At 42.6% G+C, this 57305-nt stretch carries 66 protein-coding genes (1 of these 66 running past the window's edge); 56 read left to right on the forward strand and 10 right to left on the reverse strand.

The window, feature by feature from the left end:
* The first annotated feature begins 174 nt into the window (after window positions 1-174).
* Together PO830_RS10885 and PO830_RS10890 are read left to right on the forward strand one after the other, a co-directional pair.
* Window positions 175-1590: a KAP family P-loop NTPase fold protein gene (locus PO830_RS10885; RefSeq protein ID WP_272853600.1), complete on the forward strand. Its 1416-nt coding sequence runs from the start codon at window positions 175-177 to the stop codon at window positions 1588-1590.
* Between the two features lie 300 nt (window positions 1591-1890).
* The gene (locus tag PO830_RS10890; protein ID WP_272853601.1) at window positions 1891-2304 is read left to right on the forward strand and encodes a hypothetical protein; all 414 of its coding nucleotides are present in this window, start codon (window positions 1891-1893) and stop codon (window positions 2302-2304) included.
* 280 nt (window positions 2305-2584) lie between these two features.
* On the opposite strand, the gene PO830_RS10895 is transcribed toward PO830_RS10890, so the two are convergent.
* Together PO830_RS10895 and PO830_RS10900 are read right to left on the reverse strand one after the other, a co-directional pair.
* On the reverse strand, window positions 2585-3262 hold the full coding sequence (locus PO830_RS10895) for a LytR/AlgR family response regulator transcription factor (RefSeq protein WP_272853602.1): 678 nt from the start codon (window positions 3260-3262) through the stop codon (window positions 2585-2587).
* A complete protein-coding gene (locus tag PO830_RS10900) occupies window positions 3259-4059 on the reverse strand; it encodes a sensor histidine kinase (RefSeq protein WP_272853603.1) in 801 nt (266 codons plus the stop codon). The genes PO830_RS10895 and PO830_RS10900 overlap by 4 nt, the downstream gene beginning before the upstream one ends.
* Before the next feature lie 205 nt (window positions 4060-4264).
* Here PO830_RS10900 and PO830_RS10905 point away from each other — a divergent pair, with 205 nt between their 5' ends.
* The 11 genes from PO830_RS10905 (at window position 4265) to PO830_RS10955 (ending at window position 14386) form a co-directional block, all read left to right on the forward strand.
* Window positions 4265-5383, forward strand: coding sequence for a serine hydrolase domain-containing protein (locus PO830_RS10905; RefSeq protein ID WP_272853604.1), 1119 nt, complete (start codon window positions 4265-4267; stop codon window positions 5381-5383).
* Window positions 5384-5399: 16 nt separating this feature from the next.
* On the forward strand, window positions 5400-6347 hold the full coding sequence (locus PO830_RS10910) for a M28 family metallopeptidase (RefSeq protein ID WP_272853605.1): 948 nt from the start codon (window positions 5400-5402) through the stop codon (window positions 6345-6347).
* 553 nt (window positions 6348-6900) lie between these two features.
* Entirely contained in the window at window positions 6901-7992 is a 1092-nt protein-coding gene (locus PO830_RS10915; RefSeq protein ID WP_272853606.1) for a hypothetical protein, read from the forward strand.
* Window positions 7993-8280: 288 nt separating this feature from the next.
* Window positions 8281-8850 (forward strand): SRPBCC family protein, encoded by a 570-nt coding sequence (locus PO830_RS10920; RefSeq protein WP_272853607.1) that lies wholly within the window; start codon window positions 8281-8283, stop codon window positions 8848-8850.
* Window positions 8851-8852: 2 nt separating this feature from the next.
* Window positions 8853-9395 carry a DUF4287 domain-containing protein gene (locus PO830_RS10925; RefSeq protein WP_272853608.1) on the forward strand — a complete coding sequence of 181 codons (543 nt, stop codon included), beginning with the start codon at window positions 8853-8855 and terminating at the stop codon, window positions 9393-9395.
* A 215-nt stretch (window positions 9396-9610) separates the two neighbouring features.
* A complete protein-coding gene (locus PO830_RS10930) occupies window positions 9611-10042 on the forward strand; it encodes a DUF1801 domain-containing protein (RefSeq protein WP_272853609.1) in 432 nt (143 codons plus the stop codon).
* A gap of 69 nt (window positions 10043-10111) precedes the next feature.
* Complete coding sequence (locus PO830_RS10935) at window positions 10112-10396, forward strand: hypothetical protein (RefSeq protein WP_272853610.1); 285 nt, start codon at window positions 10112-10114, stop codon at window positions 10394-10396.
* 229 nt (window positions 10397-10625) lie between these two features.
* Window positions 10626-11360 carry a LytR/AlgR family response regulator transcription factor gene (locus tag PO830_RS10940; protein WP_272853611.1) on the forward strand — a complete coding sequence of 245 codons (735 nt, stop codon included), beginning with the start codon at window positions 10626-10628 and terminating at the stop codon, window positions 11358-11360.
* A gap of 123 nt (window positions 11361-11483) precedes the next feature.
* The gene (locus tag PO830_RS10945) at window positions 11484-12146 is read left to right on the forward strand and encodes a CPBP family intramembrane glutamic endopeptidase (protein WP_272853612.1); all 663 of its coding nucleotides are present in this window, start codon (window positions 11484-11486) and stop codon (window positions 12144-12146) included.
* 356 nt (window positions 12147-12502) lie between these two features.
* Window positions 12503-13381: a hypothetical protein gene (locus tag PO830_RS10950; RefSeq protein ID WP_272853613.1), complete on the forward strand. Its 879-nt coding sequence runs from the start codon at window positions 12503-12505 to the stop codon at window positions 13379-13381.
* A 516-nt stretch (window positions 13382-13897) separates the two neighbouring features.
* Entirely contained in the window at window positions 13898-14386 is a 489-nt protein-coding gene (locus PO830_RS10955; protein WP_272853614.1) for a hypothetical protein, read from the forward strand.
* A gap of 65 nt (window positions 14387-14451) precedes the next feature.
* Here PO830_RS10955 and PO830_RS10960 read toward each other — a convergent pair whose 3' ends face one another.
* The gene (locus PO830_RS10960; RefSeq protein ID WP_272853615.1) at window positions 14452-15804 is read right to left on the reverse strand and encodes a TlpA family protein disulfide reductase; all 1353 of its coding nucleotides are present in this window, start codon (window positions 15802-15804) and stop codon (window positions 14452-14454) included.
* Between the two features lie 227 nt (window positions 15805-16031).
* Here PO830_RS10960 and PO830_RS10965 point away from each other — a divergent pair, with 227 nt between their 5' ends.
* From PO830_RS10965 to PO830_RS10990, 6 genes are all read left to right on the forward strand, one after another.
* Window positions 16032-16523 (forward strand): YybH family protein, encoded by a 492-nt coding sequence (locus tag PO830_RS10965; RefSeq protein WP_272853616.1) that lies wholly within the window; start codon window positions 16032-16034, stop codon window positions 16521-16523.
* Window positions 16524-16578: 55 nt separating this feature from the next.
* Window positions 16579-17199 (forward strand): DUF4386 domain-containing protein, encoded by a 621-nt coding sequence (locus PO830_RS10970; protein ID WP_272853617.1) that lies wholly within the window; start codon window positions 16579-16581, stop codon window positions 17197-17199.
* 4 nt (window positions 17200-17203) lie between these two features.
* Window positions 17204-17935 (forward strand): CPBP family intramembrane glutamic endopeptidase, encoded by a 732-nt coding sequence (locus tag PO830_RS10975; RefSeq protein ID WP_272853618.1) that lies wholly within the window; start codon window positions 17204-17206, stop codon window positions 17933-17935.
* Window positions 17928-18401: a hypothetical protein gene (locus PO830_RS10980; protein WP_272853619.1), complete on the forward strand. Its 474-nt coding sequence runs from the start codon at window positions 17928-17930 to the stop codon at window positions 18399-18401. The genes PO830_RS10975 and PO830_RS10980 overlap by 8 nt, the downstream gene beginning before the upstream one ends.
* 44 nt (window positions 18402-18445) lie before the next feature.
* Window positions 18446-18811 carry a DUF2200 domain-containing protein gene (locus PO830_RS10985; protein WP_272853620.1) on the forward strand — a complete coding sequence of 122 codons (366 nt, stop codon included), beginning with the start codon at window positions 18446-18448 and terminating at the stop codon, window positions 18809-18811.
* A gap of 180 nt (window positions 18812-18991) precedes the next feature.
* Entirely contained in the window at window positions 18992-19777 is a 786-nt protein-coding gene (locus PO830_RS10990) for a CPBP family intramembrane glutamic endopeptidase (RefSeq protein WP_272853621.1), read from the forward strand.
* A gap of 59 nt (window positions 19778-19836) precedes the next feature.
* On the opposite strand, the gene PO830_RS10995 is transcribed toward PO830_RS10990, so the two are convergent.
* The gene (locus PO830_RS10995; RefSeq protein ID WP_272853622.1) at window positions 19837-20466 is read right to left on the reverse strand and encodes a 2OG-Fe(II) oxygenase; all 630 of its coding nucleotides are present in this window, start codon (window positions 20464-20466) and stop codon (window positions 19837-19839) included.
* 109 nt (window positions 20467-20575) lie between these two features.
* On the opposite strand from PO830_RS10995, the gene PO830_RS11000 reads away from it, so the two are divergent.
* From PO830_RS11000 to PO830_RS11135, 28 genes are all read left to right on the forward strand, one after another.
* Window positions 20576-21094 carry a GNAT family N-acetyltransferase gene (locus tag PO830_RS11000; RefSeq protein ID WP_272853623.1) on the forward strand — a complete coding sequence of 173 codons (519 nt, stop codon included), beginning with the start codon at window positions 20576-20578 and terminating at the stop codon, window positions 21092-21094.
* Window positions 21095-21166: 72 nt separating this feature from the next.
* Window positions 21167-21727 (forward strand): DinB family protein, encoded by a 561-nt coding sequence (locus PO830_RS11005; protein ID WP_272853624.1) that lies wholly within the window; start codon window positions 21167-21169, stop codon window positions 21725-21727.
* A 74-nt stretch (window positions 21728-21801) separates the two neighbouring features.
* Entirely contained in the window at window positions 21802-22242 is a 441-nt protein-coding gene (locus PO830_RS11010; RefSeq protein WP_272853625.1) for a hypothetical protein, read from the forward strand.
* 84 nt (window positions 22243-22326) lie between these two features.
* The gene (locus PO830_RS11015) at window positions 22327-22920 is read left to right on the forward strand and encodes a hypothetical protein (protein WP_272853626.1); all 594 of its coding nucleotides are present in this window, start codon (window positions 22327-22329) and stop codon (window positions 22918-22920) included.
* Window positions 22921-23036: 116 nt separating this feature from the next.
* Window positions 23037-23804: an SOS response-associated peptidase gene (locus tag PO830_RS11020; protein WP_272853627.1), complete on the forward strand. Its 768-nt coding sequence runs from the start codon at window positions 23037-23039 to the stop codon at window positions 23802-23804.
* A 64-nt stretch (window positions 23805-23868) separates the two neighbouring features.
* Window positions 23869-24588: a membrane or secreted protein gene (locus tag PO830_RS11025; protein WP_272853628.1), complete on the forward strand. Its 720-nt coding sequence runs from the start codon at window positions 23869-23871 to the stop codon at window positions 24586-24588.
* 3 nt (window positions 24589-24591) lie between these two features.
* Window positions 24592-25650 carry a ligand-binding sensor domain-containing protein gene (locus tag PO830_RS11030; RefSeq protein ID WP_272853629.1) on the forward strand — a complete coding sequence of 353 codons (1059 nt, stop codon included), beginning with the start codon at window positions 24592-24594 and terminating at the stop codon, window positions 25648-25650.
* 45 nt (window positions 25651-25695) lie between these two features.
* Window positions 25696-26319: a chloramphenicol acetyltransferase gene (locus tag PO830_RS11035; protein WP_272853630.1), complete on the forward strand. Its 624-nt coding sequence runs from the start codon at window positions 25696-25698 to the stop codon at window positions 26317-26319.
* Window positions 26320-26430: 111 nt separating this feature from the next.
* Window positions 26431-26871, forward strand: coding sequence for a DUF7079 family protein (locus PO830_RS11040; RefSeq protein WP_272853631.1), 441 nt, complete (start codon window positions 26431-26433; stop codon window positions 26869-26871).
* Between the two features lie 76 nt (window positions 26872-26947).
* On the forward strand, window positions 26948-27529 hold the full coding sequence (locus tag PO830_RS11045) for a YdeI/OmpD-associated family protein (protein WP_272853632.1): 582 nt from the start codon (window positions 26948-26950) through the stop codon (window positions 27527-27529).
* A gap of 12 nt (window positions 27530-27541) precedes the next feature.
* The gene (locus tag PO830_RS11050) at window positions 27542-27931 is read left to right on the forward strand and encodes an iron chaperone (RefSeq protein WP_272853633.1); all 390 of its coding nucleotides are present in this window, start codon (window positions 27542-27544) and stop codon (window positions 27929-27931) included.
* 4 nt (window positions 27932-27935) lie between these two features.
* The gene (locus tag PO830_RS11055; RefSeq protein WP_272853634.1) at window positions 27936-28310 is read left to right on the forward strand and encodes a nuclear transport factor 2 family protein; all 375 of its coding nucleotides are present in this window, start codon (window positions 27936-27938) and stop codon (window positions 28308-28310) included.
* Window positions 28311-28421: 111 nt separating this feature from the next.
* A complete protein-coding gene (locus PO830_RS11060; protein WP_272853635.1) occupies window positions 28422-30083 on the forward strand; it encodes a SulP family inorganic anion transporter in 1662 nt (553 codons plus the stop codon).
* Window positions 30084-30097: 14 nt separating this feature from the next.
* Entirely contained in the window at window positions 30098-30235 is a 138-nt protein-coding gene (locus tag PO830_RS11065) for a hypothetical protein (RefSeq protein ID WP_272853636.1), read from the forward strand.
* 18 nt (window positions 30236-30253) lie between these two features.
* A complete protein-coding gene (locus PO830_RS11070) occupies window positions 30254-30751 on the forward strand; it encodes a VOC family protein (protein ID WP_272853637.1) in 498 nt (165 codons plus the stop codon).
* A 78-nt stretch (window positions 30752-30829) separates the two neighbouring features.
* On the forward strand, window positions 30830-31918 hold the full coding sequence (locus PO830_RS11075; protein ID WP_272853638.1) for a ligand-binding sensor domain-containing protein: 1089 nt from the start codon (window positions 30830-30832) through the stop codon (window positions 31916-31918).
* Between the two features lie 136 nt (window positions 31919-32054).
* A complete protein-coding gene (locus tag PO830_RS11080) occupies window positions 32055-32465 on the forward strand; it encodes a carboxypeptidase-like regulatory domain-containing protein (RefSeq protein ID WP_272853639.1) in 411 nt (136 codons plus the stop codon).
* Between the two features lie 9 nt (window positions 32466-32474).
* Entirely contained in the window at window positions 32475-33155 is a 681-nt protein-coding gene (locus tag PO830_RS11085; protein WP_272853640.1) for a transglutaminase domain-containing protein, read from the forward strand.
* Window positions 33156-33208: 53 nt separating this feature from the next.
* Complete coding sequence (locus tag PO830_RS11090) at window positions 33209-33820, forward strand: Crp/Fnr family transcriptional regulator (protein ID WP_272853641.1); 612 nt, start codon at window positions 33209-33211, stop codon at window positions 33818-33820.
* Between the two features lie 53 nt (window positions 33821-33873).
* Window positions 33874-35187 carry a M20 metallopeptidase family protein gene (locus PO830_RS11095; RefSeq protein ID WP_272853642.1) on the forward strand — a complete coding sequence of 438 codons (1314 nt, stop codon included), beginning with the start codon at window positions 33874-33876 and terminating at the stop codon, window positions 35185-35187.
* A 50-nt stretch (window positions 35188-35237) separates the two neighbouring features.
* A complete protein-coding gene (locus PO830_RS11100; protein WP_272853643.1) occupies window positions 35238-36059 on the forward strand; it encodes a LytR/AlgR family response regulator transcription factor in 822 nt (273 codons plus the stop codon).
* Between the two features lie 81 nt (window positions 36060-36140).
* The gene (locus PO830_RS11105; protein WP_272853644.1) at window positions 36141-37355 is read left to right on the forward strand and encodes a dioxygenase family protein; all 1215 of its coding nucleotides are present in this window, start codon (window positions 36141-36143) and stop codon (window positions 37353-37355) included.
* Between the two features lie 76 nt (window positions 37356-37431).
* Window positions 37432-38178, forward strand: a complete 747-nt coding sequence (locus PO830_RS11110; RefSeq protein ID WP_272853645.1) for a DUF1835 domain-containing protein — start codon at window positions 37432-37434, stop codon at window positions 38176-38178.
* 34 nt (window positions 38179-38212) lie between these two features.
* Window positions 38213-39424 (forward strand): DUF418 domain-containing protein, encoded by a 1212-nt coding sequence (locus PO830_RS11115; protein ID WP_272853646.1) that lies wholly within the window; start codon window positions 38213-38215, stop codon window positions 39422-39424.
* A 92-nt stretch (window positions 39425-39516) separates the two neighbouring features.
* The gene (locus PO830_RS11120) at window positions 39517-39792 is read left to right on the forward strand and encodes a hypothetical protein (protein WP_272853647.1); all 276 of its coding nucleotides are present in this window, start codon (window positions 39517-39519) and stop codon (window positions 39790-39792) included.
* A 24-nt stretch (window positions 39793-39816) separates the two neighbouring features.
* Complete coding sequence (locus PO830_RS11125; protein WP_272853648.1) at window positions 39817-40269, forward strand: VOC family protein; 453 nt, start codon at window positions 39817-39819, stop codon at window positions 40267-40269.
* A gap of 69 nt (window positions 40270-40338) precedes the next feature.
* Window positions 40339-41058 (forward strand): DoxX family protein, encoded by a 720-nt coding sequence (locus PO830_RS11130; protein ID WP_272853649.1) that lies wholly within the window; start codon window positions 40339-40341, stop codon window positions 41056-41058.
* Window positions 41059-41074: 16 nt separating this feature from the next.
* The gene (locus PO830_RS11135) at window positions 41075-41506 is read left to right on the forward strand and encodes a cytochrome c oxidase assembly factor Coa1 family protein (RefSeq protein ID WP_272853650.1); all 432 of its coding nucleotides are present in this window, start codon (window positions 41075-41077) and stop codon (window positions 41504-41506) included.
* A gap of 50 nt (window positions 41507-41556) precedes the next feature.
* On the opposite strand, the gene katG is transcribed toward PO830_RS11135, so the two are convergent.
* A complete protein-coding gene (gene katG / locus PO830_RS11140) occupies window positions 41557-43815 on the reverse strand; it encodes a catalase/peroxidase HPI (RefSeq protein WP_272853651.1) in 2259 nt (752 codons plus the stop codon).
* A gap of 290 nt (window positions 43816-44105) precedes the next feature.
* Between katG and PO830_RS11145 the strand changes: the two genes are divergently transcribed.
* The 3 genes from PO830_RS11145 to PO830_RS11155 are packed head-to-tail and all read left to right on the forward strand — an operon-like array spanning window position 44106 to window position 45290.
* Window positions 44106-44402, forward strand: a complete 297-nt coding sequence (locus tag PO830_RS11145) for a GNAT family N-acetyltransferase (RefSeq protein ID WP_272853652.1) — start codon at window positions 44106-44108, stop codon at window positions 44400-44402.
* The gene (locus tag PO830_RS11150; protein ID WP_272853653.1) at window positions 44399-44830 is read left to right on the forward strand and encodes a (4Fe-4S)-binding protein; all 432 of its coding nucleotides are present in this window, start codon (window positions 44399-44401) and stop codon (window positions 44828-44830) included. Before PO830_RS11145 ends, PO830_RS11150 begins: the two co-directional genes overlap by 4 nt.
* Window positions 44796-45290 (forward strand): GNAT family N-acetyltransferase, encoded by a 495-nt coding sequence (locus PO830_RS11155; RefSeq protein WP_272853654.1) that lies wholly within the window; start codon window positions 44796-44798, stop codon window positions 45288-45290. Before PO830_RS11150 ends, PO830_RS11155 begins: the two co-directional genes overlap by 35 nt.
* Here PO830_RS11155 and recQ read toward each other — a convergent pair.
* Complete coding sequence (gene recQ / locus PO830_RS11160; RefSeq protein WP_272853655.1) at window positions 45287-47485, reverse strand: DNA helicase RecQ; 2199 nt, start codon at window positions 47483-47485, stop codon at window positions 45287-45289. The two genes, PO830_RS11155 and recQ, sit on opposite strands and share 4 nt — an antisense overlap.
* 201 nt (window positions 47486-47686) lie before the next feature.
* Between recQ and PO830_RS11165 the strand changes: the two genes are divergently transcribed.
* Genes PO830_RS11165 through lptB form a run of 4 tightly spaced genes read left to right on the forward strand, consistent with a single transcriptional unit; the run spans window position 47687 to window position 50630 of the window.
* Complete coding sequence (locus PO830_RS11165; RefSeq protein WP_272853656.1) at window positions 47687-48652, forward strand: KpsF/GutQ family sugar-phosphate isomerase; 966 nt, start codon at window positions 47687-47689, stop codon at window positions 48650-48652.
* Entirely contained in the window at window positions 48652-49503 is an 852-nt protein-coding gene (tatC, locus tag PO830_RS11170) for a twin-arginine translocase subunit TatC (protein ID WP_272853657.1), read from the forward strand. Before PO830_RS11165 ends, tatC begins: the two co-directional genes overlap by 1 nt.
* Entirely contained in the window at window positions 49484-49831 is a 348-nt protein-coding gene (locus tag PO830_RS11175) for a carboxymuconolactone decarboxylase family protein (protein WP_272853658.1), read from the forward strand. The genes tatC and PO830_RS11175 overlap by 20 nt, the downstream gene beginning before the upstream one ends.
* Before the next feature lie 58 nt (window positions 49832-49889).
* Window positions 49890-50630, forward strand: coding sequence for an LPS export ABC transporter ATP-binding protein (gene lptB, locus PO830_RS11180; protein ID WP_272853863.1), 741 nt, complete (start codon window positions 49890-49892; stop codon window positions 50628-50630).
* Here the strand turns inward: lptB and PO830_RS11185 are convergent, their stop codons facing one another.
* Complete coding sequence (locus PO830_RS11185) at window positions 50631-51371, reverse strand: CDP-alcohol phosphatidyltransferase family protein (protein WP_272853659.1); 741 nt, start codon at window positions 51369-51371, stop codon at window positions 50631-50633.
* A gap of 156 nt (window positions 51372-51527) precedes the next feature.
* Here PO830_RS11185 and PO830_RS11190 point away from each other — a divergent pair, with 156 nt between their 5' ends.
* Window positions 51528-52568, forward strand: a complete 1041-nt coding sequence (locus PO830_RS11190) for a PorV/PorQ family protein (RefSeq protein WP_272853864.1) — start codon at window positions 51528-51530, stop codon at window positions 52566-52568.
* A 118-nt stretch (window positions 52569-52686) separates the two neighbouring features.
* Window positions 52687-53817 (forward strand): lipoprotein N-acyltransferase Lnb domain-containing protein, encoded by a 1131-nt coding sequence (locus PO830_RS11195; RefSeq protein WP_272853660.1) that lies wholly within the window; start codon window positions 52687-52689, stop codon window positions 53815-53817.
* A gap of 5 nt (window positions 53818-53822) precedes the next feature.
* On the opposite strand, the gene PO830_RS11200 is transcribed toward PO830_RS11195, so the two are convergent.
* The 3 genes in view from PO830_RS11200 to PO830_RS11210 are tightly spaced (at most 28 nt apart) and all read right to left on the reverse strand, a layout consistent with a single transcriptional unit that may run on beyond the window.
* Window positions 53823-55220, reverse strand: a complete 1398-nt coding sequence (locus PO830_RS11200; protein WP_272853661.1) for a sugar transferase — start codon at window positions 55218-55220, stop codon at window positions 53823-53825.
* A 28-nt stretch (window positions 55221-55248) separates the two neighbouring features.
* Complete coding sequence (locus tag PO830_RS11205; RefSeq protein ID WP_272853662.1) at window positions 55249-56268, reverse strand: glycosyltransferase family 4 protein; 1020 nt, start codon at window positions 56266-56268, stop codon at window positions 55249-55251.
* Window positions 56198-57305: the 3' portion of an O-antigen ligase family protein gene (locus tag PO830_RS11210; protein WP_272853663.1), read on the reverse strand. Its footprint extends 221 nt past the window's final position; the window shows 1108 of its 1329 coding nt (coding positions 222-1329); its start codon lies beyond the right edge, outside the window; its stop codon occupies window positions 56198-56200. Before PO830_RS11210 ends, PO830_RS11205 begins: the two co-directional genes overlap by 71 nt.

Below are 57305 nucleotides of genomic sequence, written 5' to 3' on the forward strand. Positions count from 1 at the left end.
ATCCCGCTTTTGCCCTGCAAAACGGAGCTTGCCGAATCAGCCGCCCAGCGCCGCCAGAGGGATAGCCAGGACCGTTGTACACAAGCCATTCAAACCCTTAATCGAGCTAATCTAAGCGAAAAACTAAAATTGATTTGCTATTGTATACATCATTTAAATTTCTAATATCAATCAATGAAAATCAAACATAAATCCGTAGAAATTCCTACCGACGGGACAGATGCTTTCGTCAATTGTAAATTAGATAGAAGAAAATATGCAGAGGTTCTGACTTCAATAGTAAGTACATACTCCAATGGGTTTGTTCTAGCAATTAACAATAAATGGGGCACAGGTAAAACTACATTTGTGAAAATGTGGCAACAACATTTAATTAATCAGGGATTTCAAACGCTTTACTTTAATGCCTGGGAGAATGACTTTCAACCTGAAGTCATGGTAGCATTACTTTCAGAATTAAGTGAATTAAGAAATAAAAGTGAGAACACTTTTCAAAATGTATTAGAAAAGGCTTCTAAATTTCTAACCAAAGCAACCCCTGCATTAACGAAGGGAGTAGCATCAAAATTTGTGGGAGAGGAAGCGGTGTCCGATGTTATTGCTGCCGCTGCAGAATTTACAACTGAAGAATTAGATAAAAAGATTAAATCATTTAATGAGGCTCAAAAAGGAATTATAGATTTTCGAGATAGTCTTAGAAAGTTTGTAGCTAGAGTAGATAATGATAAACCGATAATTTTCATTATCGATGAATTGGACCGGTGCCGCCCAAATTATGCAGTATCCGTTTTAGAAGAAGTAAAACATCTATTTTCGGTGTCAGGAATTGTATTTGTAATATCGATTGATAAAAAGCAACTTGGTCACGCTGTTCGTGGAGTTTACGGTAGTGATTTAATTGATGCTGATGAATATCTAAAGAGGTTTATAGATTTAGAGTACAAAATTCCAAAAGCAAACAAGCAGGATTTTATAGAGTACCTATTACAATATTTTGATTACAATAAATTCCTTTTAAGTCCTGAGAGAAAAGATACCATTGCATTTAAATATGACCTAAACAACTTTAAAACGATTTCTTTCGTACTATTTGAAAGCGATAATTTTTCATTGAGAAGCTTAGAACGTATTCTCGGTAGAATTAGGCTGACAATAAATAGCTTTACCAATCAACAGTTTGTTTTTCCTGAAATTATATTATTGCTAGCCTATCTCTATGAAAAGCATCCTAAAGTTTATGTAAAAATTGAGAACTCGGAATATGGAGTACAAGAAGTTGTAAATGTTATGGATGATATACTTTTTCCATTTCAAGAAAATGATTATCAGGTTAGTATCACTTATTTATATGCATCATTTTTATGGAGATATAATAATCAATACATGAATCTAAATTATAGAGATGCAACGCAAATTATTAAATCAGATGATGCTGGAAATTTCAAATTAGTATTTGATTCCAAATTGGAGGATAGAAATAATAATCTATTAAAATCAATTTTAAAATGTGAGAACAAATTTGAAACTAGCGATATCGAGTTGTCACATATTCAAAAGAAATATAGCTTAATGGAGAGTGTAAGGATATAATATATCTTTTATTCAGAATTTGATACTTTTCATAATTGATTTTATTTATTCATAACATGACTATGGCCAGTGTACAACAACGGCTATCATGCATCGGGTCATTTTCTTAACCGAAAACACTATCTTTAAAACAAACAAAAAGGTCATCGGAATATCTTAAACATATTCGGCGGCTACCAAGCGCTGCTGAATCGCACGCGGTTAACACCGCTTCCCACAAACGCTCCGCGTTTTGGTTCTGCCATTCAGCCGCCTAAGCTCCCGCCGACATGATAGCCCGGACCGTTGGCAAACATTTGAATGAAACGCAGAAAAAACATATTATTCTTCATTTTAGAACTGATTTCTGGATTTGGAATTGGAATTTTAGGAACTCTTTTAGTAACACCCGAAAAACCAAAATTTGATTTGAATTTATCAATCTTAATCGGATTTTTGACAATTTGTGTGTTTGCTCTTATTGGAATTGGAATTCCAGGATTTTTCCACAGCCGAATGAATAACAATAATAAAAAGTTCGGAAACGGAATGGAGAAAGCAGCAATCGGAATCTTAATCGGAATTGTCATTGGCGGAATTTTGAGCGCAATAACTTATAGTTTTTTACCTTACCGAATTTCCTCTTTTTATATTCCCATTTTGACATCAATATTGGGTGGAGTAATTGGATTTAATATTGGAATACAACCTCGAATTGAACTGAATAAAAAATAAAAACGTTTGCCAACAACGTATAACGTGCATAGCACGGGAGGGTTACAAGTATTGAAAATCTTACAATTTCACTTTAAGAAAGCATAATCTGAAAAAGACGTAAATTACAAAACCGTACAACGACACGTTATACAAGACCGTTACCTGCTATGTAAAAAAGGGCATCGTCCTGAAATAGGTTGACTAAAAATTAAACCTTTTAGTACTATACCTAATGAAAGACAGAAAACGACCCTGAATTCAACAACATATTACAATAAATCAGAATTTTATATGTAATTCACAATTTGCCAAGTGTTCTCTTGTAAGTTCTTCCTACGGGAATGGTTTCCTCATTAATAAAAATTCTATTTCCTTCAATAGCAGTTACCATATCCTTATTTACGATGTATGAATTGTGTACACGCATAAAGTGTTCGGGTAATGCTGTTTGAAAATCTGAAATGCCACGAAGCGTTAGTAGCTTATTTGTTTTAGTGACTACTTTACAATAATTCCCTTGCGCTTCGATAAATTGGATGTCAGGCAATTTTACACGATAATTTTTCTTATCTACTTTAATGATTATAAAATCTTCTGAAGTGAAGTTTCGTGGTGAGTTAGGCTCTTTGAATTCCAAAACCGTATTGACTGCCTTGAGAAAACGAGAAAACGTAAAGGGTTTTAATAAGTAGTCTGATACTTGGAATTCATAACCTTTTAAGGCAAATTCTTTATATGCTGTAGTTACGATAACTTTTGGTGGATTTTTTAAGGTTTTCAGCATTTCAAAGCCAGTAATTTTTGGCATATTAATGTCCAAAAACAACAAATCAACTTCTTCTTTTTGTAGTAAGTCTATTGCTTGAAATGCATCATAACAATTGCCTAGCTTTTTCAAGCTGTTCATCTCTTTGGCAAACTCTTCAATAATACTGTGAGCAATGGGTTCATCATCTATTATGGCATATCTAATCATTTTATCTTTAAGATAATTTTTGCACAATATACATTTTCATTTTTTTCTAGAACTAAACTATGCCCATCCGTATATAAATGTTGTAATCGCTTTTTTAGATTCTTAAGACCTAATCCATTTGTGGTTTTGGGTTTTATTTCAAAATTATTGGTCACTTCAAAAGTTATTGAATTATGTTGTTGAATCAAGTGGATGTGGACAAAAGCACCTTCTGTAAGACTTTCAATTCCGTGTTTAAATGCATTTTCAACCAACATAATAAAAAGCAGGGGCGCAACCAATGTTGAATCATCAGCTACATCTTTTTTAAATTGTATATCCACATTTTTCTGGTATCTGATTTTTTGAATATTGATGTACTGTTCAAGATAATTGATTTCGCTTTTAAGTGGTGTATGGTTCTTCTCGCCCTCATAAATAGTATAACGCATTATTTCGGACAGTTTTTGAATGACTTCTGGGGTTTTGTCCGATTTAACTATGGCCAGTCCGTACAAATTGTTCAATGTGTTGAAAAAGAAATGTGGGTCAATCTTGCTTTTCAGCAAGCTCAATTCTGCCTCCATCTTTTCATTTTTAAGTAATCTATAATTACTAACCAATTTGAAAATCCAAGAAACCAAAAAATATCCGATGACGCCAAAAAACAAGACTTGAGAAATCAAGAAATACGTCTCATAAACTGGATTTTTCGAACTTTCCAAGACTTGTTTATAGTGTACCATACCTATGGCTGCACACGCAAGTAGGACTATCGCCACTAAATAAGAAAGACGTTTCTTTTCTATTGGATACATATCACAAAGGTATTTGAATAAAAATTCGACAACAATTTATTTGACAGATTACCCATTTTTAAGCACGCATGACATCAAAACCAAAATGGATAGCATCGCTCATTAATAAGGTGTTGATTGCATCTTTAAATGAACCATAAGTAAATCTTATTATTTGGTATTAGATTGTGACATTAAGTTTACGTGAACTTAAAAAAGTTATTCAATGAAAACCTTTGCATCAATACTATTAATTGGTTTACTGTGCAGTACTACAAAGACAATGTCTCAGTCAGCTGAAACTAAAGAAATGAAATCCATTGACCAGTTAATGGACACTAAAATTCCATCCTTACTCGAAAAGACCAATGTACCAGGTATGGCAGTTGGCATTATCGAAAATGGTGAAGTAATTTATGCAAAAGGGCACGGCTATGCCGATATAGCCAACAATTTTGAAATATCAAAGAATACCGGCTTCAACATAGGTTCTATCTCTAAACTTTTTACTGCTTGGGGCATTATTAAATTGGTTGAAGATGGAAAACTAGACCTAGACGTACCTGTAGAACATTACTTGAAACGTTGGAAGCTACCCAAATCTGAATTTGACCATAGCAAGGTAACTATAAGGGCTATTTTAAGCCATAGCGCTGGATTATCCGTTCACGGCTATCCTGGCTTTCATCCCAACGACTCGCTACCAACATTAGAAGCTTCTTTAAACGGCGAAAATGGACCATTTAGAGACAATGAAATAGTTAAGGTCATTCTTGAGCCACAAACTCAGTTTAAATATTCTGGTGGCGGTTATACCATACTACAGCTTGTTATTGAAGAAGTTACAGCGCAAAAATTTGAAAACTATATGCAAGAGCACATTTTTGAACCCCTCAAAATGAACATTACAAGTTTTAGTCTTAATGATATAATTTTAGAAAAAACCGCAAAGGCTTATAACGAAGAAAGCAAAGAAATCTATTTGGAAAGATTTACCGCTAAGGCTGCTGCTGGTTTGCATACAACCCTTGAGGATTTATCCACTTTTGCGAAAGCTCAATTTATTGATAATGCGGTACTCACAAAAAAGAGCATACAAGAAATGGTAAAGATTATCCCGATAACTCAAACCCAAAGGGTGGCCTACGGCTTGGGCTATGCTACTTATAATTTCGGACCAATTACTGTTACAGGGCACTCAGGCACCAACACAGGCTGGGAAGCAGGTTTTATGATGGATTTTGAGAAAGAGGATGGAATTATCCTTCTTACCAACAGTTCTAATGGGAAGAAAGCCGCAATTAGTGTATTACAAACTTGGGCCAAGTGGCGAATGAACAAATAAAAACACAATTAGAAAAATGAAAAACATCTTCAAAGTATTACTTTTTTGTTTGACAACGATTGCCTGTCAAGACGTGGTCAATGATGGAGTTCTAATTACTGAAAGTTTACCTTATGATAAAGCGGAATACCAAAAAACTATTGTTGGTCAACTATCAGGAAAATATACTTTAGGAAATAATACAACCATTAAGAGTCGCTGGGCTAAAAATGAGCGAGAAGTAGCAAAGAAATATCTTAAAGAACTAATCAACACTTTGGGCATTGAAGCCAAAGAACATAATTACACATCACCAAATCCAAATCCCGCAATTGATTTAATCCTTGACCCTTTTAAGGGAACAAATATTTATGGTAAACTTCCTTCCACAAACAATAGTTCAGAATACATAATTCTTGGTGGGCATTACGATAGCGGAAAGCGAAATGCACCAGGAGCAATAGACAATGCAACAGGGATTGCACTTATTTATAGCGTAGTAAAGGAACTTTCCAAATCTAATACAAGAAATAAGAATATTATTCTTGTTTTTTTTGACCAAGAAGAGGAAGAATTAATAGGCAGTAAAGCCTTTGCCAAATTACTAGGGAAAAAACAATGGGATGTACATTCCATTCATTGCTTTGATATGGTAGGATGGGATGCAGATAATGATAAGGCAATGGAAATATCTTCTGTAACAGAGTCCTTGATTGCAACATATAAATCAGTCGCTACACAGAAAGGTATTCCTATAAAAGACATAAAAATTAATCCTGTGGGTTATGATAACAGTTCGACTGATTTTGATGCATTCGTGCCTTTTGGTTTTAACGTAATAGGTGCTGGTGAATGTTATTATCATAGAGATTCAACGCCTTACAAGGATAGTCCTGATGACACCTTCGATACCGTAAACTTCGAGTACCTTTTTTCTTGTTCAAATTTGATAGAGAGGATTATTAAAAAAATTATTACGGAATGAATGAGAGGCAACGAGCTATTTTGAGAATTTTAAAGAAGAACTTCGTTTATGCGTCTGTCTTTGGCTTGTCATTATTATTCTTCCTTTATAAAGGATTTATTTATTTAATAATAGGCAGTTATATACCTATCGTTTTAATATCAACGATTGTAATTCTTATTATTCTAAGTTCACGAAAATCAGAAAAGTCATTCAAGCGAATTATAAGTATCTGGGTAACATTGTTAGTAGTATGGTCTTCCGTAAGACTTTTATTTAGCCTAATAAATCAATTTTTAAAACCTATTCCAGAAAGTCACGTCTCTGAACAACTTGGCATTTCTGGTTTAATACTTAGTTTACTTTTTCTTTCAGGAGCTATATATTTATGGATATATAAAAAGAGAATATTTGAAAATTAAAGCCAGCAGGTAACAACGTATATAAAAAATAGCGGCGGATGGATAAACGAATTGTTTTTCTTACAAACTATATCCTAAACTGAAAAATTCGTACATTAAAAACCCATAATTGACCGTTATACGGGGCCGATAGTCACCATAAAATTAAAGATATGAGAATAACATTCATTATAGTTATTCTGACAATTCAAGTGAGTTGTAAAAAAGGTCATGAGACGAATATAAAGTCTGAAAATTCTACCATCACTGAATTAACGAAATGTAACTGCAACAATGAAGCAATTACTAAATATCACATTTTAACTAATAAAGCTGAAATTGCAATTTGTGAGGGTGATTTTAATAGTGCATCCAAAAATTACTCATTGGCATTTCGAGAAATCAAAAAACCTTTTGGTCATGACATTTATAATGCCGCACTTTCAAATCAACTCTCTAATAATTTAGATGAAAGAAATTTAAATCTTCAACTACTGATAAATAATTCTGATGATTTAAGTATGCTAAAGTCAATTTTTGTCAATACATATATAGATGAAAACCTTTGGAATTCTTTTATAGAAAAAAGAACCACGGAATATGACTCAAGATTGAGAAATGAATTCAAATCAATTTGGGAAAGAGATCAATTGTTCAGACCAATGTACGACACCCATGCTGACACTATTCAAGCTAATCGAATAATAAATATGAAGAGGATACTTTCAATAACTGATTCTCTTGGCTTCCCTTCTCAGATAGAGCTCGGTTTTAGAAAATCCTTAAGGGGGCAAAATCATGATGTGGTTTTGGTCCATACATCTCAAAGAAGAAGCAGCGATAAAGATATTATTGATCTTGAACCAATTCTTTGCAAGGCAGTAAATGAGGGACGATTTGATCCCGAACAAGCAATCACTTATCTCCAATTCCAAAATGACAAGGATAAAAGAAATTTTGAGGTTTACTCAACTTGGCAATATCGACATCCCTTGTTACCAGATTCTCTAAATAACAAAATATGGCTTGTAAACTTGACTAAGGAAAAATATGAGCGTGCTAATAAAATAAGAAAAAAATGGAATGCTGATCAATTAGAAGACATTGCAAAAAAATCTGATTTTATTTCAAGAAGCAACATACCGTTCATATTTACATCAGTTATGACATTCATAGAAAATATGCCCGCAGATCTTACTCTGGAAGAGGCTTTGGATAAATATAAAATGACTACTTCTGACAAAGTGCCATATAAAGCAAAGTAAATAATACGGTGCCTAACAACGTATATAAAAAATAGCGGCGGATGATTAAACAAATTAAACTTCCTACATTTTTCATTACCTTGTCACTCAGATAAAAAACGAAAAGCGGCGCCACTACCCTGCTGATTCTCACGTCATGCCAAGGCGTGACTAGCAGCTTTTGCGACGTTGCCACAATGCGCTCACGCCACGGACGAGGGTTGGTCGCGAAGACCGCCACAAACCATAGCCCGGACGGTTGGGCATAGTTTGAAAAACTGCACCGCGAAAACGAAAAAACATAGTCAAATGAAAAAAACACTAATTATTCTCTTTACAGTATTTCTGACCTCAATCGCATTAGGACAAGAGAAAAGAATTATATCGAAAATAGATTCGACTAAAACTCCAGAATTGGTCCTAATTCAAGAACTAACTGTAAAAGCGCCAGTCGATTCGGTTTGGGATGCATATACCACTAAAAAAGGTTGGGAAAATTGGGCTGTACCTCTTGCGGAAATTGACCTAAAAGTTGGCGGATATATCAAAACGAACTATAATGAACAAGGGAAAATTGGGGATAGTACCACAATTGTTACTCACATCATAAATTATGTGCCAAAGAGACTTCTAACCCTACAAGCAGAAATAACCGATAACTTCCCTGAATTTATGAAAGATGATGCCAGAGACTTTTTTAATGTCATTTATTTTGATGAGTTAGAAAACGGAGACACCCATATTAAATCATTTGGAATTGGGTATAAAAATAATCCGAAATATCTTTCACTAATGAATTATTTTATTCCAGCCAATGAAAAAACCTTAATGAACTTAATCACTTACTTGGAAGCAGATCTAAAGACAAAAAAAGAATAACTATGGACAAAGCTCTTCAAACAATGATTGATAATATGCCTGAAAAAACTGGTAAATCCTTAAACGAATGGAAAAAGGTGCTTAAATCAAATACTTTTTCCAAACATTCAGAAGCCGTGAATTTTCTAAAAAAGGAGCATAATGTAACTCACGGATTTGCGAATACAATAGTGGCATTATCAAAAGAAGAAGATAACTCGCCGACAGACCTTGTCGAAAATCAATATAAAGGAAAAGAGAAGTTAGTTCCTATATACGAAGGACTGCTAACCGTAGTTAAAGAATTGGGTAATGATGTTACAATCACACCTAAAAAGACAAGTGTAAGCATCATCAGAAAAAAACAATTTGCATTAATTAAACCTGCAAGCAAAACACGAATAGATTTAGGGTTAAAACTAAAAGACAAACCAATAACTGACAGGCTGGAAAATTCAGGGCCTTTTGGTACAATGTGTACACATAGGGTTAGGTTATCAAATGTCAGCGAAATTGATAGCGAACTAAAAAAATGGTTGTTGGAAGCCTATCAAAAAGCAAAATAAAACTGTGAGCAAAAATGGAGATGAGTACTTGCGGTTTAAGTGATAAATCGAAAGATAAGACATAAAGCATAAGTCAGTGCAGAACTGAAAAGTTAGTGAGTAGAATTCCGCTACTACTCATACACGAGCCCGATGTGGCTAATACAGCTTGTTATTAAGATAATCACTAAATTAATCCTTGAAAAGAATAGTACTTCACTACACACTGGAATAAGATGCGTACATTACTTACAAACGTTGATCCGAAGGTTCATACCGTTATAGATGCTTATCCTGAATTGGTGCAAGAGAAATTGAAAAATTTACAGGATTTAGTGTTAGAAACAGCGCATGAAACACCAGAGGTAACTACCTTAGAAATAACGTTGAAGTGGGGCGAACCCAGTTTCGTGACAAATGTGGGTAGCACTTTAAGAATGGACTGGAAAGAAAAAACCCCTGATCAGTATGCCCTATATTTTCAATGCACCAGTAGGTTGGTCGATACCTTTAGATTGGTTTTTGACGAGAAATTTAAATTCGAAGGAAGTAGAGCTATGATATTTCACTTAGATCAAAAAATACCGGAAACAGCATTAAAAGAGTGCATAAAAGCGTGTTTACGATATCATAAGGTCAAACATCTCGAAACTTTAGGAATTTTATAATAACCCCTAGCTCACTAAGGCTATCATGCAGCGGGTCGTTTTCTAAACCGAAAACACTATCTTTGAAACATGCAAAAAGATACTCTCACCATCTTGAATAAAACGCTGTTTTTCTATTTGTGTCTCGCCATTGCCTGCTATTTCTTGTGCCTTTATTTCTTGTCCTATTTTGAAATAAAGTCAGCAGCGATTAGTGTAATACGAGAGTCCATTACCATTCCGCTCCTGGTGAGTCAGCTAATCCTAGTGATTACAGGTATAAAATCCTATTCTTCTGAAAAGAACAACTATATACTAGCCGGAATATCGATCTTGCTAGTTTCTACCCTGTTGACGTTCGGAAGCTTTGTGTAAAGGGTTACCCCCGAAGCTAAACAAAATGGGCGCATGTCCTAAACATAAAACACAAGCGTTACAACAACTAAAAGGGGCATCGGAATCGTAATAATATATTCTAAGGCTCCACAAGCGTTTACATGTAATGATTAGAACCCAGTCAACCAAAAATTCCTCGAGTAAAGAGCCACAAACGCGGCACATTCGCGGGCCCTGGCGTTGGCCAAAAAAAATAATTCTTTACACCTTGTTCTCGTTAGTGGTAAATCACCTGGCCACACGCGAAAGTTTTCCGGGTAGTGAACAGTATCGATTTCCCATAGAGGGGTTCTTGTATTCGATGGCCCTTTGTATTCTTATAGGAACTATTGCTGAGCTCAATTTTAACTATTACAAGAAGAAATATTTCGCTACAAAGGTGGAGGTTGTCACCATCTCAAGGTTTATGCTCACTACGCTTGGATATGTAACGCTGCTATATGTTCCTTTAAGTATTGTAGTAGATTCCATTGTAGGTGGAGAAACAGCCTTTTATTATCTATTGATTGGTTTGTTGATTACGCTATTATTAAGTTTTATCCTCATCGGCTTAGCGTATGCACAGGATATTTATTATCTGTACAAGCATTCTATCAAGGATGCAGAAATTACGATCGAAAGTGGCGTAAAAACAACGAAGATTACGTATGAGAACATTGCTTGTTTTTACAGCGAAAACAAAGTGGTGTATACCGTTCAGAATGATGGTTCCACACTTTCTACCAATTTCACCTTGAACGAGCTCGAAGAAAAGATAAACGATCAATTATTTTTTAGAGCCAATCGGCAGATGATCATTCACAAAGAAGCCGTAGGCCAGGTAGAAAAAATTCAAAATGGCAAGTTGCGGGTTCGGTTAAAACTTCCGGTTGGAAAACACATTATCGATCCTATAACTATCAGTCGGTATAAACGACAGGCATTTATCAATTGGTTTCAATAAAAGTTGTCACAGCCTACCGACCATTCAGTTCTAAAATCACTACCATTCAGTAAAAGCATTAGTGTTTATAAGCGTTTTCAGGTTTTTTGTTCCTTCATTTGAAGACACTTAAAATCAAATAAAATGAGCACATTAACCTTTCGAAAATTCATTATCCCAGCACTTACCGTAACCATTATCTTCTTTCTATGGTTTGGCCCCATTCGAATACCGTATATTGAAAATATTCTCATAGCTGTACTCATCATTCTAGCAAACTATATAGAATATAAGGGAACGCCATTTTCAGCACTCGGATTTCACCGAGAGAAGTTCACAGTAAAAAACATCTTTGTACTGGCTCCCTTACTTGCCCTGGTACTCTTTGCCTTCTATGTGTTTCTATTGGTTCCTGGAGTTACGATGGTCACCGGAATTCCCATAGATTATTCAGGTTTTGATCCTTTGGTAGGAAACCTTCCTGCCTGTTTAATAGCCTTAGTACTGGTTTGGGCAACTGCCGGATTTGGTGAAGAGATCATATTTCGCGGGTACTTTATGAAGCAGTTTGTAAAATTCTTTGGAGAGCGAAAGCTTAGCCTTATGTTAAACATTGCGCTGCTGGCATGCCTTTTTGGATTTATGCATGGGTATCAAGGCATTACCGGGCAGCTTGTTGCCGGGATTGTTGGCGCCATCTTAGCCCTGATTTTCTATCTGCGTAACTACGACCTGTGGTTTGTGGTCGCGGTACATGGCTTTTTCGACACCTTCGCTTTGGTTTGTGTTTACTTTGGATTGGCGTAACGAGCTAACCATTGTATTTTATCGATGAAACACATTATTTACCTACTTAATTTAGGGTTTAACAGCCTGTCTGATGCCTTCAAAAAGTTGGTTAGTTCACCCCGGATTTTGGTTGTTTTAATACTTAAAATTGTACTTTTCATGATGAAGGTGAAGCCACAAAATTCCGTGTTGCGGCAAGATGGCAGAGAAATTAACCGTATATTCATCATCGTTTGTCAGTTTTAATTTAGTCTTTCGAAAGATTGCAAACGATGCGACGGCTCCTGAAAATTTAGTTCGAAAACCTGAACAATCTTTTAGATGGCGCGCAACCTTTTAAAATCAATTAGACTATTACTATAAAATCACATATTATGTTCAAAAAAATTCTTGCGATAGCACTGTTCTTTGCTATCCTGAGCTGTGATAAAGAAACAGCTCCAGAGGTAGTTCAGCAGGACGAAAATCCGTTAATTCTAAAGAGATTATCCTACGAGACTACCAGCAGCCCTGAGTGTTTAGGTAGGTTTGGTGAATTTAATTCTGAAGGAAAACTTTCAGAAGTGTATTTTATCTGTAACGATATACGCACAGATGTAAGAGAGTATAATTATGATTCCGAAGGTAATTTTATAGGTCCGTTTGGTAACTATGAGTTACAATATGATGATAACGGAAACCTGATTAGAGCCGAAATAGACAGTGAGAGATATGTAGAGTATGCATACCAGGATAATTTCGTTACCGAAAGATCTTATAATTATGGAGAAGAATATATTTGGTACTACGTATATGAGTTTTCAGACACCTCCTATTCACAACTATTATCCGTGAAATTATTTGACCAGTCTCAAGGAGATGTGTTACTATCTCATCAATGGTTTAAACATTCAAATGGTAATGTCGTCGAAGTTCATAGTGAGAGAACGATTGGTGAGGAACCAGATTTAGTACAAGAATACTCCTATTTTATTGCCTATGACGATCAGATCAACCCATGGAAACTTGGAAAGCCTAGCAGTCCTATTGTCGCCAATTCGATGTATCTAATATATGATGCCTGGGTAGAATATTCGTTGGCTTATTATTCAAGCAATAATATCAAGGAAATCCAGGCAATCGATTATTTAAATGATACATCGACCCAATTTACATTTGAATATACCTATAATGACGAAATGTATCCCACGAATGCTACCCACTTTATAGCGGGTAATCCTTGGAGAACAATCCTCTTTGAGTATTACGAATAGTTGATTATTTCATTATCATAGGTTACACCATATTATGTTTATGAAACAATGGACGTAGCCCCACACTAAAACCAGCTCTTACAAGCCGGTAGCAGAGGAAGGTATGTTCATCGCAACCTTAGCCTTTATGGACTTCATGATAGATTTTTCAACGACCTTCGGCTAATACAATAATGGATACATCCACAAGCAGGACCGCAAATAGGTACCCTTTTTGTTAGTAATTGGTTTGCTAGGTTCCTTTATCGGAAAAAAGATCCTGGCGTACCTACCGCAGTCGGTCTTCATCAAACTTTCGCTATACCTCATCTTATATATTGGGATCGCAACGTTCGTAAAACTTTACATAACTGGACCCCACTAATGATGATCTGCATGGCTGAGGCCTAAACCGGGCTTAATATGTATCGTTCGGTCTCCAGTCCCATTTAAATTAGTTGTACCTTGAGGTCATAAATTCCAAACCATTGCTGTTAATATCATAGCTATATCAGCGACAAATAATAAGTGCATCCCATGAAATCTCTCAGTATATTACTTCTCTCCTTGCTATTCTCGACCCTTGCCCTGGCGCAAGAAAATAACCTGGCGTCCATCGATGGCATTGTCAATGAACTTCTCGATCAAATAACGATTGAAAAGGGAGAGAAAATGGATACTACAGCCATTAGAAATTTATTTCACCCTTCGGCAATTCTTACGGTAGCCGACTCCTCCGGTGCGGAAAGTGTTTCTATAGCTAACTTTCTAGTGCTTCTGAAAGACCCTTACTACGAAGCGGGGTATCTGGAACAGGAGCTTCATAAAATCGTGCATGAATACAATGGAATCGCACAGGTCTTTCAAAGCTTTTATGGGAAAGATTCGGAAGGAATGGAAGAAAAAGGTATCAATAGTTACCAGTTGGTGTACTATGAAAAACGATGGTGGATTATCAGCCTCTTATGGACCATTGAATCAAAAGATTCCAAAATACCCTCCCAATATTTGAAAGAACAGGATTGATTCCTTTATAACAAAAATAGTACGCAGAACGACTGACAACGCAATCTATAATCAAGAAAGCTTCGTTATTTCAACAAGGCATCTAAGCGCTTTCGTGTCTTTTCAAAAGAGGGTCTTGGGGCTTCCGCGTCAACAATGTTTCCGTCCGGATCGATCAAAATAAACCGAGGAATCGAGTTTACCGCATATGCGTTCATAAAGTCGCTGTCGAATGAATTATCCGCAAATAATTGCAGTCCGCCTAGCTCCTTATCGCTAATCATTTTCTTCCACGTGCCTTTCAATGCCTCCTTATCCACAGAAATACTCACAAAAATGATATTCTTTTGATGGTATCGCGTCTCCAGTTCTTTCAAATAGGGTACTTGTTTGATGCAGGGAGCACACCAGGTGGCCCAAACATCAATATAAACATAAGAGCCTCTCAGGTCGCTAAGCGCTACTGTATTTCCTTCTGCATCTTCAAAACGGAAATTGGGTGAAGGATCTCCTGTTTGTAATCCTTCCGAAGCCATCACTTCTTCATATCGTTTTTCGGACGCCTCAATAAAGGGTTGGTGTGTGACGACTCGCTTGATGAGATCAAGATAGTCTTTTGCCCGACCTTCTTTGTTCGAGATCTTTGAGTAAAAACCATTGATAAGACTAAGCGCCAGATCTCGTGATGGCACCTTCTTAAGAACCTCCAGCATTCCGTCGACATCCGGTTCGGCTTCAATTCTTTTATTCCAAATAGCATTCACCAGGTAGTGATAATACGGGTGTGTCATATAATCCTCTTGATCGTTCAAGTTAAGGTTGTCAAGGGGTGTAAAGAATTGCTGAGAAGGAGTGATTTCCTCGCCCAGGTAAAACTCATAATTCGAGGCGTAATTTTGAATGTTTAACAGCCGTTCGTATTCAAGTGACTTGGTTTCCGCCTTCCGAAAAAAGGGTTCCACCGCAAACGTTTCCAGGGCTTCCAATTGTTTGTCTTGTAAGGCTGAAAGATTCTCGAGGTAGGCAGATTCTCCCACTTTATAAAAAGCCTCTAGATTGCCGGTAACTTCCTTATCGATCTTAGATTTCAGCACCAAGTAATTGTTTCGCTCGGCACCCCTACCTTCAAACCGAAGCGTATTTTCAAAATCCTTTGCATCGAAGAACACGCTAAGCGCATCCTTTGGGGACAAATAGAGGTAAGCACTGTTCCTTCCGTATTCAAAAAAGTAATAGCCCTGTTCGATGGTAAACGTAGACTCAAAACTACCATCCTCATTTATTTCTAGGGTCGTAAGTTCAAAATTGTTCACATAAGAGATAGAAAGGGTAGCAAGCGATGCATTTGCTACCCTTCCGGAGAGTTGTACTTTTCCGCTTTTAGCGTAGGTGGAAAAACTGAGCACAATAGCAAATAGCGTAGCATAGAATGTTTTCATAGTAGATGGATTGAGAAGGCGTTAGGTCCTTCAGAAAGTGTAACAAAATGCGGGTACAATACGTCCCCTAAGCAATAATACCAAAATTAAGAGGAATGTCATAGCACGGTGCTAGGTTTCAGAAAGGTAAACACCGCTGTACATCCAAATTTTGCGTATCTTAAAACCCTGTAAAGACATCTTAGAGAAGATATTACCAACCATACAACTAACCAAACAACCATACCATGAAATCGATCCTTGCCATCCTCCTACTGTTTGTGGGCATCTCTTGTGCTGAAAAGACTACGCAAACGGAAGTAACGCCCAAAAAAACATCCAAAATTGATATCGAAGCCGAGTTAGCAGCTATCGAAGAAACCAGAGCTGCCTTTCAACTTGCGATTAAAGAAAACCGATTCGGGGATCTGAAGAAGTACGCCACCAGCGATGTGCGTTCTCTCGACAGCGATTGTGGCCCTTGGGAACCCTTTAAAGAACTTCGGAAAAACCCCACAGGAAAATTCCACTACGATAGTTTGGTCATGCAACCTAAAGAAACCATTATTGTGAGCGATAGTGTGGCCTATGATTTTGGGACCAGTTCAACCTATTATACCAATGCCGAAGGGGAGCCTATTGAACTTACAGCTACCTTCCTCGCCGTGCTCAAAAAAGATAAAAAGGACGGCCGATGGAAACTGCACCGTGAAGTAGCGAACACTAGAGATTTGGAATAAGCTTGAAAGAAACCGTATAGCGCGCTTCCGCAATCCAATCCTTAAAAAGCAACCCATGACTTCAAGACATTTCGCTCGCATCGCTGGCGTGAGTTATCTAATAATTTTCTTTTCCGCCATTTTTGCAAACTTCTTCGTGGTCGAAAAATTAATAGCTACGCCTTCCTTGGCCTTTGCCGAGAATACGGTATTGATACGTTTTGGAATCGTCGCGTTTTTAGTGACTGTGTTGTTGGATATCGTCATCGCCTGGGCGCTTCAGCAACTCTACGCACACCACGCGTTATCGTTGCTTAGCACCTTCCTTCGCGTGAGTCACGCCCTGCTCATGGGAATTGCCCTGTATCCCCTGGCGGAAATAGTCTATCTGGACACAGAGGTTGCCGTGCTTAACAACCTGAGAGCCTTTAATACTATGTGGCTCATCGGACTCTTCCTGTTTGGTTTTCATCTCATCCTTTTGGCAAGAATCATCCCGGCGCCAAAGATCCTACGGGTACTGATCGCTATGGCCGGGCTCCTATACATTTTAGATACCTCAGCCTATTTCCTACTCGCTTCGTATGAACAGTATGCATCCCTACTATTACTTGCCGTAGCCACGTTCAGTATTTTGGGGGAAATGACCTTAACCCTTTGGCTGTTGACCAAAGGGGGAAAAATAAACAATAGCTGATACTATGATCGGAATTCTCATCGCCCTCGCCTTGTCCTGGTTGCTCTTATATGTTTTTGAAAAGAAGAGTCTCTTGGCCCTGGGATGGCTTCCCGTTCGCAAAAGAACCCTGCAATTTGTTCTTGGCTTTTGTTTTACCGCGCTTCTCTGTGTGCTCGCACAGTTGTTAGAAGGATTTTTGAAGGCTTCGCAATGGGTCGTACATCAAGATAGTTCCGCAGCAGGTGTGCTTAACTCCGTTTGGTGGGATATCAAATCTGTACTTACGGAAGAGTTGATTTTTAGAGGAGCCTTGCTATATATTTTAATCAAAAGAATCGGAGCTTCCAAAGCCGTACTAATCTCTGCCGTTGCCTTTGGCATCTATCATTGGTTCTCCTACGGGGTGCTCGGAAACGTCATGGCAATGCTCTTCGTATTTGTGGGTACCGGACTCATGGGGTACGCCTGGGCATTAGCATTTTCTAAATCGAAGTCGATATTGTTGCCCTTCGGACTCCATTTGGGATGGAATGTCACCTATAACACCGTTTTTTCTAAAGGGCCCTTAGGAGATTTGTTGCTGGTTTCTGAAGGCGGTCGAGCCGTTTCTGAAGGAATCTCATTCTTGAATTTCAGTATAGGAATGACCATCATTCCCCTACTCGTGCTCCTATTTGTGGTTTACGGCGTAAAAAGGAATTCCGAAAAACAAAACGAGGGCGCGTCAATCATTCAAAATAGACGTAATGAATAACACCCGAGCGCAAAAAGCTCCCAGAAGTCTTCGGAAAGGCCTGAAACGGTACCTTGTACTTTTTGGATACGTGGTCACCCTGTGTGCAACCTCCACTGTGTTCGGCCAGGTACGGCCCGGTAGCTATGAGGCTCGCTTTTATCTTACCGATTCATTTACTGAATACACGCTTGAAGTAAAGGAAGATCATACGTTCTCGTTTCACTTCTACCGAAAGAATTTTTGCGAAATGTGTAAAGAGATCAATCAATTCGGAAAGGGAACCTGGAAGCGCAAGGGTTCCGATCTCCTGTTGCTGGCAAATGAAATAACCGATGTAGACGAAACCTTCATGCTCAATCTGAATGACTCGAAAGCCCGAATTATAAAAAGGCGAGGGCCAAACGACCAACAAAAGGAAGTCCTTTCGTTTTACGCCTCTTCAATTTATTGGGTGAAAGGCCTTGAGCTTACCCGAACGAAATAGGATATATGCAGATTTTACATACCTTCACATAAAAATCACCTCCCATGAGTACCACCCCCGAACACGACGCCCGAGTTGCGAAACTCGTTTTTGGATCTGTCTATCCGCACTACCTCACGAAAGTAGAAAAGAAGGGACGTACCAAAGAAGAACTACATCAGGTAATCGAATGGCTCACCGGCTTCGACCAACCCACCGTACAAACCCTTATCGAGCAAAAGGTCACCTTCCAAGAGTTCTTTGCGAAGGCCACGCTACATCCAAATGCCCACTTGATCAAAGGGGTTATTTGTGGCTATCGTATTGAAGAAATTGAAACCCCGCTAACCCGCCAAGCGCGCTATTTAGATAAACTGGTAGACGAATTGGCGAAAGGTAGAAAGATGGATAAGATCCTAAGAACACCGTAACCCTACTAGCAATAGGCGTCGTAACATAATTTGCCAAACCATTGGCGACCACTACCTATTTATCTACCTGAACACTTTCTGATCCTTTCTGAAAAGTGGCTTGCTACAACTTCTGTAATACCTCAGGCAACGCTTTCCTTCAGAAACACGTCTCTAAAGAAAAGACCAACGCTAAAACCCATGAGCTCCGCTACCAAAAACCTACTGATCATTTGTGTTTCATTCGCACTCTATTTCATTGCAGACGATCTCTTTTTTAAACCACTCAGAACCCTATTTTTTGAACACACCCAGCAGCTTGGCATCAGCCATATACTGGCCTACCTGCTCACCGGAATTCCGTTATTTTTAGGCGTATGGTATATAGTAGGTCGAGCTTCGGTTTGGGAATATCTCGGACTCAAAGCGTCGGTTCTCAAAGCACTCGTATTCGCGCTTATTTGCACCGCTCCTATGTTTCTTGGCTTCGGACTCCTTTTTGAGTTTTCTTCGGAAATATCCATCAATACCATCCTTATCGGAGTGGTTTCCGCAGCATTTTTCGAAGAACTCTATTTTCGCGCCTTCTTGGTGGGAATGCCTTTCCGAACAACAAAGCTCGGATTTCTACCTGCCGTACTTTTTGGAGCACTGTATTTCGCCGCCTTACATGGATATCAAAGTACCGAAATTGCAGAACTAGCGGGCATCTTTCTGGTAACCTTTCTGGGCGGGGTCTTATTTGCCTGGGTGTATATAGAATGGGAGTACAATAGTTGGGTTCCCATTTTCTTGCATCTATTGATGAATTTGTCGTGGGAACTTTTTTCGGTAAGCGATACGGCCCTCGGCGGAGGGTATGCAAACGGACTTAGACTTGTTACCATTGTGCTCGTTATTGTACTTATCATCGTTTACAAAAAAAGGTCTGGAAAAGGGTTTAACATCCACAAAAAAACACTTTGGGTGCAAAAAACACCTGCCTAAATTCACTCGTTGAATGCGTGGTACTGCTCACAAAAATAGGGTGCCTATTCCTGCGCCGCTTACCCTAAGATAGATCCTAAGGGTGCCGGCTGTTGCAGCAACCAACCGGTTAGGCTGTAGCGCGGTTTCTGAGACGGCAATACGGCATGTGGCACGACGGCACTTTTAAACATGACGCACCGCGCCGCCACAGGTTCAATGCGGTAAGAAGTCCCATCATTTTCAAAGATTTCCAATTCACCTCCGTCGCCCGGTTGCCACACCTCATTCAGGTAAAGCACCATACTGATGGTTCTGTTATTGCGATTGTTGAATTGGTCCAAATGCTTATCGTAATGACCTCCCTTGGGGTAATGCGCAAAATGAAATTCATAACCCGACAATCCCAAATAACAATACCGATTATAGATATGCAGGGTCTCGTCTATCAAGTTCCAGAAATCACTTAACTGAGTATCTCTTCCTCTGTCGAGCCAGTAGGTATAATCTCCTCGAATCTCCTCGCGAATGATATTATTATTCAATGCTCCAATACCGGCTTTGGTAAAGGCCTCCAACTGCAACAGAAAAAAAGAGCGAATCGTGGCAAAAAGGGGAGCGTCCACAAAATTATCTATGATGACGACATCATTTTGAGAAAGTTCATCCATCCAGGAGAGCCATTTCTCGTGTGTATGACAGGTATCCAATTCATAAAATAAGCGGGTAAATATACACTATTTTTATGCTGAAAAAACGTACTTTCATACCATCAAAGATCCAATTGGCACTGTCGTCTTAAACCTGTATAGAGCTTCCGTGAAATTTCAAACCTTCGAAACCGAAAGATTATACCTGAAACCTACTTCGAGAGAGGATGCGGCCTTCATTTTCGAGTTGCTCAATTGTCCGAAATGGATTCGGTATATCGGCGATCGAAAGGTTTCATCAATACCCGCCGCCGAAGCGTATATACAAGAAAGAATGCTTCCGCAGCTAGAGCGCCTGGGATTTTCCAATTATACCCTCACCACCAAAGAAGGAAATGACAAAATTGGGACATGCGGACTCTATGACCGCGAGGGCATATCTGGAGTAGATATCGGTTTTGCTTTTTTACCACAATATGAAAAAAAAGGCTACGCTTTTGAAGCAGCTTCAAAAATGAAAGAAGTAGCGCTTTCGGTCTTTGGAATAAAACGGATTTCGGCGATTACTACGCATGACAACCATGATTCAAAACGGTTGCTCGAAAAACTCGGATTTCAGCAAAAAGGAGTGGTAACCCTGCCCGAAGATTCTGAAGCGCTTTTATTATACGAGATACACCAACCCTAAACATTTTTAGGAATAATAGAAAGAACTGAAAAAAAAAAGCGTTCACTAATCAAAACAGTACAAAACACCGCGATGAACATAAAAACCACCGTCAAGCAACAAATCACGTTCCTATTATTTGCAGTAACCTTGGTCTGTGTCACACCTTTAGCCGCACAAGATAACGTCTATATTCAAGAGTATCTGGAACGCCTAAAACAATCGAAAGAATACCTACTAGTTGTGGCTGACCTCATGCCCGAGGAGCAGTATGGGTTTAAAGTCACTCCCGAATCCATGACCTTTGAAGAACATCTTATGCACATTGCGTGGGCCATGGACTGGCATAGTCAATCGCTAATGGGCGGGCGAAAGGCGCGCAATTGGGAAACCGACAACACGCTTAAAGTGCACCATAAGTCCAAGGCAGAAATGATGGAAACGCTCTCGAATACCTTCGAGACCACCATAGCTTTTATTTCAGCTTTTGATAGTAAGCACCTCGATGATCGCCTTGATTATTTTGGCGCGAACAGGACCAAGCGGCAAATCCTCATGCTTTTGTCTGATCACATCACCCACCACCGGGCACAAATGCTGGTTTCGTTGCGCCTCAAAGGTATCACCCCACCGCGATACGTATTGTATCAATGATGCCTTAGCTGTCTACATAACTAATATTTGCCACGCAACGATTGTAGCCCAACCGCATCTTAAAATAAAAAGCTATGATAAAAAGAACATTTTTTATCATTTCTGCAGTGATGCTATTGGTATACGCCTGCGGAAGTGATGACGACGTAGATTGCACCACGGCCCTACCCGCTCCCAATTTTTTCTTACTGGGTTTTTTCACCACCGAAGGAACGCCTTTGCTAGGCAACGTATATGATCAAGAGGCATTTCGTGTTTTCAATACCGACACCACCTTCCTCATCCCCTATCAACCTGGAAGCTACCCCAACCGTTTGGCGGTACGATTTCCCGCTATTCAGAATGATACGGAGTATTTTATCGAACTTTCCGAAAAAGATACTGACACCCTCCAATTCCGTTACGAAACCATGCAAGGGCCTTGCTTTCCGAACTACACCTTGCAACAAGTTACCTACAATGGCACTACCATAGCTTTAGAGACTTCAGGAGAGGTCGATCTTATTAAGGAATAGAGAAACAGGATTTGTTTGGTTTCTAATAGACTTGACAGTACTACTGCTACATCCTAATTACACCAACGGTTTATAAAAAATAGAATGAAAAAGTGCATCACTATACTCGCTTTCCTCTGCATGGCGCAGGGTATCGCTCAATTCGACAAAAACCACGCAATCTATAGTTCGGGGGAAATAGCCTTCGGAAATTATTTTGGTATCGACGCTAATCTCAATTACGTATGGCATGAAAAGTTCTCTATAAAAGCCGGATTTTCCTGGTACATACGAAAACCCAAATCGCAACCGGAAGCATACGAATCTGGAATTTTTGAGGCTATTTTTCCTTTTCTAGTTTCTCCCACCGACCGACTTGAAACGTATCAGGTGTCAGTTGGACGTGTGTATAAATTGAACCCCAAAGGAAGTATTAGAGTCAATCTTTCACTAGGAGTTGGCTATAGTGAATTTAGAGAGCCATTTAATTGGCAGGTACAGGGTGAACCTTTTATTGCTTCTAATTACTCATGGGAGTATCGCGACGCCTATGCCGTAAGTCTCATCATCAATCCCAAGCTTGAGTTTCCAATTTCCAGATTTTACGGATTCACCTTGTCTCCCGTACTTCAGATCAACAAAGAGACCTTTTACATTGGCATTGGCATTGGACAAATGGTTGGTCTGCTGCGAAAATAGCACGTTAGGATGTGCTTCGGAAAACCGCTACTTCACAACCTGCGCAGTACAAGCTTATAATTATTTGTATCTTGTTGCCACTTCATTATGTAAAGTGTCCATAACTCCCCTTTTCTATGTGTTACGATGTAAAAGCTTCCATGGAAGCACAGCTAAAACGAGCCCAGCGCAGAGGCGACAACAATGCGGTCCAAGAAATAAAGAGGAACTTACTTCCGCTCTCCGATCTTCCCTTACACCACGTATCGGGGTTTCAACATCCCAAAATGTTAATTTATACCAACCGATCGCCAGCATTGCCAGCGTTGGCCACATGGGGACTCATTCCGCATTGGGTAAAAGACGGACAGCAAAAAAAACAACTTTGGAATAAAACGCTGAATGCGCGGGGCGAAACCATCTTTGAAAAACCCTCTTTTCGGAATGCCGCAAACTACCAGCGATGTTTGGTCTATGTCGATGGATTCTACGAACACCACCATTTCAAGGGGAACACCTACCCCTTTTTTATTCATGAAAAAGATAACGAGCCACTTGCCCTTGCAGGTTTATGGAGTGAATGGGAAGATCCCGAAACGGGAGTGACGATCAATTCGTTTTCTATTGTAACGACTGAAGGCAATTCGCTGATGGCAAAAATCCACAACAACCCTAAACTAAAAGGTCCTAGAATGCCGCTAATTCTTCCGGCAGCCATTGAAGATGCCTGGCTTGAAACCATAGAGGATGCGCTCGACAAGCAAAAGATTCAAGGGTTGATCCAATCGTATCCGGAAGAGGAACTACAAGCGCATACGGTACGCCGACTACGAGGAAAAGACTATCCCGGGAATATTGATTCCATTAGCGAACCGTTTGAATATGAAGAATTGGTAATTGCGTAATCCAAGTACAGGCAACGCCTGGATAAAAATCGTATCTTTTCATAACATTTGAAATTTGATCGCTATGAGAATCATTCCGTTTGTCTTGCTGCTATTATTTACCTTCAATTCGCTTCCTGCTCAGAGCATCTTGGGAGCTTGGGAACGATCGGCTACTTCAGAAGAAGGAATTCCACTCACACAGGTGGTTATATTCGCCGACGGCTTTCAAGTGGTGAGCACCTATCACACAAACGATGGGACGTTCGTGAACACCCAGGGAGGTACCTGGAGCCTAGCAGGAAGTACTATGACAGAAACGGTAGAATTCGATACCCATAATCCGGAAGCGGTTGGGACTACAAAATCGTTTCAAATACAGCTTTCCAAAGAGAGCCTTACCCTGCCTGAAGCGAATCAAACCTGGAAAAGGATCGATGACGGCACGCCCGGAGCACTACAAGGCGCCTGGTTGATGTCGGGTCGCATACGAGAGGGAGAGCTTCAGCAACGCGATACCAACAGACCGCGGAAAACCATGAAAATGGTATCTGGAACTCGATTTCAATGGATTGCCTACAATACCGAAACCAAACAATTTATGGGAACCGGTGGCGGCACGTACACCACGTCCAACGGTACCTACACCGAAACTATTGCGTTTTTTTCCCGAGATAACAGCAGAGTTGGTCGCAGCCTCCCGTTTGAGTATGAGTTGATTGATGGCAATTGGCATCACGCTGGTTTGTCCAGCAAGGGCGACCCTATTCATGAAATTTGGAGCCTTCGGAAGCCTAACCAATAATTGATGTCGGTTATGAAACGTTGGTCATTCCTCGTCCTTCTAACACTTACACTTGCTTGTGAGTCGCACAAAGAAAAAGAACCGATCGCGGAAGACGGCAACACAGTTTCAGTCATAAAGGGAACGCCCATTGGCGAATACGTGGTAAGCGTTTTCAAAGACAGCAAAAACCACCTATGGTTTGGAACGTTGGAGAACGGAGTGGCTCGCTACGATGGAACCGCCTTGCGTTACTTCACCACGAAAGACGGACTCCCTTCTAACCGAGTGGTTGCCATCGCGGAAGATGCTAAGGGTACCCTTTGGTTTGGTACTGGTCAAGGCGTCGCAACATACGACGGTAGGTCTTTTTCAAATTTTTCAGAAGCAGATGGGCTCGTCAGTAATATGGTAAGCACCTTGTTATTTGATGCTAATAATCTCCTGTGGATTGGTACCTGGAGCGGAGTAAGCACCTTTGACGGCACCACATTTAAGAGGTTCCCCTTACCCAAGCCAACGGTGACCACTCCTCTAAATCCCGACACTCAAAATTGGATTACGCACATTACAGCCGATCGCCATAATCATATTTGGATTGCGCGTGACGGATACGGCGCTACTAAATACGACGGTAAAGACTTCTCGTTCTTTTTAAAAAAGAACGGACTGCATTCGAATCATATTACCGACATCCTGGAAGATCGAAAGGGAACGTTATGGTTTGCTTCTCGCGTTGCAGAAAGAGACCATCCCGATCCCGAAAAACGTAGCGGCGCAGGGGGTGTTACCACTTTTGATGGTACGAACTATGGTCATTTTCCTGAAATCGAAAGCTTTAACTCAGGTGATGTTTATGAGTTATATGAAGCGCCATCGGGAGACCTTTGGATTAGTACTGTAGCAAACGGTGTCTACCACTACGACGGTAAGAGCTTTATTCATATGCCCGTTCCCATTGCTATTATGAGCATGGTCGAAGATGCCAAGGGAACACTGTGGTTAGGCGGTTCGGGCGGACTTTATAAACGAACGCCAGATGGAGTGATTAGCGAGGTTACCACGTATGGCCCTTGGAATTAATTTGAAATTGACTTTGCTATATTTGACCCCCCAAAAAAAGAGACCATGAAAAAACAAATCGACTTAGCGCAGTGGGATCGAAAAGAGCATTTTCTATTCTTTTCGAAGTTTGAAGAGCCGTTCTTCGGAATTACAGCCCGTGTAGATGTCACGAAAGCATATGCCAGGTCGCGGCAAACGGATACCTCTTTCTTTTTGTACTATCTGTATCGAGCCCTCAAAGCAGCCAATAAAGTGACCCATTTTCGCTACCGTATTGCTGGTGAAGAGGTGTTTGAATATGAAACTATTAATGCTTCGCCTACCATCATGCGCCCTAATGGAACCTTCGGTTTTTCGTATATCGATTATGACGAAAACGAAGCCTTGTTCTATAAAAACGCTAAGAATGAAATCGCTCGTGTACAACAAAGCACCTCGCTGTTAGCAGCCATGAACGGAGAAGATGTCATTCATTTCTCTGCCTTGCCTTGGATCGATTTTACCAGTTTAGCGCACGCCAGAAGTTTTACACATCCCGATAGTTGCCCCAAGATCTCTTTTGGGAAAATGGTAACCACAGCTGGCAAACAAGAGATGGCTGTTTCGGTGCATGGGCATCACGGACTCCTAGACGGGTCGCACATAGGTCAGTTTTTGGAACGTTTTCAAACCTTGCTGGATCAATAAGGCTTCGGAAGGGCTTAATTATTCGCCTTTCCGAAGGATAGCGTGTATGATAAAACCCTCAGGAGTTGTACCTTAACCTCCTTGTTTTCTTAAAATCTTCCGCACACAAAGATGCAAACAGAATCACGTAGAGAAACGATGCGAAACAATCACCCTCAGACCGCACTTGACCGATCACGGCGCTTTCCCGTTTGGAAAGCACTGTCCCAATTGTACCTCGACACCAAACTTCAGCAGGACGATTACAAACAGATCGGTACCATTTTATATTCCTCGGGTTTTACGCTCGCTGAAATTAAGGCCATACATCGGTACGAAGTAGTTCCGGTAGTAGGCACCAATTTGATGTCGGCTGCAGGTGTTTGGACGGGGTTTGATGACGCTTGGTTACAAACACAGTGCACCAAAGCCTATGAGAAAAGATCAAGGTGCGCATACCGATGGCGTATTAACGTTTATCTCTTTTTCTTCGGAAGCCTATTTAAAAAAGTAGAACAGACCATCAAAGCGCACTTTCTGAACGTACGAGTCCGCTCCAACGATTCCATCTAATTCGCGCTGAAGAAACATGTGGGCTTACGCGTACTTCAGAATAATCCGTATCTTTTGGGAACATTAGCACACAACTATGGACAAACGTGTCGCTGTATTCTTACAAGGTGCCCCACGATGGAACGAGGAAATGACGCTGCTTCGGAAGATCGTCATGAGCTGCGATCTTTCCGAAGACTTTAAATGGAACCATCCTTGCTACACCCACGACGGAAAGAACATTGTGCTTATTCACGGTTTCAAAGCGTATTGCGCCCTTCTATTTCACAAAGGAGCCTTATTGAAAGATCCTGAACAGCTACTGGTTCAGCAAACAAAAAATAGTCAGATTGCCCGGCAACTCCGTTTTCAGCATACAAAAGCGATCAACAAACAACAGGAAATAATCAAGGCCTATATCAAGGAAGCCATCAGGAATGAACGTCAAGGGAAATCGGTACCGCTTAAAACGACATCAGAGTACGAGGTTCCTAACGAGTTGCTACAAAAATTTGAAGCCGATCCCGAATATAAAAAAGCCTTTGACCAATTGACCCCAGGCAGACAACGAGGGTACCTGCTTTATTTCGGAGCTGCTAAACAAGCGAACACTCGACACGCTAGGATCGAAAAGGCCACAGCGAAGATCGAGGAAGGAAAAGGATATAATGAACGATAATCACTTTCAATTATGGCTAAAAGAGGACCTATGCCTACCTTTGAAACCGTAGCCGACTATATTGCCGCCCAACCTCCTGAGGTCCAGAGTGCGCTCAACACCTTACGAGCCCTCATTCTAGAAGCAGCTCCCGAGGCCACCGAGCTTATAAATTATAAAATTCCCGCCTATGCGTTGGTTCCCGGCGGAAAGCGAGACCAACAACTGATGATGGCAGGGCACTCCAAATTTGTTGGTTTTTATCCCTTTCCCACCACTATGGCCGCCTTTTCTGAAGCGCTGAAAGACTACAAACAAGGGAAAGGTTCGGTGCAGTTTCCACTAGACCAACCGCTACCCAAAGAACTCATTACCCGTATGGTGCGATTTCGGCAACAAGAACTTCAACAGCAAAAAAAATAATTCCATGACCATAGAACAAAATAAACAACATGCTATCGCCTTCTATAAAATGGCGTATGAAGGAAACCCTAAAGAAGCCATCGATCGCTATGTGGGTACACAATACGTTCAACACAACCCCGATGTTCCGGATGGAACAGAAGGTTTTATCGCATATTTTGAGCGCATGCAGCGCGAATTTCCTGAGAAAACCATTCGCTTTGTACGATGCATTGCGGAAGGGGATCTGGTTGCCCTACATACCCACCAGCTTTGGCCGGAGGAAGAATATGTAACCATGGACTTCTTCCGTTTTGACAGCGAAGGAAAGATCTGCGAACATTGGGATGCCATCCAAAGAATCCCAGAACAATCTCAAAACTTAAATACTATGTATTAAGTTCAAAACAGTTGCTTCCTTTTGAAAAATGAAACAAATACCATGGTAACAACAGAAAGGGTTATATCTTTATGATTGCAAATCACCTAACTCAAAAAAACTTCGGTCGCTATGTTTTCAAAGATCTACAATTTCAAGAATTTTAAAGGAGATTTTACCGGGGGACTGGTAGCAGGGGTCGTTGCCCTACCCTTGGCATTGGCCTTTGGCGTGCAGTCAGGTTTGGGAGCAACAGCCGGTTTATACGGGGCGATAGCTATCGGGATATTTGCCGCCCTTTGTGGTGGAACGCCCACACAGGCAAGTGGTCCTACGGGTCCGATGACCGTTGTATCGGCAGCCTTGGTGGCCGGCGCGATACAAATGAATGGAACGCTGGACAATGCTATGAACATCATCCTTCTCACCTTTCTGTTAGGGGGATTGTTTCAAGTTATTTTTGGGTTTCTGAATATTGCCAGTTACGTGAAGTATTTTCCCTACCCCGTGGTATCCGGCTTTATGAGTGGGGTGGGTTTGATCATTGTGATTCTCCAAATACTGCCCTTCGCCGGTCTCGAACCCGCAAAATCTACCGTGGCGGTATTGAAAGAATTTCCAAGTCTGTTTACAGAATTTAACGCGTCCGCCCTCATTTTAGGAGCCATCACTATTGCTATTTATTTTATTGTTCCGAAAATAACCAAAGCCATCCCCAGTGCTCTGGTTGCCTTAATTGTTGCTTCCTTGATCGCGTACTTCACCAAAATGGACGTACCGTTGATTGGCGATATCCCCTCGGGATTACCCGAATTCCAACTCGGAAACATTTTTAGCATCAATGCAGAGGCCTACAGTCTCATATTAGAGTATTCGCTTGTCCTTGCGGTGCTAGGGAGTATCGATTCATTACTCACCTCGGTGATTGCAGACAATATGACCAAAACCAAACACAATAGTAACCGAGAACTCATTGGGCAAGGTATTGGGAACATGATCGCCGCGGCATTTGGCGGAATTCCGGGAGCCGGAGCGACCAAAGGAACGGTGGTCAACATTAATGCTGGCGGAACCACGCGTTTGTCTGGAACGATCCACGGCTTGTTCTTACTAGCCGTTCTTCTCGGTCTTGGGCAACTCGCCTCGCACATCCCGTTATGCGTGCTGGCCGGATTGCTTATCCCAATTGGTTTCAAAATAATCGACTTTAAGGGTATTAAGCACCTCACCAAAGTTCCGAAGTCAGATTCGTTTGTCCTCATCTTAGTGATGATTATCACCACCTTCGGCAGTTTGATTCACGCCGTTGGAATTGGTATTGCACTGGCCTGTTTACTCTTTATGAAGAAGTCGGGTGACATTAGTGAACGCGGGATGGAAGTAGGAAATGTGGCAGACCTAGACGGCTCAAAGCCCTGGCAAGATGAGACCAGTTTCTACGAAGAATACAAAGAAAAAGTGATCATCAAACACTTGTATGGCCCCTTATTCTTTGGATTCACTTCCTACTTTAAGGATCAAATCAAAACCCTACCTGCGGGTGTCAAAGCCGTCATCTTGCGGATGGATCGTGTCCCGTACATGGATCAATCGGGTTTGTATACCCTGGAAGATATTATTTTTGATTTACGGGCCGGCGGAAAAGAAGTGATACTCGTCGGACTTCAGGAACAGCCCAGAGATATGCTGGAAAAAGTAGATATCATTCCCGATCTGGTTCCGGAAGACGATGTATTCGATACGATTGAAGCGAGTTTTGTATATCTGAAACAGAAACTAAAAGAGAAAGACTAACATCTATTTCCTGTATGGACAACAAAACAGCGGCTGAAACATTCTTGCAACTCGTAAGTTCGGGAAAGATACAGGAAGGTACGATCGTAGAACTTTGGGATCTGGGACAACCTATCGAACCTAATTCTCCAAATAAATACGGACTATTCTAACGTGTAATCAAAACATCTATGGTATCACTTCCGCATTACAACATCCCCGCAAAAACGCGCATTGGGCACGTACATCTTAAAGTTGCCAACCTGCAACGCTCTTTAGACTTTTATTGTGGTATTCTGGGGTTTGAAGTAACCATGACCTACGGACAAGAGGCTGCCTTTATTTCTGCCGGAGGGTATCATCATCATATCGGCCTAAACACCTGGCATAGTAAAGGAGCGGCGCCTGCGCCAAAACAGGCCCCGGGTTTATTTCATACGGCTATTGTATATCCTACTCGGAAAGAACTGGCCACGATTTTAAAACGTCTGCAGACCATCGATTATCCGCTCACCGGCGCGGCCGATCACGGGGTTTCCGAAGCCCTGTATTTAAATGACCCCGATGAGAATGGCGTCGAATTATATTGGGATCGCCCTCAAAAAGAATGGCCACAGAAACCGGATGGCACCCTAGATATGTACACCAAAAGTCTGGATCTAAACTCCCTCTTAGCAGAAGTACCCTAAAAGCCGCTATCGCGACGGCTATTCTCTCCTTTCTATCACTTAAATCCGTATCTTGAAGCATATTACCGATGTTAACCCATGATTTTCAAGACCTCAAAACAGTTCCTCCTATTGTTATTTCTAGGTACGTTTCTTCTCCTTGTTTGTGCCTGTAAAGAGATCGTTCATGAATCAAATACATCCACTCTTTCAAATCATACGAAACTGCTGACAACTCCTAAACTTCCGAACATTGATGGGAGCTTCTACAACGGAATAATGGACAATCAAAACCAACTTTGGTTTGCCACCCGAGGGAATGGTATTTTTCGTGTAAACGGAGCGCAGCTAACAAATTATACTACTGAAAACGGCCTGAGCAGTAATCATACAAACAGTATTTATGAAGATTCCAACGGCACCCTATGGGTTGGGACAAACAAAGGTGTGGATGTATTCGACGGAACTCAATTCAAACATCTCAAGGTTCCGTTTACAGATACCACCAGTGTTTGGTTAGATGCAGTATATCCTGTTGTTAACCCCAATGAGGTGATGTCGGTCATTGAAGACAACGAAGGCGCAATATGGCTGGGCACCAATGGTGCCGGGGTCTATCGATATGATGGCTCCTCGTTTACACAACACCTTGCGAAGGTGGGTATGGTTTATGACGATGGCAAGCATCACAACATTGTTCTCACTATGGATAAAGATAGCGCAGGAACGCTTTGGTTTTCCTCCTTAAGTCACGGAGGCGTGAGTTCGTATGATGGTGAACGATTTACACATTACGTATCTGCGCTGAGCGATGATTTTATACGCGTGGTCTATGTCGATAGCAAGGATATTGTCTGGGTAGGAACCCATGGTAATCATAAGGGGGGGCTGGATCGAATAGACGCTTCGGGAATTACTTCATTTTGGAAAAAAGAGGATGGCTTCCGGCATAATAATGTTTCCCAAATCTTTGAGGATTCTAAAGGTCGGCTTTGGATGGCAAGCGGTACCACTCCCTTGAGCCTTTTTAAAGACGGGCATTTTAAGCGGTTCACTTCGGAAGCAAATACAACTTTTCCCTCGATTCATTTTATTTTAGAAGATTCAGACCACAATATCTGGTTTGGCGGGAATAACGGACTCTGGAGATTTGACGGTACCCAAACCGTTTCTATGGTTCAGGAGTAATACTGTTGTTAGTTCGAAACTATTTCTTCCCTCAGTCATTGCACCCGCTGACGCATCCAGAATGCGAGTTGCCTAAACGGCAATAGGTTCTCCCCTGCTACTTCACGAGCTTTATGGAAACAAAAACACATATCTTATGAAAACAGCTATCTATCGTAACCCCGTACTTCCAATGAAATCCTTATTTCTTGGAATGTTGACCCTCATGACCTTTCTAATCACTTCGGAAATGACCGCGCAAGATCAAAAACGAACTGTGACCGGTATTGTGAAAAGCACCGATGGCCCCGTATTTGGCGCTACCGTGGTATTGAAGGGAACTGCCATTGGTGTGGCCACCGATGATAAAGGTGCCTTTACCTTTCCGGAAAAGCTTTCAGACAATGACGTTCTGGTAGTGAGCTTTCTGGGCTATCAAACCGCCGAAGTTCGCATTTCAGAGGAAACCACCTTCGTCACGCCCTTCCTGGCAGACGACCCTGTAATTATTAAAACCGCCCTGCGTACGCGATCCTCGAAGACTACTGCCAAAACCCTTCAGAAATAATAGTGCGTAATGAGAATTCTATGGGTGATTACAGCCTTCTTCCTGTGGGTGCCTCTTTGGGCGCAGCAAAGCGATTTTGAGAACATTGACTTTTGGAGAGCCGATTATATCGCAACGCAACAACAAGGGGAAGGCTTGCACCTACTCCCCATTCTTGTGCATGAACTAACCGCTGCCCTACCTACCGATGTAGAAAAGTTCAGAGCTATCTACTATTGGGTCTGTCATAATATCAAAGGAAATTATCACTTGATGCGGAAAAACCGCAACACCTTACGCGCATTAGAAAACGATTCGCTGGCGCTCGCAAGCTGGAATCGTACCATTCAGAAGGAAGTATTTAACACGCTACGGACCTCCAACGAAACCTTATGCACCGGATATGCCTACTTACTGAAAGAAATGGCTGCCTTAGCGGGTATTCGCGCAGTCATCATCCATGGTACAGGCACCTGGGACCAATCATCAAGTCGTGCCAGAAACAAATCGATGCACTCCTGGAATGCCGTACAATTAAATGGAAAATGGTATCTCTGCGATGCTACTTGGTCTAGCGGGTATATCGATATGGAAACGCGTCTTTTTAGATTCGACTATGACGATCGGTTTTTTCTCATGGATCCTGAAACCTTTCGTGAAACACACGAGCCCGATGATGTCGTTTGGCAGTTGATTCCAATAACAAAATGATTCGCGCGCATGCGAAATGATGGAAATTGGGATGAAATAAGTATCTTCCCAACGTGAACTATTCGACCTCCCTTTCCGAAGAAAAAAAGCAGCAATATCAAGAACGCTTCCTTCAGGAGTTTCCCTACGCTACCCCCCAAGAGCAAGCGCTTTTGACATCGAATATAGGATTCAAAATCCTGAAAAAAGGTTCCTATTTCTTAACTTCCGGCACCGTGCAGACTGCGATGGGCTATGTGTGCAGCGGACTCCTACGAAGGTATTATGTGAACGACAAAGGAAACGAAATAACCACCGGATTTATTCAAGAAGAAGAGTTTGCAACCGACTACCCGGCCTTTCTCAGACAACAGCCTACCCAACACAACTTACACTGCCTGGAACCCACCGTATTGATTACACTTCCCTTTCCCATTATTCAGGAAAGTTATAGCAGCTCGAAGAATAGCGAACGCCATGGGAGGCAAATTGCGGAACGTGTGTTGACCATTTTGAGTGATCGCGTAGAAGGATTCTTGTTTCTAACCGCCGAAGAGCGCTACCTCAAATTTCTGAAGGAACACCCCAACCTCAGCAATCGGATTAGCCTCACGCATCTTTCCTCTTTCTTAGGAATTGAACGCCAATCGTTAAGTAGAATACGAAAACGAATCGCGCAATCCTAGTTTTGTCACAATTGTGACAGGTACCTTTAAAGGTTTTCGTTCATCTTTGTGCTATGAAAACAATCACACTCACCTCCATCGTATTAAGTATTTGCCTGTATTGCTGTAGTTATGCACAGCAAAAACCACTAGACAACACGCTTCACCAAAACATTCAAAAAGAAGTGGAAACCCTCGCAGACACTCTTATTCGTGTGCGCCGACATCTATATCAGTATCCAGAAGTTTCTGGAGAAGAAAAACAAACCGCCCGTTTTGTGGCGGCCTATCTGAAGCGAATCGGACTCGAAGTACATACCGGTATAGGAGGGTATGGTGTCGTAGGAATACTTCGCGGAGCCCAAGACGGTCCGAAAATTGCCTGGCGCGCCGACATGGACGCGCTTCCCTCCAAAGATCCAGACCCCCTTCCCTTCGCTTCAAAGCATCCCGGGAAGCGTCATCAGTGCGGGCACGATGTGCACACCACCATCGCTCTTGGAATTGCTTCGGCATTGTCGAAGGTAGCATCTCAATTACGCGGCACCGTGTATTTTATCTTTCAACCTTCCGAAGAAAATTATAAAGGAGCCGCGGCCATGATGGACGATGGTCTATTTGACCTAATACAACCTGATGAGATCTACGGCGCCCATATTGCGCCGATGGCAAGCGGACTTATAACCACAAAGCCGAACTATATTTTTGCGACCTACCGGCAATTGAAACTCACCTTCACCCAAGACGACACAGTGACCGAAGAGGAAGTAGTTGCTGAAGCTCGATCATTGCTTGCTGCGCTTCAAACCGTAGAAAAAGAGAGTCCTTTTTGGGACAATCGCAACTTATTGAGTCCGGAGATCGGTGTAGGAAGCCCAAACACAATCTTCAAAGACTATATTACCGTAGCAGAGGATATGCCCTTCAATAAAGAAAAAGATAGCTATTCGGTAAGTGGGTATTTGACAATGAGTAATTTGAAAATTCTTGATTCCCTCCCAACTTATGTGGAACAGCAACTGAAAGAATCGAAGTATCGTCATATTGTTAAAAGCGTAGCCTATGCTTCCGACACTTTTGTCTATGGCGACCAACGGAAGCAGGTGATCAATGACCCCGCCTTGGCCAATCAAGCTATGGAAACAATTTCTAATGTGTACGGAAGCGCCGTTGCACCGCCCATGTATGGGGTAATTCCAGACGGTCGCGGTGATGATTTTTCGTATTTTCAAGAAGAAGTTCCAAGTGTGTATTTTCTCATCGGAGGATCTAATTTCGAAAAAGGCATCATTGCCATGCCCCATGCGCCAAATTTTCAAGTGGACGAATCTTGTATTTCGAGTGGGGTTTCCTATTTCGCTTCGCTGATCGCCGTACGGCTGTACTAGGCAGCGGTATTTCCGGTAGCTAGTTGGAAAACATTACGTATCTTCAGAGTATGATACGCATTCCTGCTATTTTTTCGGAAACGAAAGAACGACGCCCATGGGTAACCCCAATGTTAGGCATTGGATTGGTGATGCTTATCGGTTTGTCGATTTTGCAGGATTTTATGTTTAGCGAGATAAAGAACACCGGATTCTATGTATCCGAATCGCTTCTCTATAACTCGCTTTGGCTGTATGTAATTCCTTTAGGAGGATTGCTTCGGAAGACCATCTCACGAATCACAATCGCTAGCAAACGGTTGCAATGGAGCGCCTATTTCGGAGTTGTTGTAGGAATCACACTTGTACATCTGTTGCTGTTTACTGTCGTTTTTGTGGGCATAAGCTGGTTGCTGTACACGCCAACCCACCGCTTCTCGGGCATTTTCAACACCATACTCACACATCAAAGTGCGCTGTTGCTGGTAGTGTATGGAATTGTCGTGGTCGTTCAGAAAAAAAAGGATGCTATGGCGTTATTCGGGCCAACAAAAGAACCCATATCGCGTGTCCTTAAACTTAAGCAAGGCACTAAAATACGCACCGTTCCGATCGCTCAAATATGTTGTATTACAACAGATAAGCCGTATTCGGCTCTGCATACGCTGAAGAAAAAACATTTAGACCGTCGGAGTTTAAAAGAATTTGAAACCCTATTGCCTTCGGAAAAATTTGTACGGATTCACCGAGCTAGCCTGGTGAATACCGATTCGGTATGTGAACTTCGGTCTCGAAAAAACGGGGATTACGACGTCCTTCTGAAAAATGGCATGGAACTTAGAATGAGCAGACACTACCGCAGTCATTGGGAACAACTCCTCCACTCAGACTAGCCGCTACTCCACTGAGACATATTCGCCGAAATCTTCTCGGCTTCTTCGAGAATTGCCATTATTTTCAGAAGAAAAACATTCATGACCCTATTAAAACATTTCTGGCTTATATGCTTGGTGTTGGTTCCGCATTATAGCTGTACCAATCAAATACACCCTAACAATGAGGTCACCACGGTACTACCTAGCGATTTTGACACCCACCCTCCCTTCTACTACAAAATGCCGGAGGGGTTAACAGCGATCGACACCAGTGCCGGCTGGAAAGAAGCCGGTCAGAAAATAGTTCTAACCGGAATCGTCTATAAAGCTGATGGTATCACGCCCGCAGCAGACGTGTTACTGTATTACTATCACACCAACCCGCAAGGGGTTTATGAAGTAAAACCAGAGGAGCCCCTAAACATGCCTAAAAACGAGCTAGGGCAAACCCACGGTTATTTGCGAGGATGGGTACAAACCGGTAGGGATGGCACCTACCGTATTCATACGCTTATGCCGGGAAGCTACCCCAGCAGGGCAGCGCCTGCACATATTCATGTATATGTAAAAGAGCCAAACATGAAAGCGCCGTACTATCTGGATGATTTCGTTTTTGATCACGATCCGCTCCTCACTTCTCAGGAACGAGCGCAATTGGAAAACCGAGGCGGCAGCGGTATTATTCGATTCGTTCAAAAAAAGGAACTTTGGATTGGGGAGCGCAATCTGTATTTGGGACGAAATATCCCGGAGTATCCAAAATCGGTTGCCCACCCACCTCGCTCAGGTAAACCCATAGGAGAAGACCTGGCTTCCTTTACTCCCTATCACGCTTATGGCCCCGATGCTGGCACCACCGTTTGCCCTATTTGCAAATATGGTTGGTACCACGGAATACTCTATTTTGTGGGTACAGAACCCGATTGGGAATCGGTTAAAAAATGGTTGCTCTTCTTAGATCAGGAAAGTAGGAAACGGAAGAACTATCTAAAAGTTTATTTTGTGTATGGAAATCCAAAAAATTTTGAAGCCGCTAAGCGAATGGAAACACTAAGCGCCATAGGAAATGAACTCGACCTTCAACAAGTAGCCCTCACCTTTGTACCCTCCTTTTTGGATACGCTCTCGGGAGTGCATAAGAACGCCATCAATCCCTCGGTATCGAATACCTTTTTACTCTATAAGCGAAGTAACGTAATAGGAAATTTCAATAATTTTGAGCCCATCCCCGAAAACTTTCAAAAACTTCAAAACACCTTGAATGCTACAACAAACGAATGGTTTCCGCTCTCACCTCCAACCTACGAACAGTAAGTGCATCGGTTTGAAAATCGACTAAAGTTGTGTACGCCGTAGGAAATGGGTTATCTTTACCTTCAGAAGGATAGCCGTGAAAACCGAGTACCATATTTTAAATGGCGACGCGCTTAAAGAGCAGTTTCCGAAGCCCTTGAAAGGAATTATCTATGTTGCAAGAGAATGTCTGGTAGACGGTCCTGTACAAGCCGATACCGACCAGGACTTCTTTAGGTTTCGTGCGCAATTTATCGAACAGGCTTACGACCTGGATGAAGCTGCCTACTACGCTAGGAAATCGGTGATCGAATTCGAAAAGATACAGCAAATCCCTTCAGAAGCAACCGTACATCTCTGGTTTGAAGACGATCTGTTCTGCCAAGTAAATATGTGGTTTGTTTGTCATCTATTGTGGAAGTCTTCCAAAGATAGAACGATATACCTCATCCGCCCCGAAGAACATCGAATTTACGGTTTTGGACACATGGACGAGAAAGCTTTGATAACAGCCTATGACCATAAAACCCTGCTTCCAACTCTCAAAACCTTTTCAGCACTATGGAAGGCCTATCAACATAACGACAAAGAACAACTCCTGGCACTAGCCGCGACGTTGCAAACAAACTTTCCCCAGGTTGCCGCAGCCGTGCAGGCACACCTGGACAGATCGCCCGATCACAGCGGACTCGGAAAACCGGAACGAATTATCAAGGAAATAATGAACGGTCAAGAAACAAATCAGTTTGGGCCCATCTTTCGGGAGTTTTGCCGCCGTGCCCCCGAATACGGTTTTGGAGACCTTCAAGTAAAAAAATTATGGGAACGTCTCAAATCGACATGACAGTCGATTCCGCCTATTTCCAAAGCATCTCCTATTGAACGAAACGTCTCCCATACGCCCAACCAAAAAAACGCAACGTATCACGCTGTTAGATGTGTATCGCGGGTTTGCCATTTTGGGAATCTTTGTGGTAAATATCACCGTGATGCACTCCACCTACCTCAATCAAGATGTGTACAATGCCCAATGGACAGCTAGTATTGATGTGTGGACACAACGTATCTTACAACTGTTTTTTTATACCAAATTTTTTCCGATTTTTTCTCTACTCTTTGGTTGGGGAATGGCCATGCAAGCACTTAAAATGAAAGAAAAGCAGGGCGTTTCCTTGGTATTCTTCGCAAGAAGAATGGGCTATTTATGGTTGTTTGGCGTGTTACACATCGCATTCTTATGGTCGGGAGACGTGTTGCATTTGTATGCCGTATTAGGACTTCTTATTACGCCACTCATCGTGCAGCGAAGCACCCTTCTCATATGGCTTTCTGTTATTTTGTTAGTCTTTCCTTTTTACGATACGCTGCTTTCTGAGGTCTTTACCCGCTTGTCGTTAACTCCTGAATCCACTTTATCTGGATACGATGCCCAATCGGTACGAGAAATTATTCGGCAGGGTAGTTTTTCAGAGGGCATACAGCTCCGATTTCGAGAATACGTGGCGAACCTTCCCATGCTTCTTGGGTATTTAGCTCCCATGGCCCTGAGCATGTTTTTACTCGGGCTTTATCTCGGAAAAATGAAAATTCACCTGCGGCTCTCGGCGGTGATTCAAAGCATTACTATTCCGATGCTAGCCATCGCAATACTCTCAAACGCTTATCGATTGGTCTTTCTATTTGTACTACCGGAATATGAGCTATACCGCGATCCACAATTCCGCCCGTATTTTATAAAATTGATGGTGGTTTGCGATGTGCTCATGGGGCTCTTTTATTTGTGGTGCATCGGCTGGCTGTGGTATCGCAAGTGTGGACGCCCGATGCTTCGGCCCTTACGTTTTGTAGGAAGAATGGCGCTCACCCATTACCTTTTCCAAAGTGCAATTGGAGTTTGGCTCTTTACAGCCGTGGGACTGAGCAACTATGAAACATTTCGCCCCTATGAACTATTTGGAATCGCGCTGTTGGTGTTTATCCTCCAAATCTTCCTTAGCAAGGTATGGCTACGGTATTTTAGGTTCGGTCCTGTAGAATGGATTTGGCGCTGTGCCACTTATGGAAAATGGTTCCCCCTTAGAAAACGATAAATAAAGTATTATTTTAGACAGCATGAAAAACATTCATGGCTATAAAGAATAGCGTTGGAAAACCTTGATAAAAAACAGCATCCTACTGTATTGTGATACGAGCACTACAAATTATTTTTGGAATCGTAGCCCTGCTCATCGGGTTGCTTAATTCCCTCTGGGGGAACGACCCGGGATATGGAATCGCAGTAGTGCTAGCAGCCCTGTTGTTTTTCCCGGGTGTATTTGAATTTCTTACTAAAAAAATAGGCATCCAACTTCCAAAATGGACCTTGATACTTTTGGCCTTGTTCATTCTATGGACGGCCTTGGGCGTTGCAGAACTGTTTGCGAAAATAGCCTTCATGCGAAATGACCTGAACGTATAACAACCTTGAACAAATTTTTCTCTTATGAAATATATCCTTGCCTTTTTGCTTTTTTATATCTCCTTCGGAAATAGTATGGGACAAAACGAAACCGATCTATCCCTAAAGTTTAATCACATCGCTATTTCGGTGAAAGATGTTGACGTGGCAGCTACTTTTTATCAAAATGTGATGGGACTTCAAGAAATTACCAATCGAACTGAAAAAGAAGGGATTCGCTGGTTTTCCCTGGGAGAAGGTAAAGAATTACATCTCATTTCGACTATAGAAAGTTCCATTCAGCTCAATCGAGCCGTGCATATGGCCGTTTCGACCGCGAACTTTGAGGGACTCATCAAGCGACTCGAGCAATTGAAAGTGCCGTATTCGGATTGGCCGGGAACCCCAAATAAGATTTTTATCCGCGCTGATGGTATTCAACAGATCTATATTCAAGATCCAGACGGTTACTGGATCGAAATAAATAGCGCCGAATAAGCCCTTCTAAATTCAAAACTATTGCTCATAGTTACGCAACTTCCCGCTCGAATTTGAATCTAGCTGAATATGAAATTCACTCAAAAACTCGAACACTGGCATCAGCAGCACAAAAGCAATCAATGGATCTATTTATTCTCCATTTTTACACGATTGGTGCTGGCTGCAGGCTTCCTACCGTCCGGATATGTGAAGGTGGTCGGCGAACGGTTTACAGCTTTAGCCAATGAACACCCCATGGGCGCGTACCTAGAGGCACTGTTTCATACCGGATATTACTATACCTTTATCGGAATAGCGCAAATGCTAGCAGCGATATTACTATTGATTCCACGTACCGTGACGCTAGGTGCCTTATTATACTTACCAATCATTTTAAATATTTGCATCCTGTCTTTCTCCGTGCGCTTTGACGGCTCCCTCTTTACCGCGCCCTTAATGGTCTTGGCAACCTTGTTTCTGTTGTGGTGGAACTATGACAAGATCAAGTTTTTACTGCCGTGGAAATCAAGTCCATCTCAGCCTACGGATGCTCCACCGTTAAAACGCCGTTGGAAGTTTCCGTGGAAATTCGCTGGAAGTGCATTGGCGATGTTTACCTTCGTGATTGGCGGTGTCATTGCTATGAATATTTACACCATTATGCCACGAAATAGCGTTGCAGCGTGTCAATTGCAATTTGAAAACGGAGCCCATGAAACATTAGGTGCTCAGTTTTGCGATTGTATTCACAATCAAGGTCGTTCCTTACGTCAGTGCCTCGACGCTTATCCAACACTAACAAAATAAAGTAGCACTCCCCTGTATGAATCGAAATAAAAAAATCCTGCTCGGTAGTACCGTCGCTGCGCTGGGCGTTATTATCATATGGTTTCTAGCTTCTGATTTGAACAAGGTCACCGGAGATCTGGTACAAGCGTATGCCGATCCAGAACTATATGAACAGGCAATAGCCCTTGCGAACAAAAATACTGAAGCGCAAACCTATCTTGGGACGTTAGCACCCATAGGTAATATGGCTATCCTCGAAGGAGAAACCCGATATTCGAACGAACACCAAAAGGTAACCACAACGGTGCGCGTCAAAGGAACGAAAGGAAATGCCCGGCTCGATATCAAGGCAGCGCGTGTTAATGATGTTTGGCAATACCGTCTCATCAGACTGCGAATTAAGAGTCCGCCCGAAAAAAAACGCACTATCCTCATACGAGAGGAAGCGCATCCTGTAGAGAAATAAAAAAGGTGAGTCAGATGACTCACCTTTTCTATTATGCAAAGATCTTTCGATTACTGTTTGATGTCGAAACGATCTAAGTTCATCACTTTCGTCCAAGATTTCACGAAGTCATTCACAAATTTTTCTTGTGCATCTTCGCAGGCATAGACTTCCGCTAGGGCACGTAGTTCCGAATTCGATCCAAAGATGAGATCCACTCGGGTTCCCGTCCATTTTACATCACCACTCTTACGGTCACGTCCTTCAAAAACAGCATCATCCTCAGACGTTGCTTTCCAGGTCGTATTCATATCGAGCAGGTTCGCAAAGAAATCATTGGTCAAGGTTCCGGGTCTATCTGTAAATACCCCATGCTTAGAGCCATCATAATTGGCATCCAGGGCACGCATTCCTCCTACCAAAACGGTCATTTCTGGAGCGGTAAGCGTTAATAATTGCGCTCGGTCTACCAATAATTCTTCGGAAGAAACCGTGAATTTTTGTTTGACATAATTTCTGAATCCATCTGCCATCGGTTCTAAGGCTTCGAAGGCTTCGGCATCCGTCTGCGCTTCAGAAGCATCGGTGCGTCCCGGGTGAAAGGGTACCGTAACAGAATGTCCTGCTTCCTTCGCAGCCTTTTCCACGGCAGCATTTCCTCCTAATACAATGAGGTCTGCAAGTGACACTTTCTTATTTCCGGAGGCGTTTTCATTGAATTCTTCCTGAATGCGCGATAAGGTATCAATAACGTCTTTCAGTTCACTCGGATTATTAACCTTCCACGTATTTTGAGGAGCCAAACGAATGCGAGCACCATTGGCGCCACCACGTTTGTCTGATCCTCTGAAGGTAGAGGCAGACGCCCAAGCGGTGCGTATCAACGCTTGTGTACTTACACCCGCGGCCAAAATGTTATTCTTCAATTCTGAAACATCGTTATCGTCAATTAGGTCGTGCTCCACGGCAGGCACTGGGTCTTGCCAGATCAGTTCTTCCTGCGGAACTTCACTTCCTAAATAGCGGCTTACCGGCCCCATGTCGCGATGGGTTAATTTGAACCAAGCTCGAGCGTACGCATCGGCGAACTCTTCTGGATTTTCTAAGAAATGGCGAGAGATCTTTTCATACTCAGGGTCCATTTTCAAGGATAGGTCGGTGGTCAGCATAAAAGGCGCATGCTTTTTATTGGGATCATGCGCATCCGGAACGGTCCCGGCTCCCTCATTATTTTTGGGTTTCCATTGGTACGCGCCTCCGGGGCCTTTATGCAGTTCCCAATCGTATTTAAATAGATTGGTGAAGTAGGTATGACTCCATTGCGTTGGCGTATCGGTCCAGGCTCCTTCAATTCCACTAGTAATGGTATCGGCTCCTTTCCCGGTTCCAAACTTGTTCGTCCAACCCATGCTCTGCAATTCGATTCCGGCTCCGGCTGGTTCTTCAGCTACATAGGTATCAGCTTCAGCGGCACCGTGCGTCTTTCCGAAGGTATGTCCTCCCGCAATCAACGCTACGGTTTCGTAGTCGTTCATGGCCATTCTTCCAAAGGTTTCTCGGATATAGTGTGCCGATTCCACCGGATCTGGATTTCCATTATGCCCTTCAGGGTTTACGTAGATAAGCCCCATGTGAGCCGCGCCTAGTGGGTTTTCAAGATCTTCATCTTCCGCGTAGCGATCTTTGTTTCCAAGCCATTCGGTTTCAGAACCCCAATAAATGTCTTCTTCGGGTTGCCAAATATCCTCTCGACCCCCGGCAAATCCAAACATTTTCAAGCCCATGGATTCATGCGCAACATTTCCTGCGAGAATCAAAAGATCGGCCCAGGAGAGTTTTTTTCCGTATTTCTTTTTAATGGGCCAAAGCAGCAAGCGTGCCTTGTCCAGATTGGCGTTATCGGGCCAGCTGTTCAACGGTGCGAAGCGTTGGGACCCTGAACCCCCACCTCCACGACCGTCGGCGATGCGGTACGTTCCGGCACTGTGCCAAGCCATCCGAATGAAAAACGGGCCGTAATGTCCGTAATCGGCCGGCCACCACTCCTGGCTATCGGTCATTAGATCGTTCAAATCCTTTTTCACCGCTGCCAAATCCAGCGACTTGAAGGCTTCGGCATAGTCAAAATCGGGATCCATAGGATCTGCCAATTCTGAATGCTGTCGGAGAATTCCTAGGTTCAATTGGTTGGGCCACCAATCACGGTTCGACGTTCCGCCTCCTGCGGCCTGATGCATGGTGCCATTCAGAAACGGACAAGAAGCAGACGATTCGTTTACCTCCCATACATTTCCTGACGTGCCATTTGAATGTGGGTTCTTAGTATCCATTGTTTTCTTTTTTCGGTTATTATCGTGAAAGTACAGTTCTTCTTTGGGTTATCGAAGAAGATACAATTCATTTGAATTATTGAATGATTACTTATGGTTATCGTTTCAAAGGATTTCAAAAGATTTCTCTATGAAAACGCTACCGTGCTATAAGGTACCAAATCCCGCTAAATTCTGGAAGGCAAGCAGCCTAAAATTGATCCCTACGAAGCGTGAAAAGTGGCTGATAGATGTTGTTATAACCGCGGAAGAATTAGTATCTTAGGAGGACTGAAAAATCTTCGGAAATAATGGCGCGAACATGGAACCACAATAAGGCAGAACGACAGTACGAAATGCAGCTGGATGAGCAAATGGCAAAACTCGAATACAAGCGGAAGGATAATAAGGTTTATCTTATTCACACCGAAGTGCCTGATGCCTTTGAAGGACAAGGGATTGGAAGCGAGTTAGTAGAAAGATCACTTCAAGACATCGAAACCGAATCCCTCAAGATTGTGCCTTGGTGCCCGTTTGTGGTACATTATTTAAAAGAGCATACGCAGTGGCAACGATTATTGGCCGATCATGTAACACTTCCCTCATGAAGAAACAACCCTTTTCAAAAGAGTATAAGAAAGAAGATCTAACAGTGGTCTGGACACCAGATTTGTGCATTCACTCTAAAGTGTGTGTCTCAAAATTACCGGAGGTATATCGGCCCGACGAGCGTCCCTGGATTCAGGTAGCGCATGCCACAGAGGACGCACTCAAAGAACAGATCAAGGCGTGTCCTTCGGGAGCCTTACGTTACAAGACCCCTGAATCTGATGACAACAACAAGGCTACTACCAACCATACTCAAATAGAAGTGATCGAAAATGGTCCTTTAGTGGTGCATGGAGGCGCAACGGTTACGCTGGCGGACGGAAGTTCTTCGGAAAAACCTGCGACCGCTGCCTTTTGTCGCTGCGGAGCCTCAAAGAATAAACCTTATTGCGATGGAAGTCACACAAAAATTAAGTTCTCAGGATAACGACAAGCTACAATGCGTTAAAACGAATTCGGCGCATCCTGATTTTGCACCATTGGTCGACAAGCTCAACCAAGAACTAGCCGCAAGAGATGGGGATGAACATGCATTTTACGATCAATTCAATAGTATCGAACACTTACAGCATGTGATGGTTGGCTATCTTGAGGAGGAGGCCATCTGCTGTGGAGCCTTTAAAATAAGGGAAGATGAACAGGTGGAGGTGAAACGGATGTACACCTTACCCGACTATCGCGGGCGCGGGTTCGGACTTAAATTACTGTCAGAATTAGAAGCATGGGCACAATCTTTAGGCGTAGAGAAAGTACTCTTGGAAACTGGAAAACGCCAACCGGAAGCGATTAGATTGTATCAAAAGGCGGGGTACCGCAGCATTGAAAATTACGAACCCTACGTGGGTGTTGAAAATAGTGTGTGTTTTGAAAAGCTACTGAAGTCTTAATTCGCCACTTCGCTTATAAATTTGATACGATAGAGACGAAGCTCCTCTTCATCGTACTCGCCTTCAAACTCATCCATGGCAACATCGATTTTATCGGTCTGTGCTTCTAAGAAGTAGTCGTGAATCTCCTCCTGTTGATCTTCATCCAAAATATCTTCAAGATAGTAATCGATATTGAGTTTGGTTCCGCTGTAGACAATAGCTTCCATTTCTTTAATAAAGGCGTCCATTTCCAGTCCTTTGGCAGAAGCAATGTCGGTTAACGGTAATTTTCGGTCTACGTTCTGAATGATATACAACTTAAGCGCACTGTTGCTTCCGGTTGATTTTACCACAAAATCATCCGGACGATCAATTTGATGCTCTTCTACATATCGTTGAATCAACTTCAGGAAACTTCCCCCATATTTTTTTGCCTTTCCTTCTCCAACGCCGTGTACATTGCTAAGCTCCTCAAAGGTCACGGGATATTTTAGCGCCATATCCTCTAAGGATGGGTCTTGAAAAATCACAAAAGGGGGTAATTTCAGTACGTCGGCCACTTTCTTCCGTTCGGCTTTAAGCAATTTGAACAAGGTATCGTCTACCACGGCACCGCCTCCAGATTCTGCTGTAATCACGCCATCCTCATTAGCTTCTTTATAGGAATGGTCTTCTGTCATGGTAAAAGAGGTAGGATTTTGAATGAAGTCACTCCCGCGTTTGGTAATTTTGATCACTCCATAACTTTCAATATCCTTCTTGAGATATCCCGCCACTAATAATTGTCGAAGGAGTGCCATCCAATATTCGGCATCCTGATCGGAACCACTGCCAAAATAGGGTTGGGTATCGGTACGATGCGATTTGATCATCGCATTTACTTTCCCGATCAACACGTTCACAATTTGTTTCGCCTTGTATTGTTCATGCGTTTTCTGAACGATTTCCAGCACCTTCTTCGCTTCCGCACCTGCTTCTTTCTGTGTCTTTGGATGCCGCATATTGTCGTCCATCATGCCGCCCTCACCTGTCTCGTTATCGAATTCTTCGCCGAAGTAATGAAGAATAAATTTTCGGCGCGAGATGGAAGTTTCCGCAAAGGCAACCACTTCCTGTAGCAACGCATGCCCAATTTCCTGTTCGGCTACCGGCTTACCACTCATAAATTTTTCCAGCTTCTCAATGTCTTTGTAACTGTAAAACGCGAGGCAATGCCCTTCGCCTCCGTCTCTTCCGGCACGCCCCGTTTCCTGATAGTAACTTTCGATGCTCTTCGGAATATCATTATGGATCACAAAACGCACGTCGGGTTTGTCAATCCCCATTCCGAAGGCGATCGTGGCCACCACTACATCCACATCTTCCATCAAAAACATATCTTGGTGTCGAACTCTGGTTTTTGCATCGAGCCCGGCATGGTACGGAACCGCTTTTATACCGTTCACCTGCAAGGTTTGTGCTAGCTCTTCCACGCGCTTTCGACTGAGGCAATAGACGATTCCGCTTTTGCCTTCATTTTTCTTTATAAATCGGGTAATATCGGCATCTACATTCTTGGTCTTGGGCCGTACTTCGTAATAGAGATTGGGTCTGTTGAACGACGCTTTAAAAGTATTGGCATCCTGAATTTGAAGATTCTTGAGGATATCTTCCTGAACTTTTGGCGTGGCGGTAGCGGTAAGTCCAATGATAGGAATATTAGTACCAATGCGCTCAATGATCTTTTTGAGATTGCGATACTCCGGTCTAAAGTCATGCCCCCATTCGCTGATACAATGTGCTTCATCGATGGCGACAAATGAAATGGTCACTGAATTTAAAAAAGTAACGTTTTCTTCTTTTGTAAGCGATTCTGGAGCGACATACAGTAATTTGGTGATGCCATTGAAGACATCATCCTTCACCTTTTTAATTTCTGTTTTGGTAAGAGAGCTATTCAATACATGGGCGATTCCGTCGTCTGAAGAAAGCGACCGAAGCGCATCTACCTGATTTTTCATTAACGCGATGAGAGGCGAAACCACGATAGCAGTACCCTCTTTCATCAACGCCGGCAATTGGTAGCACAAAGATTTGCCGCCTCCGGTAGGCATGATCACAAAGGTGTTGTGACCGTTGAGGATACTCTTTATCACATCTTCTTGAAGTCCTTTAAAGGAACTGAATCCAAAATAATGCTTCAGAGCTTTGTAAATATCAACTTCTTCAGCCACGCTGCATATAGGTTTTTTCCGGGATTGCTTTTTGCAAATACTATTGTATTAACAGGATAACAATTGTAATTTTGCAACCTTTGTATTACACTTGTAGAGAATGAATAGCTTATATAGGTAATTATGGGGGCAAAAAGCCATCATTGTCTATCTAAAGATACTAAATTCTGAAACAGTAACAAATTTAAAACCACCGAACCTTTGGACGAAAAAGATCGAATAATTGCGGTCGCAAAACAAACCATCGACACGGAAAGTAAGGCGATTTCTCATTTGAAAGATTTGGTGGATGGCGAATTTGCTGAAGCTGTACAAAATATACTGAATAGCAAAGGCAGAGTCGTAATCACTGGAATAGGAAAAAGTGCCAATATTGCCACTAAGATCGTAGCTACGTTGAACTCTACGGGAACGCCGGCCATTTTTATGCATGCCGCCGACGCCATTCACGGAGATCTGGGAACCATTCAAACGAATGATGTGGTTATTTGTATCTCTAAAAGCGGAAACACGCCTGAGATCAAAGTATTAGTACCACTCATCAAGGCCATCGATAATAAATTGATCGCGATTACTTCTAATAGAGACTCCTTTTTAGGGCAGCAAGCCGATTTCGTACTACATGCCTATGTCGAAAAAGAAGCATGCCCCAATAACCTGGCGCCTACTACCAGTACCACCGCCCAATTAGTGATAGGCGATGCCCTGGCCATGGCCTTACTAGACCTGCGCGGATTCTCGAGCAAGGATTTTGCTAAGTTTCACCCAGGAGGGTCCTTGGGTAAAAAATTATACCTGCGGGTAAGTGATCTTACCGCGCTCAATGAGAAACCTCAGGTACGACCCGACACCAACGTGAAAGAGGTGATTGTGGAAATTACCGAAAAGATGCTGGGCGTTACCGCCGTTGTGGAAAATGATGCCATCATAGGAATTATAACCGACGGGGACCTGCGTCGCATGTTGACCAAGGCCAATAGTTTCGACGGACTCACCGCAAAAGATATTATGACTGCCCAACCCAAGATCATCGCCTACAAAGCAATGGCCGTGGAAGCTATGGAGCTAATGGACCAACATGGCATTACCCAATTGTTGGTAGAGAAAAACGGACACTATGCCGGGGTGGTCCATATTCATAATTTAACCAAAGAAGGCATTATCTAATGGCTAAAAAACTTCCGCAACCCGAACAAGAAATGTCCTTTCTAGACCATCTGGAAGAATTGCGTTGGCATTTAATTCGCTCGACTCTTGCGGTGGTTATTTTGGGTACGCTTGCCTTTATTTTTAAAGAGTTTATTTTCGATGTCTTGATCTTGGGACCTAAGAACAAAGCAGAATTTCCTACCTATCAGATGCTTTGTAAAGGCGCTCGACTCTTAGGGTTTGAAGGGAGTTTCTGTGAAGCAGAGTTTCCCTTCCGTATTCAGAGTAGAACCATGGCCGGGCAATTTTCCGCGCATATCTGGACGTCCATTACGGCGGGATTTATATTAGCATTTCCCTACGTGATCTACGAATTCTGGAAGTTTGTAAGTCCGGGACTTCACTCGAACGAACGAAAAAGCGCCCGTGGATTCATCGTTGTGGCCTCCCTCCTCTTTTTTATGGGAGTGTTGTTTGGATATTACGTGGTGACTCCGCTCTCCATTAATTTCCTCGGAAACTATCAAGTAAGTGAGCAGGTGTTCAATGATTTCGACTTAAGTAGCTACATCAGTCTGGTGCGGGCTTCGGTGCTGGCGAGTGGAATCATTTTCGAACTCCCCATTATCATATACTTTCTCACTAAAATCGGATTGGTGACTCCGGAATTCCTTCGGAAATACCGAAAATTCGCGCTCGTTATCGTATTAATCGTTTCCGCAGTCATTACACCACCCGATATTGCGAGTCAGGTGATCGTGGCAGTGCCTGTTATTGTACTATACGAAATCAGCATCTTTATTTCTCGAGCTGTCATTCGGAATCAAAACAAAAAAAGAAGAAAATCCCATGGCGAACCCCATAGATGAATTTAATGCCTACCGTTCTAGAATGAACGAAAAACTGCTGGCAGACAATAACAAAGTCATTCGCAGAATTTTTAACCTGGATACCAATGCTTTTGCTGAAGGCCAACTTCCGAAGAAAACTAAAGAATTACTCGGTTTAGGGAATTCGTTAGTGCTTCGCTGCGATGATTGTGTGCGCTATCACCTGGAAACCTGCCACAGCTTAGGTATTTCTAAAGAAGAAGTGGTAGAAGCCCTCAGCATTTCATTGCTCATTGGCGGAACCATCGTCATTCCACATCTGCGCCGTGCCTACGAATATTGGGAAGCCTTAGAAGCAAGGGAATAATTTTTGCTTCGGAAAATATAATACTACCTTTATCGTTCAGCTAGTGGGTATGAAACAAATGAAACTTCGCGCCGAAAACCTCATCAAATCTTACAAAGGTCGTAAGGTGGTGAAAGGGATTACCGTAGAGGTGAACCAGGGAGAAATCGTCGGACTCCTTGGACCGAACGGTGCGGGGAAGACGACCTCTTTCTACATGATCGTAGGCTTGATCAAACCTAATGGCGGACAAATTTTCTTGGAAGGCACCAATATCACGAAATTCCCGATGTACAAACGAGCGCAAAACGGAATTGGCTATTTGGCGCAAGAAGCTTCGGTGTTTCGAAAGTTAAGTATTGAAGACAACATTCTAAGCGTATTGCAACTTACGGATCTCTCCAAAAAAGAGCAGCACATGAAAATGGAATCGCTGATCGAAGAATTTGGCTTAGGTCACATTCGCAAAAACCGCGGGGATCTCCTAAGTGGTGGCGAACGCCGAAGAACAGAGATCGCACGAGCGCTGGCTACAGATCCCCATTTTATTCTGCTCGATGAACCGTTTGCTGGGGTTGACCCTGTGGCGGTAGAAGATATCCAGCGCATTGTAGCGCAATTGAAAAACAAGAACATCGGAATTCTCATCACCGATCACAATGTACAGGAAACCCTAGCCATTACAGACCGTACGTATTTGATGTTCGAAGGAAGCATCTTAAAACACGGCGAGCCGGAAGAACTAGCCAGCGACGAAATGGTTCGGAAAGTGTATTTAGGGCAGAATTTTGAGCTGCGGAAAAAGAAGTTACTTTTCTAATTATTGCTTCGGAAGCAATAGCGATATCACAATATAGCTTACGATTATGATAGGAATGGCAAGAAATTGCAGGAATACCAGCGCAGCTACACTTCCTATTAAAAAGAAATAGCGAACCTTATTGCTTTGGAAATCCCAACGCTTAAACTTGAGGGCAAACAACTTAATTTCAGCATTCAACAAAAAACAGCTAAGGACGGTCAACACAATCAAAAACCAGGGCTGTAGCAAAAAGGCCTCCAGGCTTGCAGAGGCTTGAAATTCCAGAAGTAAGGGAATACTTAAGATCAACAAAGCATTCGCAGGAGTGGGCAATCCTATAAACGAATCGGTCTGTCGCGTGTCTACGTTAAACTTTGCCAGACGGTAGGCCGAAGCCACCGCAATTAGGAGTCCGATGAACGGCATCCATCGCAACCAACTATGATTCCAGGCCCCCTCGCCAAACATTCCGGCCATATCGAGGTATGCTCCGGTAAATGCTTCCGAAAGCAATTGGACCATTACCACCGCCGGAGCCACTCCGCTTGTGACAACGTCTGCCAGCGAGTCGAGTTCTAGTCCAACCTTGCTTTGTGCTCCTAAGGAGCGCGCTGCCAGGCCATCAAAGAAATCGAAAAATATTCCTAAATAAACAAAGATCGCTGCTGTTACCAAGGCGCCTGAAGCCGCAAAAAGCAACGCGATACAGCCGCATAATAAATTTAGGGAAGTAATGAGGTTTGGAATTTGTTTTCGCATAGTTTGGGTGATTCTTGTAAAAATAAGAAACTATTTGCGTCTAAACACTTCCACATACAATATGTGCTTAAAATTATAGTTTACTATTGTGTAAAATAATGAGATATTTGCACCAAAATTAATAGCTTGAAAAAGACCGTACTCCTCGCTTTTTTCATGGCGTTTTTAACCGCAGGGGCGCAAACTACCCGAAAGTATTCTAACGAATTTATGAATATTGGGGTAGATGCTGCCGCATTTGGTATGGCAAACGCCGTGGTGGCCTCCTCTATGGATGTCAATTCGGGCTATTGGAATCCGGCGGGTTTGGTGCATTTGGAAGACAATCAGCTTTCGTTGATGCACGCTTCCTATTTTGCCAATATCGCTAATTACGACTATGCCGCCTTTGCCATGCCGCTTGATGATCGCAGTGCGGTAGCCTTATCGGTAATTCGGTTTGGTGTGGATGACATTTTGAATACCACCCAACTCATAGACGATCAGGGGAATATCGACTACAATCGTATTAGCCTTTTCTCTACCGCCGATTATGGGGTGACCTTTTCGTATGCGCGGAAATTACCGCTCGACGGACTCAATATCGGAGTAAACGCTAAGGTGATTCGGAGAATTATTGGAGATTTTGCCTCTTCCTGGGGATTTGGTCTGGATGCCGCCATTCAGTTTGAAACGAAAAATCAGTGGAAATTCGGACTCATGGCTCGGGACATTACCACCACCTTTAACGCCTGGAGCATCGACGAAGAACAGTTTGCTACCATTCAAGGCGCCGTGGACGGGCAAAATCAAGAGCTACCGGAAACCACCGAGATTACCATTCCTAAAGTTCAATTGGGATTGGCCAAAGAATTTGTCTTCCATTATGATTATAAGTTGCTCACTGAATTGGATTTGAATTTTCGCTTCGCGGAAACAAATGATTTGGTTTCTAGCTCATTCGCGAGTATGACTCCGGCATTCGGACTCCAATTTGGATATATCGATATGGTGTTTGTGCGGGCCGGCGTGGGTAATTTTCAGAACATTCAACAACTGGACGGAAGCGATTCAGTAGGATTTCAGCCCAATATTGGTGTGGGATTTAGATACAAAGGCATTCAAGTGGATTACGCCTTGACCGATATTGGCGATCAAAGTGCGGCCCTCTACTCCAACATCTTCTCGTTAAAACTGGATTGGAGTATTTTCCGATAGGTCCCAGCGTATTTCATTCGGAATAATTGCCGTACTTTTGAGTATGAAATGCGCTCAACTCTTCTCTAAACTTCTTGTCTTCTGTGTGGTTCTCTGTGCGTCAAACCTTAGCGCCCAAATGGTGTCGCTCTCCCCTGAAGCGGAAGTAAGTCTCATCACCGTAGGACCTGGTGAAAATCTGTACGATTCGTTTGGACATACCGCCATTCGAATTCAGGACCCCAAGTTTGATTACGCTTATAATTATGGAGTATACGATTTTGACACCCCTAACTTCTATACTAAATTCGCTAGGGGAAAACTCTTATACCAACTAGAGGTTTGGCCCTTCGATCAATTTTTAGCCATCTACAAACGCCAAGACCGCACCGTAGAAGAACAAGTGCTCGACCTGTCCTATCCTCAGAAAAAAGCCTTTTTCGAGTTTCTCCAGAATAACGCTAAACCTGAAAACAGTAAGTACTTATACGATTTCTTCTACGACAATTGCGCGACCAAACCCCGAGACGTACTCACCAATATTCTGGCACAGAATGATATGGAATACGGTACTTATGTGGAAAACCCAAAAACCTTCCGCGAACTCATTCGCGAAAATGTGGCGCTGAATTCGTGGGGGAGTTTAGGAATGGATGTCGCTATCGGTGCGGTTACCGATCGAGTAGCGACCCCCTGGGAACATCAATTTTTACCGAAGTATGTCGCTAAGGCCACCGCAACGGCTACGATCAAAAAAGAGGGAACGCGCATTCCGCTGGTGAAAGAACGCAAGGTGCTGTACAAAGCACAGGCAGCCCCCACCTCTGGATCGTTCTTTGTTAGTCCGTTATTCCTCTTTGGTCTGTTATCAGTGGTTATTTTATGGATCACCTATCGCGATTGGAAACAGCAAAAGCGCAGTAGGTTTTTGGATGGGGTGTTGTTTTTAGTCACCGGCCTTATTGGTGTGGCTTTGGCCTTTTTATGGTGGGGCACCGATCACAGCGCCACTGCCTATAACTACAATTTACTGTGGGCCTTTCCGCTGTCCTTACTATTTTGTTACGGGATCAGCAGAAAATTTCCGAAGGCTTGGATGCAACGCTATGTTATCTTCTTACTTTTATTGCTCTTGTTGCTCACCTTCCATTGGATTACCGGCGTCCAGCGTTTTGCCATTGGGTTCATCCCACTGTTCTTCGCCTTATTGATTCGATACGTATATGTCGTTTCCTTTCTGAAGAAGCAACGAAATGTTCACGTGGCATAACAATTTTATTGCCCTCGGAAGAAAATAATGGTACTCAGCGTCTTAATAACGATACTGATATCGAGGAACAAGCTACGTTTTTTAATGTAATAGAGGTCTAACTGAAGCTTTTCCAACGCATCTTCTGCCGAAACACCGTACTTCGCGTTCACTTGCGCCCAACCCGTTACACCGGGCTTCACCACATGACGGACTTCATAGAACGGGATTTCTTCTGCGAGTTGAGCCACGAACACAGGGCGTTCGGGTCTTGGCCCAATCACACTCATATCACCTTTGATCACGTTAATGAATTGTGGGATTTCATCAAACCGACTGCGTCGTAAGAACCGCCCGAACTTCGTGATGCGTGCATCTTTCAGGGTGGCGTATTGCGCGCCTTGCTTTTCGGCATCGGTGACCATTGAACGCAACTTGTAAATCTTGAAATGCTTCCCATTTCGCCCTACTCTGGTTTGGGTGTAGAACAACGGACCTCGGTTTCCGAAGAGGTTTCCGATAAGGATAATAGGAGAAATAAGAATTCCGAAAGCCAGTCCGATGATAGACAATACCAGGTCTAAAATTCGGTGAAAGAACAGGTATAGCTTATTTTGATTACTTCGACTAAACGGAAAATAGCGATAAAAATCCTTATCCACATGCTGCACGGGCACGCGCTGGGTGATCTCCTCGTACACCTGAGTATATTCGCGAATGGCACACCCTTTTTCCAGCAGATTGATCAATTGGTTTGAGAGCGATACGGTAATTCCTTGTGATTGCGGACTCGCCACAACGATCTCCGAAATGGCGTGTTCTGTCACGGTGTGAGCTACCTCAATGGGCGAGAACTCAAGCACATCTTCGGTAAGGGCATTCTCCGGCACTTCACGAGATCCTGTATTGATGTAGCCAATGATCTTGTAATTAGGATCGGAACGATGTAAGGAGAAAAGTATGTTTTCAATATCAGCAACATTGCAAATTAGCAACACCCGCTTGTTAAAACGTGGAGCCGCAATAAGGGCAATGTAGGCATAGCGCCATGTGAATAGGGCCAAGTTCATGGCGATATAGAAATAGACAATTTGCAATCGGTTTTCCGGAAGTGTGGGCGTAAAGAAGGGTGTCAAGAGATAGAACAATACCGTTACCGAAGAGGTAAGGATGATGTTCTGCACCATCACTTCAAATTTACTGGCTTTGGGCAGATTATACAGTTCAAAAATCGTGGCGAAAATAGTGAGATATACTGCCAATACGATCGACCAGACCCAGTGTTCTGAGTTGATCTTGAAGTAATCGAAGTCAAAAATAAGTCCGACAGCATAAAGCAACAATAACACACTGGCGATATCGAACACACGAAGTAAGACTTTTCGTTCCGATATTTCAAAATGAATATGGGACGCTTGTGCCATAGGTAGGTTTATATCGCTAAAGTACTATTTATTCATCTAATATTGGAAACCATTTCTCCTTTACCACCTTCCAATCATAGTTGGTCACCTGAGCGCGAGCGGCAGTAGCAAGTTGACTTCCCTTTTTAGGATTCGCCAATAAGTCCTGTACAGCAAAAACGAAAGGATCCACTTCGTTGGGAGGCACGAGTATTCCGGTGCGACCGTCATCAATGAGGTAAGGCACTCCACCTACATTGGTTGAAATCACCGGCAATCCCAAGGCCATCGCTTCGATGACACTCACGGGGGTGTTGTCGAAGTTCGTGGTGTTGATAAAAATATCATAGGAAGTGGAAAGGGCAACCCATTTGGTTTTGGAAAGTTTTCCGGTGAACGTCACCGCTACATTTTCCGCTTCAGCCATTTCTTTACAACGTTGCAGGCTTCCGTCTTTTTCGGGCCCTACCATACAAAGACTGGGATGACACCCTTGCTTTTGAAGTGACTTGACAACATCCAAAGCCAGCATCGGATTATAAAGTTCGGCAAAGGAGCGCACCCACAGTATTTTTGGATGTATCTGTTTCCGAAGTACAAACGGATAGTTTTTAAGCTGAATGGTATTGGGGATATATACTAGGTTGTCGTATCCTTGTTTTTTGAAAGCCTCAAGCAGATACGCCGAAGGCGCAACATTGATCTTTGCTCCATGAAATAACCGGCGGCAGTGACGCTCACTGCGCTGCAGGCGGCTAGGCAGGTCTCCTCCTCGAAGAATGGGAATATACGGAATGCGAAGCAACCGACAGAGATTCGCTACGGCGACGGCGAAATAAAAATTTTGGGTACTGTAGGTATCGATAAGCACCACCTTCGACTTTGGTCCGTATCGCAACACCGCGGCAAGCATGTCTATGAGACGGAGTACCTTATTCCTTTTGGAAGAGGCCGTCTTTACAGCATACCCTTCTTCTGCTAAGAAGCGGCCCAGGGTTTCAATGGAAGTAACCGTACTGCCTTTGCGGGCTAGCTTGTTTCCGATGTAGAGGATGCTTCCTTTTTTCACGCACCAAAGATAGTAAACAAAGCCCGTAGATAAATGCCGGAGCTGCGATTCGCATGGAAGAGTGATTGATGGTCAAAAACCAGAACGCCATAAAGGCGAATAGATAGACATTAGTTCGGTTATAAATTCTAAAGATTAAGGGTGTGAGCACCAGTATAATAAGTCCGAGTAACCCAAACAAGCCATGTTCAGAGAACATTCGAGTTATTTCGTTATGAGAATTCGACAATCGCCCGGTCTGGGCTTGTCGGTATTCACGAATTTTGCCCACGCCTATGCCGGTTAAGGGATAATTATAAAACGCCTCCAATTCAGAATTGATCAGCTCAAGCCGTCCAGTAGACAAGTCCTCCTTCTGACGGCCCGCTGCATCCTGGTTGGCATAGCGCTTGTCGATGAGGCCAGAAGTGTTGACCGAAGTAAATGCCCAGGTAGCCATAAAGACGACAGCAATAGCAATAAGTTTCGGTAATAAGACTACTTTCTGCTGCACGCCCGAACGCCAGTAGAGTATGGCTAGAAATATGACAGAACATACGCCGGCGGTGAGTACACCTCCGCGCGAAAAGGTGACGATGCCTCGATAACTCACGAAGATCAGCAATAGAATATCGATTATGTTGATCAATCGGTCTTTGATCAAAAACAACCGACTCACTAAAATGAACATTCCGAGGCCTAAAATAGTAGACACCTGATTGGGTCCAAAACCACCCGAGGCTTCAAAATTAGACTGTGTACCGGTAAGCACATCACGTATATTGGGGGTATATACATACAAATAGGCAGCCATGGCAACTATGGGCAACAAGGCAGCCAATAGAATTTTTTGCAGCCGTTTCATGGGCATTTTTCGATTGTAACAATATAAGGCGCAGATCGCCAGACTAATGGGACCACTGAGATTAAAAGCGATCGCCTTTACCATGCTCGTCTCGTAATTTAAGTTCATGGCCGAAAAGAGGATCCCGGGGATGAGAAAAATGATGAAAAAGATATAGGCCCAGCTTTTTCGGTTAAAGCCTTTGTAGAACATG

This window comes from Altibacter sp. HG106, from assembly GCF_028561755.1.
GTDB lineage: Bacteria > Bacteroidota > Bacteroidia > Flavobacteriales > Flavobacteriaceae > DFVG01.

Bases quoted from the DNA above. Each gene is read 5' to 3' on its own strand.
- PO830_RS10885 (WP_272853600.1), top strand. From the start codon at position 175: ATGAAAATCAAACATAAATCCGTAGAAATTCCTACCGACGGGACAGAT.
- PO830_RS10890 (WP_272853601.1), top strand. From the start codon at position 1,891: ATGAAACGCAGAAAAAACATATTATTCTTCATTTTAGAACTGATTTCT.
- PO830_RS10895 (WP_272853602.1), bottom strand. From the start codon at position 3,262: ATGATTAGATATGCCATAATAGATGATGAACCCATTGCTCACAGTATT.
- PO830_RS10900 (WP_272853603.1), bottom strand. From the start codon at position 4,059: ATGTATCCAATAGAAAAGAAACGTCTTTCTTATTTAGTGGCGATAGTC.
- PO830_RS10905 (WP_272853604.1), top strand. From the start codon at position 4,265: ATGAAAACCTTTGCATCAATACTATTAATTGGTTTACTGTGCAGTACT.
- PO830_RS10910 (WP_272853605.1), top strand. From the start codon at position 5,400: ATGAAAAACATCTTCAAAGTATTACTTTTTTGTTTGACAACGATTGCC.
- PO830_RS10915 (WP_272853606.1), top strand. From the start codon at position 6,901: ATGAGAATAACATTCATTATAGTTATTCTGACAATTCAAGTGAGTTGT.
- PO830_RS10920 (WP_272853607.1), top strand. From the start codon at position 8,281: ATGAAAAAAACACTAATTATTCTCTTTACAGTATTTCTGACCTCAATC.
- PO830_RS10925 (WP_272853608.1), top strand. From the start codon at position 8,853: ATGGACAAAGCTCTTCAAACAATGATTGATAATATGCCTGAAAAAACT.
- PO830_RS10930 (WP_272853609.1), top strand. From the start codon at position 9,611: ATGCGTACATTACTTACAAACGTTGATCCGAAGGTTCATACCGTTATA.
- PO830_RS10935 (WP_272853610.1), top strand. From the start codon at position 10,112: ATGCAAAAAGATACTCTCACCATCTTGAATAAAACGCTGTTTTTCTAT.
- PO830_RS10945 (WP_272853612.1), top strand. From the start codon at position 11,484: ATGAGCACATTAACCTTTCGAAAATTCATTATCCCAGCACTTACCGTA.
- PO830_RS10950 (WP_272853613.1), top strand. From the start codon at position 12,503: ATGTTCAAAAAAATTCTTGCGATAGCACTGTTCTTTGCTATCCTGAGC.
- PO830_RS10955 (WP_272853614.1), top strand. From the start codon at position 13,898: ATGAAATCTCTCAGTATATTACTTCTCTCCTTGCTATTCTCGACCCTT.
- PO830_RS10960 (WP_272853615.1), bottom strand. From the start codon at position 15,804: ATGAAAACATTCTATGCTACGCTATTTGCTATTGTGCTCAGTTTTTCC.
- PO830_RS10965 (WP_272853616.1), top strand. From the start codon at position 16,032: ATGAAATCGATCCTTGCCATCCTCCTACTGTTTGTGGGCATCTCTTGT.
- PO830_RS10970 (WP_272853617.1), top strand. From the start codon at position 16,579: ATGACTTCAAGACATTTCGCTCGCATCGCTGGCGTGAGTTATCTAATA.
- PO830_RS10975 (WP_272853618.1), top strand. From the start codon at position 17,204: ATGATCGGAATTCTCATCGCCCTCGCCTTGTCCTGGTTGCTCTTATAT.
- PO830_RS10980 (WP_272853619.1), top strand. From the start codon at position 17,928: ATGAATAACACCCGAGCGCAAAAAGCTCCCAGAAGTCTTCGGAAAGGC.
- PO830_RS10985 (WP_272853620.1), top strand. From the start codon at position 18,446: ATGAGTACCACCCCCGAACACGACGCCCGAGTTGCGAAACTCGTTTTT.
- PO830_RS10990 (WP_272853621.1), top strand. From the start codon at position 18,992: ATGAGCTCCGCTACCAAAAACCTACTGATCATTTGTGTTTCATTCGCA.
- PO830_RS11005 (WP_272853624.1), top strand. From the start codon at position 21,167: ATGAACATAAAAACCACCGTCAAGCAACAAATCACGTTCCTATTATTT.
- PO830_RS11010 (WP_272853625.1), top strand. From the start codon at position 21,802: ATGATAAAAAGAACATTTTTTATCATTTCTGCAGTGATGCTATTGGTA.
- PO830_RS11015 (WP_272853626.1), top strand. From the start codon at position 22,327: ATGAAAAAGTGCATCACTATACTCGCTTTCCTCTGCATGGCGCAGGGT.
- PO830_RS11020 (WP_272853627.1), top strand. From the start codon at position 23,037: ATGTGTTACGATGTAAAAGCTTCCATGGAAGCACAGCTAAAACGAGCC.
- PO830_RS11025 (WP_272853628.1), top strand. From the start codon at position 23,869: ATGAGAATCATTCCGTTTGTCTTGCTGCTATTATTTACCTTCAATTCG.
- PO830_RS11030 (WP_272853629.1), top strand. From the start codon at position 24,592: ATGTCGGTTATGAAACGTTGGTCATTCCTCGTCCTTCTAACACTTACA.
- PO830_RS11035 (WP_272853630.1), top strand. From the start codon at position 25,696: ATGAAAAAACAAATCGACTTAGCGCAGTGGGATCGAAAAGAGCATTTT.
- PO830_RS11040 (WP_272853631.1), top strand. From the start codon at position 26,431: ATGCAAACAGAATCACGTAGAGAAACGATGCGAAACAATCACCCTCAG.
- PO830_RS11045 (WP_272853632.1), top strand. From the start codon at position 26,948: ATGGACAAACGTGTCGCTGTATTCTTACAAGGTGCCCCACGATGGAAC.
- PO830_RS11050 (WP_272853633.1), top strand. From the start codon at position 27,542: ATGGCTAAAAGAGGACCTATGCCTACCTTTGAAACCGTAGCCGACTAT.
- PO830_RS11055 (WP_272853634.1), top strand. From the start codon at position 27,936: ATGACCATAGAACAAAATAAACAACATGCTATCGCCTTCTATAAAATG.
- PO830_RS11060 (WP_272853635.1), top strand. From the start codon at position 28,422: ATGTTTTCAAAGATCTACAATTTCAAGAATTTTAAAGGAGATTTTACC.
- PO830_RS11065 (WP_272853636.1), top strand. From the start codon at position 30,098: ATGGACAACAAAACAGCGGCTGAAACATTCTTGCAACTCGTAAGTTCG.
- PO830_RS11070 (WP_272853637.1), top strand. From the start codon at position 30,254: ATGGTATCACTTCCGCATTACAACATCCCCGCAAAAACGCGCATTGGG.
- PO830_RS11075 (WP_272853638.1), top strand. From the start codon at position 30,830: ATGATTTTCAAGACCTCAAAACAGTTCCTCCTATTGTTATTTCTAGGT.
- PO830_RS11080 (WP_272853639.1), top strand. From the start codon at position 32,055: ATGAAAACAGCTATCTATCGTAACCCCGTACTTCCAATGAAATCCTTA.
- PO830_RS11085 (WP_272853640.1), top strand. From the start codon at position 32,475: ATGAGAATTCTATGGGTGATTACAGCCTTCTTCCTGTGGGTGCCTCTT.
- PO830_RS11095 (WP_272853642.1), top strand. From the start codon at position 33,874: ATGAAAACAATCACACTCACCTCCATCGTATTAAGTATTTGCCTGTAT.
- PO830_RS11100 (WP_272853643.1), top strand. From the start codon at position 35,238: ATGATACGCATTCCTGCTATTTTTTCGGAAACGAAAGAACGACGCCCA.
- PO830_RS11105 (WP_272853644.1), top strand. From the start codon at position 36,141: ATGACCCTATTAAAACATTTCTGGCTTATATGCTTGGTGTTGGTTCCG.
- PO830_RS11125 (WP_272853648.1), top strand. From the start codon at position 39,817: ATGAAATATATCCTTGCCTTTTTGCTTTTTTATATCTCCTTCGGAAAT.
- PO830_RS11130 (WP_272853649.1), top strand. From the start codon at position 40,339: ATGAAATTCACTCAAAAACTCGAACACTGGCATCAGCAGCACAAAAGC.
- PO830_RS11135 (WP_272853650.1), top strand. From the start codon at position 41,075: ATGAATCGAAATAAAAAAATCCTGCTCGGTAGTACCGTCGCTGCGCTG.
- katG (WP_272853651.1), bottom strand. From the start codon at position 43,815: ATGGATACTAAGAACCCACATTCAAATGGCACGTCAGGAAATGTATGG.
- PO830_RS11145 (WP_272853652.1), top strand. From the start codon at position 44,106: ATGGCGCGAACATGGAACCACAATAAGGCAGAACGACAGTACGAAATG.
- PO830_RS11150 (WP_272853653.1), top strand. From the start codon at position 44,399: ATGAAGAAACAACCCTTTTCAAAAGAGTATAAGAAAGAAGATCTAACA.
- PO830_RS11155 (WP_272853654.1), top strand. From the start codon at position 44,796: ATGGAAGTCACACAAAAATTAAGTTCTCAGGATAACGACAAGCTACAA.
- tatC (WP_272853657.1), top strand. From the start codon at position 48,652: ATGGCTAAAAAACTTCCGCAACCCGAACAAGAAATGTCCTTTCTAGAC.
- PO830_RS11175 (WP_272853658.1), top strand. From the start codon at position 49,484: ATGGCGAACCCCATAGATGAATTTAATGCCTACCGTTCTAGAATGAAC.
- lptB (WP_272853863.1), top strand. From the start codon at position 49,890: ATGAAACTTCGCGCCGAAAACCTCATCAAATCTTACAAAGGTCGTAAG.
- PO830_RS11185 (WP_272853659.1), bottom strand. From the start codon at position 51,371: ATGCGAAAACAAATTCCAAACCTCATTACTTCCCTAAATTTATTATGC.
- PO830_RS11190 (WP_272853864.1), top strand. From the start codon at position 51,528: ATGGCGTTTTTAACCGCAGGGGCGCAAACTACCCGAAAGTATTCTAAC.
- PO830_RS11195 (WP_272853660.1), top strand. From the start codon at position 52,687: ATGGTGTCGCTCTCCCCTGAAGCGGAAGTAAGTCTCATCACCGTAGGA.
- PO830_RS11200 (WP_272853661.1), bottom strand. From the start codon at position 55,220: ATGGCACAAGCGTCCCATATTCATTTTGAAATATCGGAACGAAAAGTC.